General features: G+C 65.6%; 58 protein-coding genes (2 of these 58 cut by a window edge). 27 read left to right on the top strand and 31 right to left on the bottom strand.

Going from position 1 to position 54755, the window contains the following annotated elements:
- The 3 genes from ACLV8F_RS06160 to ACLV8F_RS06150 all read left to right on the top strand — a co-directional run.
- Window positions 1-152: the end of an aldehyde dehydrogenase family protein gene (locus ACLV8F_RS06160; RefSeq protein ID WP_411883359.1), read on the top strand. Its footprint begins 1282 nt before the window's first position; the window shows 152 of its 1434 coding nt (coding positions 1283-1434); the start codon falls outside the window, past its left edge; the stop codon is at window positions 150-152.
- A gap of 135 nt (window positions 153-287) precedes the next feature.
- A complete protein-coding gene (locus tag ACLV8F_RS06155; RefSeq protein WP_411883358.1) occupies window positions 288-1223 on the top strand; it encodes an FHA domain-containing protein in 936 nt (311 codons plus the stop codon).
- Window positions 1224-1323: 100 nt separating this feature from the next.
- The gene (locus ACLV8F_RS06150) at window positions 1324-3840 is read left to right on the top strand and encodes a penicillin acylase family protein (RefSeq protein ID WP_411883357.1); all 2517 of its coding nucleotides are present in this window, start codon (window positions 1324-1326) and stop codon (window positions 3838-3840) included.
- 9 nt (window positions 3841-3849) lie between these two features.
- Here the strand turns inward: ACLV8F_RS06150 and ACLV8F_RS06145 are convergent, their stop codons facing one another.
- Complete coding sequence (locus ACLV8F_RS06145) at window positions 3850-6024, bottom strand: catalase (RefSeq protein WP_411883356.1); 2175 nt, start codon at window positions 6022-6024, stop codon at window positions 3850-3852.
- 106 nt (window positions 6025-6130) lie between these two features.
- On the bottom strand, window positions 6131-6400 hold the full coding sequence (locus tag ACLV8F_RS06140; protein ID WP_411883355.1) for a hypothetical protein: 270 nt from the start codon (window positions 6398-6400) through the stop codon (window positions 6131-6133).
- A 357-nt stretch (window positions 6401-6757) separates the two neighbouring features.
- On the opposite strand from ACLV8F_RS06140, the gene ACLV8F_RS06135 reads away from it, so the two are divergent.
- From ACLV8F_RS06135 to ACLV8F_RS06125, 3 genes are read left to right on the top strand one after another with little or no spacing between them, the layout of a single operon-like run.
- Entirely contained in the window at window positions 6758-7186 is a 429-nt protein-coding gene (locus ACLV8F_RS06135; RefSeq protein WP_411883399.1) for a response regulator transcription factor, read from the top strand.
- A 25-nt stretch (window positions 7187-7211) separates the two neighbouring features.
- Window positions 7212-7586: a hypothetical protein gene (locus ACLV8F_RS06130; RefSeq protein ID WP_411883354.1), complete on the top strand. Its 375-nt coding sequence runs from the start codon at window positions 7212-7214 to the stop codon at window positions 7584-7586.
- Between the two features lie 19 nt (window positions 7587-7605).
- Window positions 7606-7815: a hypothetical protein gene (locus ACLV8F_RS06125; protein WP_411883353.1), complete on the top strand. Its 210-nt coding sequence runs from the start codon at window positions 7606-7608 to the stop codon at window positions 7813-7815.
- Between the two features lie 29 nt (window positions 7816-7844).
- Here ACLV8F_RS06125 and ACLV8F_RS06120 read toward each other — a convergent pair whose 3' ends face one another.
- Together ACLV8F_RS06120 and ACLV8F_RS06115 are read right to left on the bottom strand one after the other, a co-directional pair.
- Entirely contained in the window at window positions 7845-8795 is a 951-nt protein-coding gene (locus ACLV8F_RS06120) for a hypothetical protein (RefSeq protein ID WP_411883352.1), read from the bottom strand.
- An 87-nt stretch (window positions 8796-8882) separates the two neighbouring features.
- Window positions 8883-9611 (bottom strand): hypothetical protein, encoded by a 729-nt coding sequence (locus ACLV8F_RS06115; RefSeq protein WP_411883351.1) that lies wholly within the window; start codon window positions 9609-9611, stop codon window positions 8883-8885.
- A 292-nt stretch (window positions 9612-9903) separates the two neighbouring features.
- Here ACLV8F_RS06115 and ACLV8F_RS06110 point away from each other — a divergent pair, with 292 nt between their 5' ends.
- The 3 genes from ACLV8F_RS06110 to ACLV8F_RS06100 all read left to right on the top strand — a co-directional run bounded on the left by ACLV8F_RS06110 (window position 9904) and on the right by ACLV8F_RS06100 (window position 18728).
- Entirely contained in the window at window positions 9904-15939 is a 6036-nt protein-coding gene (locus ACLV8F_RS06110; RefSeq protein WP_411883350.1) for a HAMP domain-containing protein, read from the top strand.
- Between the two features lie 32 nt (window positions 15940-15971).
- Window positions 15972-18098: a response regulator gene (locus ACLV8F_RS06105; protein WP_411883349.1), complete on the top strand. Its 2127-nt coding sequence runs from the start codon at window positions 15972-15974 to the stop codon at window positions 18096-18098.
- Window positions 18099-18473: 375 nt separating this feature from the next.
- Window positions 18474-18728 carry a hypothetical protein gene (locus tag ACLV8F_RS06100; protein ID WP_411883348.1) on the top strand — a complete coding sequence of 85 codons (255 nt, stop codon included), beginning with the start codon at window positions 18474-18476 and terminating at the stop codon, window positions 18726-18728.
- Window positions 18729-18750: 22 nt separating this feature from the next.
- On the opposite strand, the gene ACLV8F_RS06095 is transcribed toward ACLV8F_RS06100, so the two are convergent.
- Window positions 18751-19686 carry a LysR substrate-binding domain-containing protein gene (locus ACLV8F_RS06095; RefSeq protein WP_411883347.1) on the bottom strand — a complete coding sequence of 312 codons (936 nt, stop codon included), beginning with the start codon at window positions 19684-19686 and terminating at the stop codon, window positions 18751-18753.
- A gap of 132 nt (window positions 19687-19818) precedes the next feature.
- Between ACLV8F_RS06095 and ACLV8F_RS06090 the strand changes: the two genes are divergently transcribed.
- Entirely contained in the window at window positions 19819-20403 is a 585-nt protein-coding gene (locus tag ACLV8F_RS06090; protein ID WP_411883346.1) for an NADPH-dependent FMN reductase, read from the top strand.
- Complete coding sequence (locus ACLV8F_RS06085; protein ID WP_411883345.1) at window positions 20400-21251, top strand: pirin family protein; 852 nt, start codon at window positions 20400-20402, stop codon at window positions 21249-21251. The genes ACLV8F_RS06090 and ACLV8F_RS06085 overlap by 4 nt, the downstream gene beginning before the upstream one ends.
- 1 nt (window position 21252) lies before the next feature.
- On the opposite strand, the gene ACLV8F_RS06080 is transcribed toward ACLV8F_RS06085, so the two are convergent.
- The 3 genes from ACLV8F_RS06080 to ACLV8F_RS06070 are packed head-to-tail and all read right to left on the bottom strand — an operon-like array spanning window position 21253 to window position 22515.
- Window positions 21253-21561: a hypothetical protein gene (locus ACLV8F_RS06080; protein WP_411883344.1), complete on the bottom strand. Its 309-nt coding sequence runs from the start codon at window positions 21559-21561 to the stop codon at window positions 21253-21255.
- A 9-nt stretch (window positions 21562-21570) separates the two neighbouring features.
- Complete coding sequence (locus tag ACLV8F_RS06075) at window positions 21571-22182, bottom strand: hypothetical protein (RefSeq protein ID WP_411883343.1); 612 nt, start codon at window positions 22180-22182, stop codon at window positions 21571-21573.
- A gap of 33 nt (window positions 22183-22215) precedes the next feature.
- Entirely contained in the window at window positions 22216-22515 is a 300-nt protein-coding gene (locus ACLV8F_RS06070; protein WP_411883342.1) for a hypothetical protein, read from the bottom strand.
- 212 nt (window positions 22516-22727) lie between these two features.
- Between ACLV8F_RS06070 and ACLV8F_RS06065 the strand changes: the two genes are divergently transcribed.
- Complete coding sequence (locus ACLV8F_RS06065; RefSeq protein WP_411883341.1) at window positions 22728-23135, top strand: BLUF domain-containing protein; 408 nt, start codon at window positions 22728-22730, stop codon at window positions 23133-23135.
- 52 nt (window positions 23136-23187) lie between these two features.
- Here ACLV8F_RS06065 and ACLV8F_RS06060 read toward each other — a convergent pair whose 3' ends face one another.
- Complete coding sequence (locus ACLV8F_RS06060; protein ID WP_411883340.1) at window positions 23188-23667, bottom strand: universal stress protein; 480 nt, start codon at window positions 23665-23667, stop codon at window positions 23188-23190.
- 92 nt (window positions 23668-23759) lie between these two features.
- The gene (locus ACLV8F_RS06055; RefSeq protein ID WP_411883339.1) at window positions 23760-24155 is read right to left on the bottom strand and encodes a TraR/DksA family transcriptional regulator; all 396 of its coding nucleotides are present in this window, start codon (window positions 24153-24155) and stop codon (window positions 23760-23762) included.
- A gap of 231 nt (window positions 24156-24386) precedes the next feature.
- Here ACLV8F_RS06055 and ACLV8F_RS06050 point away from each other — a divergent pair, with 231 nt between their 5' ends.
- Window positions 24387-24836: a universal stress protein gene (locus ACLV8F_RS06050; protein ID WP_411883338.1), complete on the top strand. Its 450-nt coding sequence runs from the start codon at window positions 24387-24389 to the stop codon at window positions 24834-24836.
- Between the two features lie 49 nt (window positions 24837-24885).
- Here the strand turns inward: ACLV8F_RS06050 and adhP are convergent, their stop codons facing one another.
- Window positions 24886-25914 carry an alcohol dehydrogenase AdhP gene (adhP, locus tag ACLV8F_RS06045; RefSeq protein ID WP_411883337.1) on the bottom strand — a complete coding sequence of 343 codons (1029 nt, stop codon included), beginning with the start codon at window positions 25912-25914 and terminating at the stop codon, window positions 24886-24888.
- Window positions 25915-26208: 294 nt separating this feature from the next.
- On the opposite strand from adhP, the gene ACLV8F_RS06040 reads away from it, so the two are divergent.
- The 3 genes from ACLV8F_RS06040 to ACLV8F_RS06030 all read left to right on the top strand — a co-directional run bounded on the left by ACLV8F_RS06040 (window position 26209) and on the right by ACLV8F_RS06030 (window position 28503).
- Window positions 26209-26745 (top strand): universal stress protein, encoded by a 537-nt coding sequence (locus ACLV8F_RS06040; RefSeq protein ID WP_411883336.1) that lies wholly within the window; start codon window positions 26209-26211, stop codon window positions 26743-26745.
- Between the two features lie 212 nt (window positions 26746-26957).
- Complete coding sequence (locus tag ACLV8F_RS06035) at window positions 26958-28205, top strand: ankyrin repeat domain-containing protein (protein ID WP_411883335.1); 1248 nt, start codon at window positions 26958-26960, stop codon at window positions 28203-28205.
- On the top strand, window positions 28189-28503 hold the full coding sequence (locus ACLV8F_RS06030; protein ID WP_411883334.1) for a hypothetical protein: 315 nt from the start codon (window positions 28189-28191) through the stop codon (window positions 28501-28503). Before ACLV8F_RS06035 ends, ACLV8F_RS06030 begins: the two co-directional genes overlap by 17 nt.
- A gap of 72 nt (window positions 28504-28575) precedes the next feature.
- On the opposite strand, the gene ACLV8F_RS06025 is transcribed toward ACLV8F_RS06030, so the two are convergent.
- The 18 genes from ACLV8F_RS06025 to ACLV8F_RS05940 all read right to left on the bottom strand — a co-directional run bounded on the left by ACLV8F_RS06025 (window position 28576) and on the right by ACLV8F_RS05940 (window position 43677).
- Entirely contained in the window at window positions 28576-28878 is a 303-nt protein-coding gene (locus ACLV8F_RS06025) for a hypothetical protein (protein ID WP_411883333.1), read from the bottom strand.
- 154 nt (window positions 28879-29032) lie between these two features.
- Entirely contained in the window at window positions 29033-29914 is an 882-nt protein-coding gene (locus tag ACLV8F_RS06020; protein WP_411883332.1) for an MBL fold metallo-hydrolase, read from the bottom strand.
- 66 nt (window positions 29915-29980) lie between these two features.
- Complete coding sequence (locus tag ACLV8F_RS06015) at window positions 29981-30418, bottom strand: DUF6691 family protein (protein WP_411883331.1); 438 nt, start codon at window positions 30416-30418, stop codon at window positions 29981-29983.
- A gap of 6 nt (window positions 30419-30424) precedes the next feature.
- Window positions 30425-30862 carry a YeeE/YedE family protein gene (locus ACLV8F_RS06010; RefSeq protein WP_411883330.1) on the bottom strand — a complete coding sequence of 146 codons (438 nt, stop codon included), beginning with the start codon at window positions 30860-30862 and terminating at the stop codon, window positions 30425-30427.
- Window positions 30863-30944: 82 nt separating this feature from the next.
- Window positions 30945-31172, bottom strand: a complete 228-nt coding sequence (locus ACLV8F_RS06005) for a hypothetical protein (RefSeq protein WP_411883329.1) — start codon at window positions 31170-31172, stop codon at window positions 30945-30947.
- Window positions 31173-31247: 75 nt separating this feature from the next.
- A complete protein-coding gene (locus ACLV8F_RS06000) occupies window positions 31248-31622 on the bottom strand; it encodes a hypothetical protein (RefSeq protein ID WP_411883328.1) in 375 nt (124 codons plus the stop codon).
- 163 nt (window positions 31623-31785) lie between these two features.
- Window positions 31786-32439 carry a BON domain-containing protein gene (locus ACLV8F_RS05995; protein ID WP_411883327.1) on the bottom strand — a complete coding sequence of 218 codons (654 nt, stop codon included), beginning with the start codon at window positions 32437-32439 and terminating at the stop codon, window positions 31786-31788.
- 85 nt (window positions 32440-32524) lie between these two features.
- The gene (gene arcC / locus ACLV8F_RS05990; protein WP_411883326.1) at window positions 32525-33472 is read right to left on the bottom strand and encodes a carbamate kinase; all 948 of its coding nucleotides are present in this window, start codon (window positions 33470-33472) and stop codon (window positions 32525-32527) included.
- On the bottom strand, window positions 33469-34467 hold the full coding sequence (argF, locus tag ACLV8F_RS05985; RefSeq protein ID WP_411883325.1) for an ornithine carbamoyltransferase: 999 nt from the start codon (window positions 34465-34467) through the stop codon (window positions 33469-33471). The genes arcC and argF overlap by 4 nt, the downstream gene beginning before the upstream one ends.
- A gap of 66 nt (window positions 34468-34533) precedes the next feature.
- Complete coding sequence (locus ACLV8F_RS05980) at window positions 34534-35745, bottom strand: arginine deiminase (protein ID WP_411883324.1); 1212 nt, start codon at window positions 35743-35745, stop codon at window positions 34534-34536.
- The gene (gene arcD, locus ACLV8F_RS05975; RefSeq protein WP_411883323.1) at window positions 35742-37223 is read right to left on the bottom strand and encodes an arginine-ornithine antiporter; all 1482 of its coding nucleotides are present in this window, start codon (window positions 37221-37223) and stop codon (window positions 35742-35744) included. The genes ACLV8F_RS05980 and arcD overlap by 4 nt, the downstream gene beginning before the upstream one ends.
- Window positions 37224-37252: 29 nt before the next feature.
- Window positions 37253-37675 (bottom strand): universal stress protein, encoded by a 423-nt coding sequence (locus ACLV8F_RS05970; RefSeq protein ID WP_411883322.1) that lies wholly within the window; start codon window positions 37673-37675, stop codon window positions 37253-37255.
- Between the two features lie 33 nt (window positions 37676-37708).
- Complete coding sequence (locus tag ACLV8F_RS05965) at window positions 37709-38152, bottom strand: universal stress protein (protein WP_411883321.1); 444 nt, start codon at window positions 38150-38152, stop codon at window positions 37709-37711.
- A 167-nt stretch (window positions 38153-38319) separates the two neighbouring features.
- On the bottom strand, window positions 38320-38688 hold the full coding sequence (locus ACLV8F_RS05960) for a cytochrome C (RefSeq protein ID WP_411883320.1): 369 nt from the start codon (window positions 38686-38688) through the stop codon (window positions 38320-38322).
- 8 nt (window positions 38689-38696) lie between these two features.
- Window positions 38697-39404, bottom strand: a complete 708-nt coding sequence (locus ACLV8F_RS05955; RefSeq protein WP_411883319.1) for a sensor histidine kinase — start codon at window positions 39402-39404, stop codon at window positions 38697-38699.
- Between the two features lie 108 nt (window positions 39405-39512).
- Entirely contained in the window at window positions 39513-40202 is a 690-nt protein-coding gene (locus ACLV8F_RS05950) for a VIT family protein (protein ID WP_411883318.1), read from the bottom strand.
- A complete protein-coding gene (locus ACLV8F_RS05945; RefSeq protein WP_411883398.1) occupies window positions 40199-40783 on the bottom strand; it encodes a cytochrome b in 585 nt (194 codons plus the stop codon). The genes ACLV8F_RS05950 and ACLV8F_RS05945 overlap by 4 nt, the downstream gene beginning before the upstream one ends.
- A gap of 35 nt (window positions 40784-40818) precedes the next feature.
- The gene (locus ACLV8F_RS05940) at window positions 40819-43677 is read right to left on the bottom strand and encodes a cation-translocating P-type ATPase (protein ID WP_411883317.1); all 2859 of its coding nucleotides are present in this window, start codon (window positions 43675-43677) and stop codon (window positions 40819-40821) included.
- A gap of 266 nt (window positions 43678-43943) precedes the next feature.
- On the opposite strand from ACLV8F_RS05940, the gene ACLV8F_RS05935 reads away from it, so the two are divergent.
- From ACLV8F_RS05935 to ACLV8F_RS05885, 11 genes are all read left to right on the top strand, one after another.
- Window positions 43944-46229, top strand: a complete 2286-nt coding sequence (locus ACLV8F_RS05935; RefSeq protein ID WP_411883316.1) for a heavy metal translocating P-type ATPase — start codon at window positions 43944-43946, stop codon at window positions 46227-46229.
- Complete coding sequence (gene ccoS, locus ACLV8F_RS05930) at window positions 46230-46367, top strand: cbb3-type cytochrome oxidase assembly protein CcoS (RefSeq protein WP_411879771.1); 138 nt, start codon at window positions 46230-46232, stop codon at window positions 46365-46367.
- A gap of 65 nt (window positions 46368-46432) precedes the next feature.
- Window positions 46433-47866 (top strand): cytochrome-c oxidase, cbb3-type subunit I, encoded by a 1434-nt coding sequence (gene ccoN / locus ACLV8F_RS05925; RefSeq protein ID WP_411883315.1) that lies wholly within the window; start codon window positions 46433-46435, stop codon window positions 47864-47866.
- Between the two features lie 27 nt (window positions 47867-47893).
- Complete coding sequence (gene ccoO, locus ACLV8F_RS05920) at window positions 47894-48523, top strand: cytochrome-c oxidase, cbb3-type subunit II (protein ID WP_411883314.1); 630 nt, start codon at window positions 47894-47896, stop codon at window positions 48521-48523.
- Between the two features lie 12 nt (window positions 48524-48535).
- Window positions 48536-48673 (top strand): cbb3-type cytochrome oxidase subunit 3, encoded by a 138-nt coding sequence (locus tag ACLV8F_RS05915; protein ID WP_411883313.1) that lies wholly within the window; start codon window positions 48536-48538, stop codon window positions 48671-48673.
- Window positions 48674-48733: 60 nt separating this feature from the next.
- Entirely contained in the window at window positions 48734-49657 is a 924-nt protein-coding gene (gene ccoP / locus ACLV8F_RS05910) for a cytochrome-c oxidase, cbb3-type subunit III (RefSeq protein WP_411883312.1), read from the top strand.
- 7 nt (window positions 49658-49664) lie between these two features.
- The gene (gene ccoG / locus ACLV8F_RS05905; protein ID WP_411883311.1) at window positions 49665-51092 is read left to right on the top strand and encodes a cytochrome c oxidase accessory protein CcoG; all 1428 of its coding nucleotides are present in this window, start codon (window positions 49665-49667) and stop codon (window positions 51090-51092) included.
- A gap of 30 nt (window positions 51093-51122) precedes the next feature.
- Complete coding sequence (locus ACLV8F_RS05900) at window positions 51123-51380, top strand: nitrogen fixation protein FixH (protein ID WP_411883310.1); 258 nt, start codon at window positions 51123-51125, stop codon at window positions 51378-51380.
- A 46-nt stretch (window positions 51381-51426) separates the two neighbouring features.
- Window positions 51427-51699, top strand: coding sequence for a hypothetical protein (locus tag ACLV8F_RS05895; RefSeq protein WP_411883309.1), 273 nt, complete (start codon window positions 51427-51429; stop codon window positions 51697-51699).
- Between the two features lie 77 nt (window positions 51700-51776).
- Complete coding sequence (locus ACLV8F_RS05890) at window positions 51777-53066, top strand: PAS domain-containing sensor histidine kinase (RefSeq protein WP_411883308.1); 1290 nt, start codon at window positions 51777-51779, stop codon at window positions 53064-53066.
- A complete protein-coding gene (locus ACLV8F_RS05885; protein ID WP_411883307.1) occupies window positions 53063-53707 on the top strand; it encodes a response regulator in 645 nt (214 codons plus the stop codon). Before ACLV8F_RS05890 ends, ACLV8F_RS05885 begins: the two co-directional genes overlap by 4 nt.
- Window positions 53708-53873: 166 nt before the next feature.
- Here ACLV8F_RS05885 and ACLV8F_RS05880 read toward each other — a convergent pair whose 3' ends face one another.
- Together ACLV8F_RS05880 and ACLV8F_RS05875 are read right to left on the bottom strand one after the other, a co-directional pair.
- Window positions 53874-54656: an SDR family oxidoreductase gene (locus ACLV8F_RS05880; protein ID WP_411883306.1), complete on the bottom strand. Its 783-nt coding sequence runs from the start codon at window positions 54654-54656 to the stop codon at window positions 53874-53876.
- Window positions 54653-54755: the 3' portion of a nuclear transport factor 2 family protein gene (locus ACLV8F_RS05875; RefSeq protein WP_411883305.1), read on the bottom strand. 224 nt of this gene lie beyond the right edge of the window; only the last 103 of its 327 coding nucleotides appear in the window; the start codon falls outside the window, past its right edge; the stop codon is at window positions 54653-54655. The genes ACLV8F_RS05880 and ACLV8F_RS05875 overlap by 4 nt, the downstream gene beginning before the upstream one ends.

Here is a 54755-nt window from a genome sequence, read left to right as displayed (position 1 = left end):
GTACCGGCCAGGTGGACATCAACGGTGGGCCCTTCAACGGCCAGGCGCCGTTTGGCGGTTACAAGCAGTCGGGCAACGGCCGCGAAAACGGCGTCTACGGCTTTGAGGAGTTCCTGGAGTTCAAGGCAATGCAGTTGAAGCCCAGCGCGTGAACTGAGTTTTGGCGGATGCACCAGGGCGGGGCATGGCAAGAGGCGGCCCCAGGCCCGCCTCTTGCTGTGTCATAAGGACAGTGTGCTACTTATGTTTTAATGGCCCTAATAACTACAAGCAGTTACACCGACCCTATGGCAGAAGTTACCGTCGTTTTTGCCGATCTCACAGGAAGCACCGGGGTTTTTGAATCGCTGGGCAACGCCAAAGCCACACAGGCCATCACGCGCCTGACCCAGTGGATAGGCAAGGTCTGCCAGGCCTACCGCGGCCACGTCGTCAAATACCTTGGCGATGGCGTGCTGGTGGTGTTTCCCGACAATGCCGATGCCGTCGATGCCGTGACCGAACTGCAGCGGGTGCACCGCGACCGCATCCGCAACTGGCCCGACCAACTCAAGATGCGCCTGCAGATGGGCGTGGCGCGCGGTGAAATCGTCGAGCAGGACGGTGACTGTTTCGGCGACGCCGTCAACCTGGCTTCGCGCCTGAGCGACCTGTCCGGCCCGGACCAGATCCTGGCGACCGACACCGTCATCCAGCACCTCCCTCCCGACACACTGGTGCGCTCCCGCAGCCTGGGCGCGCTCGAAATCCGCGGCCGCGTCGAGTCCTGCCTGGTGCATCGCATCGAATGGCAGGCCGAGGTCATGTCCGAGTCTTTCACGGTGCCCGCCAGCCTGACGGTGCCGCCGGTGAACCAGCCCGCCGCCGCCCTGGCATTGATAGAACTTTGCTGGCTGGACATCAACACCGCCTTCTCCTCGACCGAACTGCCCATCTTCCTGGGCCGCGACCAGGACGCGCATTTTGTGGTGCAGGATCCTCGCGTGTCGCGCCGGCATGCCCGGATTGAATGGCGCGCCGGCAAGTTCTTCCTGGAAGACGTCAGCAGCTACGGCACCTGGGTGCGCTTTTCCGACAGCGCCGCCGTGGTGGCGCTGCGCCGCCAGGAGTGCGTGCTGCTGCTGGAAGGCGAAATCGCGCTGGGCGCACCCTTTGAGGATTTCACCGTGCCCACCGTCAGTTTTAAATTTGCCGACGGCAAAATGCACTTGCAGAAAAAGTAAGCTGCGGCCATCCTTCCTGCTTCGCCAGGATTTCAGGCAGCCCGCCTCGTAATTCGCCCTCCGCCGTTGATCTGTCCGGCCACCTATTGGGAGCGTGATCTTGATCTGGTTCAAACGGATTTTGCTGGCTTTGGCCGTGTTGCTGCTGATTGCCGCAGCGGCGGCCGGCGTCTATATCTACCGTGCCAGCCCGGCGCTGGACGGCGAACTGCAGGCCGCGGGCCTGCTCGCGCCCGTCACCGTGGCGCGCGACCCGGCCGACGTCACCCACATCAAGGCCCAGTCGCCGCGCGACGCCTGGTTTGCCCTCGGCTACGTCCATGCGCAGGAGCGCGGCTGGCAGCTCGAATTCAACCGGCGTGTCATGCACGGCGAACTCTCCGAGGTGTTCGGCCCCGCCACGCTGGAGACCGACAAGCTGCTGCGCACCCTGGGCGTGGTGCGCGCCGCCGAGCGCCAATGGCAAACCCTGCCCGCCGAAGGACGCGACGCCATGCAGGCCTACAGCGACGGCATCAAGGCCTTTTATGCGGCTTCCCCGCAAGCGCTGCCGCCCGAGTTCCTCATCGTGGGCGCCAGGCCCGGCGGCGCTTCCGGTGTGGCCTGGTCGCCCGTCGACAGCCTGGCCTGGTCGCTGATGATGGCGCTGGACCTGGGCGGCAACTGGGGCACGGAGTTCGCGCGCCTGTCCGCGGCTCGCGTGCTCAAGACCGGCGAACTCTGGCAACTGTTCCCGCCATACCCCGGCGAGCAGCCGGCCTCGAATGTCGATTTCGCGAAGCTCTACGCCGGACTCGGCGTGTACCGCACGGACCTTCCCGGCGCACCCGCCAAGGTCTCCGGCAACAACGCCTCTCCCACAGCCGTCGCCATGGCCGAAGGCATCAACGACTGGGCCGCATCGCTGGGCCAGGTTGACGGCAAGGGCTCCAACAACTGGGTGGTCGCGGGCGCGCACAGCGCCAGCGGCAAGCCCTTGCTGGCCAACGACCCGCACCTCGGGCTCTCGGCCCCGGCCATCTGGTACTTCGCGCGCCTGCAGGCGCCGGCGGGGCAGGGCGGCGGCGCCGGGCTCGACGTCATAGGCGCAACCTTGCCGGGCCTGCCCTTTGTCGTCATGGGCCGCACCGCGAAGGCGGCCTGGGGCTTTACCAACACCGCTCCCGACGTGCAGGACCTGTACCTGGAGCAGATCAACCCCGCCAACCCGCGCCAATACCGGGTGCCGTCGGCCGGCGCTTCCAGGGCCGAGGCCTGGGCCGATTTCGACAACCGCCTGGAAATCATCCGGGTCAAGGGCCAGCCGGATTTTGTGCTGGACGTGCGCGAAAGCCGCCACGGCCCCGTGCTCAGCGACGTGCAGAAATCGCACGGCGAACTCATGGACACGCGCAAGTACGTGATCGCGCTGCGCTGGAGCGCACTCGACGCCGACAACCAGACCGTGCTGGCCGGGCTGCGCGCCAACCGGGCCCAGTCCGCCGATGAAATGGTCGCCGCCTTCGCCGCCTACCACTCGCCCATGCAAAACGTCGTCATGGCCGACGTGGCCGGCGGCGTGGCCTTCAAGGCCGTCGGCAAGGTGCCGCTGCGCAAGCCCGGCAACGACATCCGCGGCATTGCGCCGTCGCCGGGGTGGGAAGAGCGCTACGACTGGGAAGGCTGGCTGCCTTACACGCAAATCCCGGAAGCCAACCGCGCCGCCATCGAGGCCAAAGGCTGGTGGTCCACCGCCAACCAGCGCATCACGCCGCCAACTTATCCCTTCTTCATGGGCCAGGACTGGACCGTGCCCTACCGCTACGACCGCATCGAGCAGTTGCTGGCGGCCACGCCCAAACACGACGTCGCATCCATGCAGAAAATCCAGGCCGACCAGCTGTCGCCCGCGACGGTGAAGCTGCTGCCCTTCCTGCAAAAAACACTGGCGCAGCCGGTGAGCCATCCGCTGGCCGATGCCGTGCGCAAAAGCATGGCCGGCTTTGACGGCACCATGCGCGCCGACCAGGCCGCGCCGCTGGTGTTCGCCGCCTGGGCGGACGAACTCACGCGCGGCATCGTAGGCGGCAAGCTCGGCGAGGCGGTGTTCAGGCCGCTCTACGGCAAGCGCCATTTCAGGGCCACGCTGGAAGACGTGCTGGAACGCCAGGACGGTAACTGGTGCGGCGCGGCCGGCTGCGAGGCGCAATCCGCCGCGGCGCTGGTGCGCGCGCTGGACCGCCTGCAGGCGACCTACGGTGCCGACGTGGGCGCTTGGGCCTGGGGCAAGGCGCACATGGCGCTGTCGGCGCACAAGCCTTTCGGCAATGTGTCCTGGCTGGCGCCGTGGTTCGACGTGCGTGTGCCCACCGGCGGTGACACCTTCACCATCAACGTGGGCCAGTACTGGGCCACCGGCGATGCCACGCCCTTTGCCAACCGGCAGGCGGCATCGCTGCGCGCGGTGTACGACATGGCGGACCCGGAAAACTCCCGCTTTATCTACCAGACAGGGCAAAGCGGCCTGGTGTTCTCAGGCCGCTACCGCGACATGCGGGACAACTGGGCGGCCGTGCAATACCGGCCCCTGCAGATGAACCCGCCGGCCTTCGCGCACCAGCTCACGCTGCGCCCGTAAAGAGGCGTTTTACGCCGGGATGGCGTCGACGTTCAGCCGGTCCCAGTGGCGGTGCAGGGCGATGGCGGCGAGGAAGTCTTGCGACACCTGTCCGTCCGTCACCTTGCGCGCATCGGCAATCAGCACGCCGGGCGTGGGCACGCCGACCTGTTCCAGGTCTTTGCCCAGGCTGAAGCCCAGGGTGGCCAGCAGCTGCGCGCCGTCGTTCAGCGCGCAAATGGTCTTGCAATGCTTGTAGGCCTCCAGCACAAAGTGCACCGCGTCGCCCATGCCGCCCAACGTGGCGGCGCTTTCGCTGCCGCCGGGGATCAGCACCGCGTCGAACATCACCGAGGGCGCGTTGGTGAAGGTATGGTCCACCGCCAGTTGCCGGCCCGATGAGGTGCTGACGGTGCCCAGGTGCGGCGCAACGAGCTTGCACTGCGCGCCGGCGTCGATGAGGTCCTGCTGCAGGCGCTTGAGTGCGGCCGCTTCGACGCCGTCGGCCACCAGGATGGCCACCTTGCGTGTCCTGGCGCTGCCGCCGGGGCGGCCCACCATGCGCAGGGCCGGGTCTTCTTCCACCTTGCTGGTGATGCGGTAATCGCGAAAGCCCAGCCTGCCTGCCGCGGCCTTGGGGTCGGGCGGCTTGATGCCCAGCGGCGCGGCCACGCGCGCGGCCAGCTTCAGGTCCACGTGGGCCAGGTTGTCCACCATGCGCTGGCGGATGTCCGGCACTTCCACCTTGGACAACTCAAAGCGGAAGGCCGCGACGATGTGGTCTTTTTCCGGCACGCTCTGGCTGTTCCAGAACAGCGACGCCTGGGAAAAATGGTCGTCAAAGGAAGGGCTGCGGCGCCGGATTTTCGGCGGCTCCAGCTGCTCGGGATAGGACTGGAAGCCGTGCGCGCCGCCGTCCACCCTGAACTCGGTCCCGTTGCCCAGCGTGTTGGGCTCGTAGGCGACGCGGCCTTTGGCGATGGCCTGGCGATGCATGCCGTCGCGCTGGAAGTTGTGCATGGGGCAAACGGCCTTGTTGATCGGGATTTCATGGAAGTTGGCGCCGCCCAGGCGCGACAGCTGCGTGTCGGTGTACGAAAAAAGCCGGCCCTGCAGCAGCGGGTCGTTGGAGAAATCAATGCCCGGCACCAGGTGCCCGGGGTGGAAGGCCACCTGCTCGGTCTCGGCGAAGAAGTTGTCCGGGTTGCGGTTGAGCACCATCTTGCCGATGAGCTGCACCGGCACCTGCTCCTCGGGAATCAGCTTGGTCGGGTCCAGGATGTCAAAGCCCAGTTCATCCTCCTTGCCCTCGTCGACGATCTGCACGCCCAGTTCCCATTCGGGGAAGTTGCCGCTTTCAATCGCCTCCCACAGGTCGCGCCTGTGGAAGTCGGCGTCCTTGCCGGCGATCTTCTGCGCCTCGTCCCAGGCCAGGCCGTGGATGCCCAGTTTGGGTTTCCAGTGGAACTTCACAAAAAAGGACTCGCCGCGCGCATTGATGAAACGAAAGGCGTGGACGCCGAAACCCTCCATCATTCGGTAGCTGCGCGGCACGGCGCGGTCCGACATGGCCCACATCAGCATGTGGGTGGACTCGGGCATCAGCGAGGCGAAGTCCCAGAAGGTGTCGTGCGCACTCGCCGCCTGCGGCATTTCATTGTGGGGTTCGGGCTTGACCGCGTGGATCAGGTCCGGGAATTTGATCGCATCCTGGATGAAGAACACCGGGATGTTGTTGCCGACCAGGTCGTAATTGCCTTCGGCGGTGTAGAACTTCACGGCAAATCCGCGCACGTCGCGCACCGTGTCGGCCGAACCGCGCGAGCCGGCCACGGTGGAAAAGCGCACAAACACCGGCGTCTCCACATCCGGGTCCTGCAAAAAACCGGCGCTGGTGTACTGCACCATGGACTTGTAAGGCTTGAAATAGCCGTGCGCACCCGCGCCCCGGGCGTGCACCGCGCGCTCCGGAATGCGCTCGTGGTCGAAATGCGTGATCTTTTCGCGGAGGATGAAGTCCTCCAGCAGCGTCGGGCCGCGCACACCCGCCTTCAGCGAGTTGTGGTTGTCCGGGATCTGCAGGCCCTGGTTCGTCGTCAGCACCGGGCCGGGGCCCGCGGTAAAGCTCTCCAGCTGCGTCTTCTTGTCTTTGGCGCCGTCCGTGTTCCGGTTGGGGCTGGCCGTGGTGCGCTTGGAGGTCGGCATGAAAAATCCTTGTGTAGAAAAAGAGATCCGCTTGAGGCCAGGGGGCTGCAAGCGGAGATGGAGCGTGGGGGTAAAACGTCAGCGCGGCGCGGCGCTGCGGGGCCATTCAGTTGTCGAGCAGCCCTTCCAGCACCTTGACGGAGGCCAGCAGGCCCAGCGCGGCGACCGTGCCGGCCAGGCACCAGGCCATGAATTCCTGCAGGACAACGGCGATGGGGTCCGGCAATGCCATGGACACGAGGAACAGGCCCGCCGCGCAGACCAGCACCGTTAAAAACACATGCAAAAGGTCAAGGTCACGGGCGCTGGCATTAACTCTCCAGGCGGTCAGCATTCCCGCGGCCATGCTGGTCAAAAGTGCGGCCATCAGTTTCATGGTGTTTCCCCGGTGTCCTGTGCTTGGGTGGGTTGGTCGGTGATCGTCAAAGGGTAGAAGAGACGATAGGGGCCGTCCACCTTGCGGGCAGTAGCCGTACGCCTGCGCGCTACGTAAGGGCTTTCTCCTCTTCGCGTAAGACACCGCTTACCGCTGCGGCGTCATTGCACCAAACGCAACACCGGCGTGCGCGACGGTAACAAAATGATGTCGTTGCCCGTGGCTGGCGTTCTCCTACACGGGCTTGCTGGCCCTTCCGTCACAAGGCACCGCGGGCATCATTTAGATTGAACGCATGACGAAAGACAACACCGACTCATTTCAAACTCCTGCACCGCGGATTGGCAATTCCCGATGATCAAAATGCGAACCTACGTCGTTGAAGACAACCTGACAATCCGCGACAACCTGATCAGCACGCTGGAAGAACTGGCGCCGGTTGAGGCCGTCGGCAGCGCCGAGACGGAAGCGGAGAGCGCCCAATGGTTGACGCACCATCCGGCCCAATGGGACCTGGCCATCGTTGACCTGTTTCTCAAAAAAGGCAGCGGGCTTGGCGTTCTGGAGGCCTGCCGCCAGCGCAAGCCGCGCCAGAAAATCGTGGTGTTCAGCAACTACGCCACCCACGAGATGCGCACCCGCTGCGCTGAGCTGGGCGTCGACGCCGTCTTTGACAAATCCACCGAAATCGATTGCCTGCTGGCGTATTGCGTCACCCAGAGCCGCAAGCTCGAGACGGCCGCGGGCAGCGCGGCCAATGACGATTCCATGCGCCAGCCGGCCTGAAAAATCAACCCCGAGGATCACCACCATGAACATGTCCACGCTTCCGTCGGCCGCCGCCGCCGCAACCGACTCGCCGCCTATCGATTTCACGCCGCGGCCGCTGACGGCCGACGTGTTCCAGTCCGCCGAAGAGGCGGTGCTGGCAGAAGGGCAGGCGGATGCCTTTGCGGATGTATTGCCACCTGCAGCGGCGGCAGTTGATACCGCGCGCCAGGCGGGTCGCCGGGCGTCTTTATTGATGAATGGCGTGCGGTCGCATGTCGCGGCCAAACCTTGCCAGTCGGCCTTGCTGGCGGCCGCGGCAGGCGCGCTGGCGGCGATCGTGCTCAGGTCGCAGCTGCGCGGCCGTTTCCCGACGCAGCAATCACAAACGCTACGGGGTCTACGCCTCTGGCGCTGATTGAAACAAGGAATTTCCCATGCAGCTTCACGTTCCCGTTCCCCAGCCGAGTCCCGGTGCGCCCGGCATCTACGTTCCCAACGAGGTTCCGCCGCTGATTGTCCCGCCCGGGCCCGGCACACCGCCCGAGGTCACTGATCCGCCGCCGCCCGAACCCACACTGCCGATTCGTGAGCCAAGCACCAACACGCCGCCGCAAGCGGTGTCGGCCAGGACTTCCGACTTCTAAAATTGATGGATGGTCACGGCGGTATCCGCTCAGGATGCCTGCTGGCGCTGGTATTCGGCGCGCTTCATGACCAGGTAGCTTTCCTTGTCCACCTCATGAAGCTGGCGCGCGTACTGTTCGGTCGCATCAAACCAGTGCTGCAGGCGCGCTTCCAGTTGCTGCGCCGGCGGCTTGTCCATTGACGCCAGGTAAGCCTCAATGGCCAGGTAGTAGCGCATGGTGTTGCGCTCCACCGTTCCGCGCATGCCGTCGACGTAATCGGTGCTTGAACCGCGCTGCACCCGCGTGAAACCGACCTTGCCGCTGCCGGCCGTGGCCAGGTAGCCTTGCATGGCCAGGCGGCTCGCAACGCTGTAGCCGTAGGAATAACTCAGGTGCATAAAGGTCTTGCCGCCCGGAAGCGGCACGGCGCGCAATTCGATGCGGTAGTTGTTGGTGCCCAGCGGGCCTTTGTCCGACCTCAGGTTTGCCGCGAGGTAGTCGGCCGAACTGGCGGCCAGCTGGTACTTGAACTGCAACGCGAAAGCATCCCCCAGTTCCTGCTCCGTCTTTTTCCCGACGTGCATGGTCAGTGTGCTGGGGCTCTCGTTGCCGCTTGCGCGGCAGTACTTGGTATTGAGGTGCAGGATCAGCATCTCGCACCAGCGGTTCGGACTTTTGAAGGCCTCGCTGACGGTGGCAAAGGGTGAATTCAGCACGGCGTAGGCACTGCCGGTCACCGCGTTGGCGCCGTCGGTGGACTCCAGGTACAGCGGCCTGCGGTAAGCATTCTGCGCAAGCTGCCCTGCCAGCGCCGCGTGTTTTTCCAGCAGCGCCGTCGCACCGGATTCCGCATTCGCGGCGGTGGCCTGCTGTGTTTGCGCGGTGGCCGGCCACGGACTTGCGCAGAGGGCCAGGCCGCATATCAAGACCAAGCGTTGAAGACGATAAAAAGAACTCATCGCCCCAGTGTGCCAGCGGCCGGCGGGTGTTTGTTTCATATGCTCCCTCGTCCTACATGCAGTCGCCGCAAGCGTGAAGAAGCCGGCATGAAGAGGCAAGCGTGGAGGGCACGGAGGCCGGGCTGCTCAGGCCTGCGCGGTCTCCGCCAGCGCGGAAGCGTCCGCGACGGCGGTGGCTTCGAATTGCAAGGTCAGCCGGTTGGCCGCGCGCACCAGCTGCACGGATTCCTGCGCGGCAAGGGCCTGCACGTCGCGCCACTCCAGCGGGCGATAGGGCAGCTTCTCGGGCGCCTGCGCCTGTGCGGGAGCGTCGGGCAGCTCCAACTCGATATGCAGGGACAGCAGGCCTTGCGCGAATTGCGCCTCCAGCAGCACGGTGGCGGGCGTGGCGGCTTCATCGGTCAATGCGATCAGCGCTGCGGTCAGCACATTGCGAAGCGCCGATTGCGGCAGCTGCGCATCGATGGGGCCGGTGTTGTCGGCCACGGAGAATCCCCTGAACGAGAGCTGCGTCACCACCATGCCCAGGCATTCCGCGATGCCCGCATCGGCCTTGACCGGCTTGTTGTCCTTGGGGGCGAGCCAGCCGATCAAATCCACGCAGGATGCGGCCGCCTCCTTGGACAGCGCCACGATGTCGCGCGCGTTTTTGAGCAGCGCCTCCGGGTCCGCATCCGCCTTTTGCAAACGCCTTTCCAGCATAGCGGCCACCATGGCAATCGGCTGCAGGGTTCCCGCCATGTTGTGGCGTATCACCGGGGCCAGGCGCCGCAGCAGCGCGTAATGTGCCGCTTCCGCTTCGCACCTTTGCGAATCGGGGTTCTGGTTTTCGGTGCCGCTGGATGAAACGCTCATGGTGTTGGTGCTGTTGGAAGATTCATAAAACTGCGGGCTTGGCCGCAGGGCCCCACGCCATGGCTCGAACACTTTTGCCGCGGTATTTTGAAGGCGTAACTACAAAATATACCGTTCTTGCAAGGGAATTTATGTAAGCCAAAACCTACAGTTTTCGCGCTGTGACGGGCGCGCCGCACATTGGCGTTTTCATTGGGGAAATAGTGCGTGAATTGGTTGTCATTCTGAATGTTCGAGGGTAATCTCGGCAGCCGTTTCTACAAAAAGTTACCTTCAATACAGGATGCATGACATGGAGGCTTTAGCCAAACTGTCGGTGATGGAGCGCGACACCGAACTCAAGTCGATTCTCAAATCCTTGAGCGCGCTCAGGCGGGGTGAGCCCGGGGTGACATTGCCCACGGAGTGGGAAGGCGTCCATGGCAAGATCGCCGCCGAATTCAACCAGCTGTCGGCCGCCGCCGCGGCGACGCACAACCGCTGCAAGGGCCTGGCGTCCAAGTCGCGCACGTCGGCCCGTGCCAACCGGCGCCTGCCCGAAGAAAAGCTGTCGGGCTTCTGGCTCGAAAACGCCGTGACCATCAACACCGTGCTCGATGAAGCCGACGCGGCGGCCGAACATACCAAGGTGGTGCTGGCCGCCTTGACCGACCTCAAGAAAGGCGACGTGCGCGCCTCGCTGCCGCAGGACTGGACCGGCGTGCCCGGCAAGGTCGCCGATGCCTTCAACGACGTGGTCTCCGAAAACGTGCGCATGGCGCGCGAACTTGAACGCCTGAGCCGCGTGGTCGGCAAGGAAGGCCGGCTCAAGGAGCGTGCCTTCGTGCCCGACGCCACCGGTTTCTGGCGCGACTCCGCCGAGTGCATCAACTCGCTGATCGCCGACCTGGTCCACCCGACCAGCGAAGTGGCGCGCGTGATCGGCGCCGTGGCCCAGGGCGATTTGTCCAAGAGCATGGCGCTGGAAGCCGAAGGCAAGGCGCTGGAAGGCGAGTTCCTGCGCACGGCCATGATCATCAACAAAATGGTTGAGCAACTGGGCACCTTCTCGGCTGAAGTGACGCGCGTCGCGCGCGAGGTGGGCACCGAAGGCAAGCTGGGCGGCCAGGCCGACGTGCAGGGCGTGGCAGGAACCTGGAAGGACTTGACCGACTCGGTCAACTCCATGGGCTCCAACCTCACGGCGCAGGTGCGAAACATTGCCGAGGTGACGACGGCCGTGGCGGCCGGCGACCTGTCCAAAAAGATCACGGTGGACGTGAAGGGCGAAATCCTGGAGCTCAAGAACACCATCAACACCATGGTGGACCAGCTGCGGTCCTTTGCGTCTGAAGTGACGCGCGTCGCGCGCGAGGTGGGCACCGAAGGAAAACTGGGCGGCCAGGCCGACGTGCAGGGCGTGGCGGGAACCTGGAAGGACTTGACCGACAACGTGAACTTCATGGCCGGCAATTTGACGTCCCAGGTGCGCAACATCGCCGACGTGACCAAGGCCGTGGCGGCCGGTGACCTCTCCAAGAAGATCACGGTGGACGTGAAGGGCGAGATTCTCGAACTCAAGAACACCATCAACACCATGGTGGACCAGCTTTCTTCCTTTGCCTCCGAAGTGACCCGGGTGGCGCGTGAAGTGGGCACCGAAGGCAAGCTGGGTGGCCAGGCCGACGTGCAGGGCGTGGCCGGCACCTGGAAGGACTTGACCGACTCGGTCAACTCCATGGGCTCCAACCTGACCGGCCAGGTGCGCAACATCGCCGAGGTGACGACGGCTGTGGCCGCTGGCGACCTCTCCAAAAAGATCACGGTGGACGTGAAGGGCGAGATTCTTGAACTCAAGAACACCATCAACACCATGGTGGACCAGCTTTCCTCGTTTGCCTCCGAAGTGACGCGGGTGGCGCGCGAGGTGGGCACCGAAGGCAAACTGGGCGGCCAGGCCGACGTGCAGGGCGTGGCCGGCACCTGGAAGGACTTGACCGACTCGGTCAACTCCATGGGCTCCAACCTGACCGGCCAGGTGCGCAACATCGCCGAGGTGACCAAGGCCGTGGCGGCCGGTGACCTCTCCAAGAAGATCACGGTGGACGTGAAGGGTGAAATCCTGGAACTCAAGGCCACCATCAACACCATGGTGGACCAGCTCCGCTCCTTTGCATCTGAAGTGACGCGGGTGGCGCGCGAGGTGGGCACCGAAGGCAAGCTGGGCGGCCAGGCCGACGTGCAGGGCGTTGCCGGCACCTGGAAGGACTTGACCGACTCGGTCAATTCCATGGGTTCCAACCTGACGGCGCAGGTGCGAAACATCGCAGAGGTGACGACGGCCGTGGCGGCCGGTGACTTGTCGAAAAAGATCACGGTGGACGTGAAGGGCGAGATTCTTGAACTGAAAAACACCATCAACACCATGGTGGACCAGCTCCGCTCCTTCGCCTCCGAAGTGACGCGCGTGGCACGCGAAGTGGGTACCGAAGGCAAGCTGGGCGGCCAGGCCGACGTGCAGGGCGTTGCCGGAACCTGGAAAGACTTGACCGACTCGGTCAATTCCATGGGCTCCAATTTGACGGCGCAGGTGCGCAACATCGCCGAGGTGACGACGGCCGTGGCGGCTGGTGACTTGTCCAAGAAGATTACGGTGGACGTGAAGGGCGAAATCCTGGAACTCAAGAACACCATCAACACCATGGTGGACCAGCTGCGGTCCTTTGCGTCTGAAGTGACGCGCGTGGCACGCGAAGTGGGTACCGAAGGAAAACTGGGCGGCCAGGCCGACGTGCAGGGCGTGGCCGGCACCTGGAAAGACTTGACCGACAACGTGAACTTCATGGCCGGTAACCTGACGTCCCAGGTGCGAAACATCGCCGACGTGACCAAGGCCGTGGCGGCCGGTGACCTGTCCAAAAAGATCACGGTGGACGTGAAGGGCGAGATTCTCGAACTCAAGAACACCATCAACACCATGGTGGACCAGTTGCGCTCCTTCGCGTCTGAAGTGACGCGGGTGGCGCGCGAGGTGGGCACCGAAGGAAAATTGGGCGGCCAGGCCGACGTGCAGGGCGTTGCCGGCACCTGGAAGGATTTGACCGACAACGTGAACTTCATGGCCGGCAATTTGACCAGCCAGGTGCGCGGCATTGCGCGCGTGGTGACGGCCGTGGCCAACGGCGACCTGGAGCGCAAGCTGACCGTGGAGGCCAAGGGCGAAATCGCCGCGCTGGCCGACACCATCAACGGCATGACCGACACGCTGGCCACCTTCGCCGACCAGGTGACCTCGGTGGCGCGTGAAGTGGGTGTCGAAGGCAAGCTGGGCGGCCAGGCCAAGGTGCCGGGCGCCGCCGGCACCTGGAAAGGCCTGACGGAAAACGTCAACCAGCTGGCCGCCAACCTGACGACCCAGGTGCGCGCCATTGCCGAGGTGGCGACGGCCGTGACGCAGGGCGACTTGACGCGTTCCATCACGGTGGAAGCGCTGGGCGAGGTGGCGGCGCTGAAAGACACGATCAATGAAATGATCCGCAACCTCAAGGACACGACCCAGGTCAACACCGAGCAGGATTGGCTCAAGACCAACCTGGCCAAGTTCAGCCGCATGCTGCAGGGCCAGAAAGACCTGGTGGCTGTGGGCCACCTGATCCTGTCGGAACTCGCCCCGGTGGTGGGCGCCCAGCAGGCCGAGTTTTACGTCCTGAGCTACACCCAGGAAAGGCCGCGCCTGCGCCTCATGGCCAGTTATGCCTCGGACGGGCAGGGCGCTTACGGCAAGGAAATCGACCTGGGCCAGGGCCTGATAGGCCAGTGCGCTTTCGACAAGCAGAAGATCCTGCTGACCTCTTCGCTGCCGCAGGGCCTGAAGATTTCGTCGGGCCTCACCGAAGTGGCGCCCATGGACATCCTGGTGCTGCCCATCATCTTTGAAGGCCAGGTGCGGGGCGTGGTCGAGCTTGCCTCGGTCGAGCGTTTCAACCCGACGCACCAGGCCTTCCTGGACCAGCTCACGGAAAGTATCGGCATCGTGATCAACACGATCGAAGCCAATATGCGCACCGAAGACCTGCTGACGCAGTCGCAGTCCCTGGCGCAGGAACTGCAAAGCCGCCAGCAGGAACTGCAGCAGACCAATGAGGAACTGCAGGAAAAAGCCCACCTGCTGGTCCAGCAGAACGACGAGGTGGAGCGCAAGAACCAGGAGGTCGAGCAGGCCCGCCAGGCACTCGAAGAAAAGGCCAAGCAGCTTTCGCTGACCTCCAAGTACAAGTCGGAGTTCCTGGCCAATATGTCGCACGAGCTGCGCACGCCGCTCAACAGCCTGCTGATCCTCTCCGACCAGCTGTGCAAGAACTCCGAAGGCAACCTGACCGGCAAGCAGGTGGAATTTTCCAAGACCATCCATTCGTCCGGCAACGACTTGCTGATGCTGATCAACGACATCCTGGACCTGTCCAAGATCGAATCCGGCACGGTGGTGGTGGACGTCAACGAGCTGCGCCTGTCCGACCTGCAGCTGTATGTCGAGCGCACCTTCCGCCACGTCGCCGAAGCCAAGAGCGTGGACTTCCTGATCACCACCGGGCTGCAGTTGCCGGTTTCCATGGTGACCGACGTCAAGCGCCTGCAGCAGATCCTCAAGAACCTGCTGTCCAACGCCTTCAAGTTCACGCACCAGGGCCACGTCGCGCTGGCCATTGAAGAAGCCTTCACCGGCTGGAGCCCGGACAACGACGAACTCAACCGCGCCCAGCAGGTGCTGGCGTTTTCCGTCACCGACACCGGCATCGGCATTTCCGCCGACAAGCAGCAAATCATTTTTGAGGCCTTCCAGCAGGCCGACGGCTCTACCTCCCGCAAGTACGGCGGCACCGGCCTGGGCCTGGCCATCAGCCGCGAACTCTCGCGCCTGCTGGGCGGCGAGATCCGCCTGTCCAGCGCGCCGGGCGAGGGCAGCAGTTTTGTGCTCTACCTGCCGCTGACCTACTCTTCACCGCGCGGCGCGCGCAAGCCCGGCGGCAGCGCCGGGGAGCAGCGCATCGAGCCGGGCGCGCCCCTCAGCCGGTTGGGTTTCCAGAAGCTGGAAGTCGCCTTTGACGATTCCGCCTCGCACCTGGACACCCAGGCTTCGGCCGATGAAGCCGCGGACGACCGGCACAGCATACAGCCGGGTGACTTCGTGTTGCTGATCGTGGAAAACGACCTGGCCTTCGCCAGCTTTCTGCTCGACGCCGCGCGGGCCAAGGGCTTCAAGGGCCTGGTGACCTCGCTGGGCGCCCGCGCGCTGACGCTGGCGGCCGAATACAAGCCCTCGGCCATCACGCTGGACATGCACCTGCCCGACATGGAGGGCTGGCGCGTGCTGGACCGCATCAAGCAGGACGCCAGCGTGCGCCACATCCCGGTCTGCGTCATCTCCACCGACGACTCCAAGGAGCGCGCCTACCGCTCGGGCGCCATGGCCTTTATCGAAAAACCGATCCCGTCCAAGGAAGTGCTGGACGAGATGCTGGAGCAGTTGCACCGCTATGTCTCGCGCATGGTGCGTTACGTGCTGGTCGCCCTGAAGGATGAGGGCTTGCGCGGCGAAGTCACCGGCCTGCTGCAGCACAGCCATGTGCAGTGCGTGGCCGTGGCCTCGCTGGCGGACGTCAAACCCGGCGACTTCGCGCGCTTTGAATGCGCCGTCACCGACGACCAGGCCCTGGGCGACGGCTTCGAGCAGATGCGCGATGCCCTGGCGGCGCGCCCGGCCTTCGGGCCGTTGCCGATAGTGGTCTGGCGTGAAGGCCCCATCGACGCACGGCGCCAGCCTGCCTGGCAGTCGCGCGACGGCTTCCTGTTCCGCGAAGCCCGGTCCGTCCCGCGCGTGCTGGACCTGGCCATGCACGCCCTGCACCTGAGCGAGGCGCGCATGACGGAGAAACAGCGCGGCACCTTGCGCGCCCTGCACGACGCCAACAAGTCGCTGGCGGGCAAAAGGGTGCTGATCGTCGACGACGACATGCGCAACATCTTCGCGCTGGCCACCGTGCTGGAAGAAGAGGGCATGGACATCGTCTGGGCCGACAACGGCCACGACGCCATCGCCAAGGTCGCCGCCGACCCGCAGCTCAGCGTGGTGCTGATGGACATCATGATGCCGGTGATGGACGGCCTGGTCACCATGCAGGAGATCCGCAAGCTGCCGGCCGGCAAGAGCCTGCCCATGATCGCCGTCACGGCCAAGGCCATGAAAGGCGACCGCGAGAAATGCATAGAGGCCGGCGCCTGGGATTACCTGTCCAAACCGGTCAACACGGAAAACCTGCTGGCCGTGCTGCGTGCCTGGTTGCCACGGTGAGTGCCGTCCTCATGCCGCAAGCGCCGGCAAATGTGCCAGATCCTGAACAGGTCAACATCCTGATCGTCGACGACCTGCCCGAAAAGCACGTCGTCATGGGCAGCATCCTCGAAGAGCTCGGGCAGAACCTGGTCAGCGCCCGTTCGGGCCGCGAAGCCCTTCGCCTGATTCTGCAGATGGAGTTCGCCGTCATCCTGCTGGACGTCAACATGCCCGACATCGACGGGCTGGAGACGGCCAGCATGATCCGGCAATACAAGAAGACGGCGCAGACGCCCATCGTCTTCATCACGGCCTACGTGGACGAAGACCAGGCCGCCAAGGGCTATGCCCTGGGCGCGGTGGACTACATCTCGTCCCCCGTCGTGCCCGGCGTGCTGCGCTCCAAGGTCAAGGTGTTTGTCGACCTGCACCGCATGAACCGGCAACTGCAGCAGCAGGCCGTCGAGCGCGAGGCGCTGGCGCGCTCCGAGACGGCGCGCACCGCGGCCGAGGACGCCACGCGGCGCGCCGCCTACCTGTCGGAAGCCAGCCAGCGCCTGTCCATGTCCCTGAACATCGACGCCACCGCGCACGCGCTGGCGGACATCGCGGTGCCGGGCCTGGGCACCATGGGCGCCGTCGCCCTGCTGGACGGCCACGGCGAGCTGCACTGCCGCTGCCTCAAGATTGCCGGCGGCATGGAGCCGGCCGTGGACCCCATCGTGCTGGAATGCCACCGCGAACTCAGCCCGGCCATGGCGGCCATGGTCCGCAGCACCATGCTGGCGCGCAAGATGGCGTTTGTGCCTTCGATCGAAATCTGCGCGGCGCCCGCAGGCGCTCCCGCATCGACCGCCTGGCCCGAGCTGCCGGCCGACCACGAAGAGATGGCCGTCTGCCCGCTGGTCGCCGGCGAGCAGATGCTGGGCGCGCTCATCCTGTTCGGCCAGGCCGGCGGCTTCGCGCAGTCCGACGCCGCGCTGCTCAGCGAGGTGGTGGGCCGCGCCTCCATCGCCATGGAAAATGCCAGGCTCTACAGCCTGGTGCAGGAAGCCGACCGCCGCAAGAACGAGTTTCTCGCGATGCTGGCGCACGAGCTGCGCAACCCGCTCGCGCCCATACGCAACGCGGTGCACATCATCCACGGCGCCAAGGTCGCCGACCCGACGGTGGTATGGGCGCGCGACGTGATCGCGCGCCAGGTCGACCACATGTCCCGGATGGTCGACGACCTGCTGGACGTTTCGCGCATCGTGCGCGGCAAGGTCATGGTCCACATGGCGCCCTTGCTGCTGTCGACCCTGTGCGAGCGCGCCGTCGAGGCCAGCAGCCCCTTGTTGGAAGCCCGCCAGCAGCAGCTCACGGTCGACCTGCCGGCCGAGCCGGTGATTTTGCAGGGCGACCTGGTGCGCCTGTCGCAGGTGCTCTCCAACCTGCTGAACAACGCCTCCAAGTTCACCGACCTGCAGGGAAAGATCACGCTGAGCGCATCGCTGCAAGGCGAGGGCGTGCGCATCGCCGTGTCCGACAGCGGGCAGGGCATAGAGGCGGAATTCCTGCCGCACATCTTCGACCTGTTCGCCCAGGGCGACCAGGCGCTGGACCGCGCGCAGGGCGGCCTGGGCATAGGCCTCACGCTGGTCAAACACCTGGTGGAACTGCACCAGGGCCAGGTCGAGGCCTACAGCGAAGGGCGGGGCAAGGGCAGCCGCATCTCCCTGTATTTCCCGGCCAGCCTTTCCGCCCAGGGCACGGAGCTTCCCGCCGCGGACGAGCCGAAAGCAGCCAGGCCGGCGCAGGCGGCCTCCCGCAAGATCCTCGTGGTCGATGACCTGCAAGCCTCGGCGGAGACGCTGCAGGTTTTGCTCGAGCTTGAAGGCTATGTCGTCAGCATCGCGCATGACGGCGCGGCCGCCCTGGCGGTCGCCCAGGAATTCAGGCCCGACGTCGTCATCCTCGACATCGGCCTGCCCGGCATGGACGGCTTTGAAGTGGCCCGCCAGTTGCGCAGCCGTGCTGAATCCAAAGATGCGGTGCTGATCGCCCTGACGGGATATGGGGAAGCGGAGAGCCGGCTGAAGTCGCAGCGGGCGGGGTTTGACCATCACGTGGTCAAGCCGGCTGACATCGACTTCCTGCTGTCTATCGTTAGCCAGCCGCCGGCGGAAGGGCGTTAGCCGGGTCTTGCGCCGGCCTTGCGCGGCTGTGGCCCTTGCGGAGGGCTGCTGGCCGGGCCACTCCCGGCCAGCGCTGCACACCGCCGAGGTCATGGGTGCTTTATCTGTCATGAGCAACCGGCCTGTGACGGCGTACTGGTTCGCCCATCGTGTGAGGTGGCGGACCTGGAGGACGATTGAGTTCCTCGAGAGCCTGTGCCTCTCGGGTGACGCCTGCCAGGTGGCGGATGACGGCGAACGCCAGTGCCTGGAACCGTCGCCGTAATGGCGCGTAATGGTTTTTCGGCAAGCGTGCTCCTACAGTAGTTTTCCCTGAATCAAGAATTCGCCGATTCAGCGGACTTTTACTGTTTCCCAAACCAGATGGAGAACGACATGACTGCTGTAACCGTCAATATTGTGGGTGGAACCCAGGCGCAAAACACGACCGCCGCAACCGTGGGCGCAGTCCGGTGGGGTGCCAACGGCACCGCGAACTTCGGCCAGTCGCAGAATGTGGCGGAAGGGATATGCGACCTTGTCGTCTACAAGACCACCCTTCCAAACCAGATTTCCATCAAGGTGGACGTGTACGGCAATGTCGCGGTGATCAACATCACGGTGAACAACGACACCATCTCGGTGAACTAGGGGTTGACGCCGGCGCACCAGCTCAGGCGCGCTGAGCCCGGAATATCTCCGGCAAGGTCTCCTCCTCGCTGAGCTTGTCCATCACCAGCGCGATAAACGCCGACACCGCCAACGGCAGCTGCCGCCGGCTCGGGTAAAGCACGCTCAGGCCGTGGCCGCTGCGCTGGTACTGCGGCAGCACGGGCACCAGCCGGCCGGCCAGGACATCAATCCGCGCCATGGCGGGCGGCAGCAGCGCGATGCCCAGGCCGGCCAGCGTGGCCTTGCGCACGGACTGCGCGGTGTTGCCGCTGAAGCGGCCCGTGACCTGCACTTCTTCCTGCACGCCATCGGGCCCGGCCAGGCGCCAGGTGTTGTGGCCGCTGGGGTGGGCGGTGGTCACACAGTCGTGGTGGGCTAGGTCTTGCAGCGTCGCGGGCGCGCCGCGCGCGGCGATATAGGCCGGGCTGGCCACCATGCCGTCGCTGCGCAGGCCCAGCAGCTGGCGGCCCACATAACCCGAGTCGGAGTCGCGCAAAGGCCCACCGCGAAAGGCCACGTCGATCCGCTCGGCGATCAAATCGGCCTTGGCGTCGCTCAGCACAAAGTCCAGCCGCACGCGCGGGTGCGCGGCCAGGAAGTCGGCTATCCATTCCATCGGGAAAAAATCAAAAAAATCCGCCGTCGCTGCCACACGCACCAGGCCGCTGGGCTCCTGGCTGCCCGTCATCAATTCCTGGCCGGCCTCGGCCAGCCCGTCGACCGCGCCCGCGCAGCGCTCATGAAAAGCCTGGCCGGCGCTGGTCAAGGTGAGCTTGCGCGTCGAGCGCTGCATCAGCCGCGTGCCCAGCTGCGTCTCCAGTTGCTGCACGCGCCGGCTCACGGTGTTGGACGGCAGGCCCAGGCGCCGCGCCGCTTCGGCAAAGCTGCCGCTGCGCACCACCTGCACAAACAGGGCGACGTCGTTGAGGTCCAGCATGGTGATTCCTTTGATTTATGGATGAGTGCAATCATATTATCCCATCTAGTCAGGCAATGCGCGCGGCCCTAATCTTCTGTACACCGGCATCCGGCCCCAACTTTCTCTCTCCTCTTTCTTCAGGAACACCTCATGAGCGCACCCGTCCCCCGCATCGGCATCATCATCGGCTCCACCCGCGAAGGCCGCTTCGGCGACAAGCCCGCGAACTGGATACACGGCATCGCCCAGCAGCGCAGCGACCTGGCCTTTGAACTGATAGACCTGCGCGACCACCCGATGCCGTTCTTTGCCGAAGCCATGTCGCCCGCCTGGGCGCCCGTCAAGAACGAAGCCGCGCAGCGCTGGGCCGCCAAACTCGCCACGCTGGACGGCCTGATCGTCGTCACGCCCGAATACAACCACGGCCCCAGCGCCGTGCTGAAAAACGCCTTCGACTACGCCTACAAGGAATTCATCCGCAAGCCCATCGGCTTTGTCGGCTACGGCGGCGTGGGCGCCGCGCGTGCCGTCGAGCAACTGCGTCTGGTCGCCACCGAAATGCAGATGGCGCCCGTGCGCAACGCGGTGCACATCGGCATGGTCGAGTTCATGGGCATCTGGAAGCAGGGCAAGACCTTTGAAGACTTCCCGCACCTGGCCCAGGCCGCCACCGGCCTGCTCGACGACATGGCCTGGTGGGCGAGGGCGCTCAAGACCGCGAGGGAGGCCGCATGAGCACGAACGTCATCACCGAAGCCCGCGCCATCGTGCACCGCACACGCGGCAGCGCCCATGGGCCCATCACCCGCCTCGTCAGCCCCGGCGACCTGGGCGAGTTTTTGAAGCCCTTTGTCTTCCTGGACTTTTTCAGCTTCACGCCCGCGGCCGGCCACAAGGGCTTTGGCATGCACCCGCACTCGGGCATCGCCACGCTGACCTTCATGATAGAAGGCGACGTGGGCTATGAAGACACCACAGGCAAGAAGGGCGTGCTGCCCGCCGGCGGCGTCGAATGGATGCGCGCCGGCAACGGCGTCTGGCACACGGGCGCGCCCGTCAGCGGCTCACCCGTGCAGGGCTTCCAGCTCTGGGTCGCCTTGCCCGCGTCTGAAGAAAACGCGCCCGCCCAAAGCATTTACCTTTCACCAGAACAAGTGCCGCAAGAAGGCCCGGCCCACGTGCTGCTGGGCCGCTACGGCGCGGCGCAAAGCGCGATTCCCGCACCGTCCGACATGAACTACCTGGCCGTCAAGCTCAAGGACGGCGAACACTGGCGCTACACACCACCCGAAGGCCACACGGTGGGCTGGGTTGCGGTCAATGCGGGACGGCTTGGGGTAGGCGATGAAGCCGGTGGGCCGATTGCCACAGGTGAACTCGCAGTCTTCGAGGAATCCGGCGAAGCGATGGAGTTCACCGCGCACGGCGACACGGCCTTTGTGCTGGGCTCGGCCGTCAAGCACCCGCATGAGTTGGTGATGGGCTATTACTCGGTGCACACCAGCCGCGCTGCGCTGGCGCAGGGGGAGGCGGAGATCCAGCGGATCGGGATGCGGCTGAAGGGTGAGGGTCGCTTGGGGTAGTTCACAACGTCATCCATACGCCGGCGAAAGCCAGAGGCAGGACAAGCGCGAACGTGCACAAGGCCGTGCGCTGCATCCTGAAAACAAAAAAACACAGCGAGACCGCCGTCACTGCCAATGCCGTGTTCTGCATGACGGCAATCGTGAGAGCTGCATTGCTGAGGCTTGAACTGGAGCCCTCCACAGCGATCGACAACCAGGCATAAAAAAACCAGTTGCCCAAACCCATGGCGAGCCAGACGGCGATCGCCGGGAGCCATGGGAGTGGCGCTTGTCTGGGTGGTGGTTTCAGGTGGTCTGAAAATGGCATCTCAAATTCCTACTTGGGCAAAGGCACCGTCGACCGCAGGCAATCGTCCTTGCCGGCCTCCCGGGCACCCATGGACAGTGTCGTCACGCAAGCGAGGCGGAAATGCGATTTTCCGGAGGAACGGGTGACGTCGACGATGGCATAAAGGGGTTTGTCCTTGAGGGAATACTCATAACGGCCTCTTGAACTGTCGCTGTAAGTGGTTGCCGATGCGGGATACACCTTGACGGGGCCGCCGACCAACTGGATCAATTGCGCGTTTTGGGTCACGAAGTCATAGGCCAGCTTCTGCTCATTGGCCGCCTCAACGCCGCTTGAATAGGTGTGCCACACAAACCAGGGAAAGGGCGCCAGCAACAAGGCGGCCAGCAGGAAGCGGCGCTTGCGCAGGTTCAAGCCGGCGGCAATGCCGAGGCCCGCGGACCCGACCACAAACGCGGCGCCAAAAGTGACGGTCATCAGGAAGAGCTGGAACGCGTTGGGCGACATGCCATAAGACACCACCCCGCCAATGACCAATGCCGTGACAACCAGCCCAACGGCAATTCCCAGGCCCAGAAAAAAGGCGCATACGGCGGCTAAGAGGGCGAGGGCTGTTGCCAGCCAGGGGATGAGGGTCATGGGACGGGTCTTTCGGGTCTTCGTGAAATGAGGTCACTTGTTTGATGAAAGAACCGCCCAACCGACCAACACAACGACAATTCCACAAAATGCGGCGTAACCGAAAATACGTCGATTTCCGGCCTGCTTTTCCACACAGGAGAGGCAGTAAAGGAAAGTGTCGCCTTTGTAGTGCGGGACCGGAAGCAGATGCCCTGCGGATTCGCATGCGTAGCAGCGCATGGCCAGGTTGCGCTTCTTTCCACGTGAGTCCCGGTAAATCTGAACAACCAGGGCGACGACCGGAAAGATGCCAAGGGCTCCAATCACAAAAAAAGCAACGACTGTTTGCATCGACGTATTAGAACCGCGTTGAAGGGCTGCTGTGAGAGGAACCGTCGTGCTTTCTGATGTTCGGCAACCCGCTCCAAACGGCGGGGTATTGCCGGCACGGCTCCATCCGCACAATCAATTGCAGGCCGGCGGGATGATGGGGTTTAATGGTTCGGAGAACGCATCTCCCGCATCCGGGGGCCCCGCAAGCCAGGTTTCAAGGACACCGCACCATGATCAGACTGCTCTACATCAGCGAGGCGACGGAAGGCATCACCGAGGACGCCATCAACGGCGTGTTGAAGAGCGCGGGAAAGAACAACCCGCCGCTGGGCATCACTGGCCTTCTTGTTTATGGGGGCGGCGTGTTTGCCCAGATTCTCGAAGGCCCGGAACAGACGGTGCTCCAGAAATACGTGAGCATCCTTACCGACAGGCGGCACAACAATTGCCGGATCGTCTACATCACGACGACGGGCGAGCGCATTTTCAAAGACATTTCCATGGCGGCGCTCGAAGCACTGCCGATGGAGCTTGAGCACATCGCCGAGCTGGATGCCCACGGGAAAGACGTGATTCCGGCAGACGCATTCACCGACCTCATGAATGTGTTTTTTTCAAGAATACAGGCGCTTCCCTGATTCGAAGGCTTTGCTGCTGGAGATTCTCTCCATGCGTTCTGGCGGCGGGATCTTAGTCTGCCGGGTGTTCGCGGGCGTCCTCCGCAGGCGCGCTGCGGATCACCAGCACGGGCACCGGCGACAGCCGCAGGATCTGCTCGGCGCCGCTGCCCAGCAGCACGCGCCCTATGCCGCGCCGCCCGTGCGAGCCGACGACGATGAGGTCGGCGCCCCACAGTTTGGCGGCGCTGGCCACGGACTCGCCCAGGCGCTGGCCGGGTTCGTCGAGCATCGCCTGGCTGGCTTCGACGCCGGCGGATGTGGCGATGGCCATGGCGTCGGTCAACACCTTGGCGCCGCCCTCGCGCATCATGCCGGCCAGGTCGGCCGAGTAGGTGCCGTAGGGGTCGATGCCGCCCAGGTAGGCCATTTCATTGACGGTGTGCACCAGGCGCACGCTGGCGCTGGTTTCGCGCGCCATCTGCAGGCCGGCGACCAGGGCCTTGTTGGCGGTGTCGCTGCCGTCCACGGGGATCAGGATTCGCTTGAACATGGTGCTTGCCTCATTGAAGTTGGAATGTCATCCATGTTGACGATTTCCCGGAACGCAATATTGATGCGGATCAACTACGGATCAACTACGGATCAAATGCGGGCTGATGGGGGATGCGCCGCCGTCGTTTGCTCGCCGGCCGCCTGGCAGGGCACACAGAAGGCCGCCGCGGGCATGGCTTCCAGGCGCAGCAGGTCCATGGGCTTGCCGCATTCCACGCACTGGCCGAAACTGCCGTCCTTCAGGCGGCGGCGGGCCGCGAGCACCTGGGACAGCTCGTTCGCGATGTGCGCCGCCTCCAGGGCCGCCATGTCCAAATGCAACTCCCGCTCGGCCAGGTCCTTGAAGTCCCGCACCTCGCCGTTGCCGTGCTGGTCGTCGGCAAGTTCTTTTTTGTTGCCGGTGTCCAGGGCGGCCCTGAGCTCCGCTTCGCGCGCGGCCAGAAGCTTGCCGAAGTGTCCTGCGAAAGAGTTGTCGTAGTGCGTCATGGCGAGGCCTTTGAATGGTTGAATGCTTGAACGAAAGTCTTTGCCCTGGCTGGCGTCTGGGGTTTTGAGCCTTGAGTTTTCCGGAAGTTCAGTGGCCCGGCATTGATCTGGCGCAATCCGGCGCGTAAACCGGCGCCTGCCTCGGAGAATGCGCGGTCTTTGCGCCATGTCAAGCGCCTTGCGGCCCGGCCCGGCCATGATGGCCGTTTTCAAGCCATCCGAAAGCACACCATGGGTTCACTCCACCAACTGCTGGTGCCGGTTGACGGCAGCCAGACTTCGGTCAAGGCGCTGGAAGCGGCGATTGAACTGGCGCGCCTGAACAGGGCGCGCCTGCGGCTGCTTTACGTCATCGACGAGCTGGATTACGTCAACGGCTTCGAGACGGCCACGGCCTATGCCGAGCAGACGCTTCCCTTCATGCACACCGACGGCGAAAGGCTGCTGGCCCAGATGCGCAGCCTGGCCGAGGCAAAAGGCGTGGCGTGCGACAGCGTGCTGCTGGAGGCGGGCGCCGAACGCCTTTGCGACGTGGTGGCCGGACAGGCCAGGCAGGTCCACGCCGACATGATCGTGCTGGGCTCGCACGGGCGGCGCGGCCTGGACCGCGTCCTGATGGGCAGCGACGCCGAGCAGATCGTGCGGCGCGCGCCTGTGCCGGTGCTGGTGATCAAGGGCTGAGGCCGCCCGGCGCGGCCCGGGCGGCGCGCCCGCGCTCCGTGCTCCGTGCTCAGTCGCCGCTGATGCGCATCACGACCCGGCCCTCTATCGCGCCGCGGCGCATGCGGTCCAGCACGCCGTTGATGTTGTCCAGCCGGTCCTCCGTGAAGGTGGTGCGCACCTTGCCCTCGCCGGCGAAGGCCAGCGCTTCCTGCAGGTCCTTGCGGGTGCCCACGATGGAGCCGCGCACCGTCTTGGCGTTCAGCACCACGTCGAAAATGGGCAGCGCGAAATCCCCGGGCGGCAGGCCGACCAGGGACATGGTGCCGCGCTTGTGCAGCATGCCCAGCCCCTGCGAGAAGGCGCTGCGCGAAACGGCGGTCACCAGCACGCCGTGCGCGCCGCGTATCGCCGTCTGCACTTCCTGGACCGGGTTTTGCCTGGCGGCGTTGACCACCATGTCGGCGCCCAGGCTTGTGGCCAGCTTCAGTTTCGCGTCGTCGATGTCGACGGCGATGACGTGAAAGCCCATGGCCTTCGCATACTGCACCGCCAGGTGGCCCAGGCCGCCTATGCCGGAAATCGCCACCCAGTCGCCCGGCTTGCATTCAAGCACCTTCAGGCCCTTGTAGACCGTCACGCCCGCGCACAGCACCGGCGCGATTTCGCTGAAGCCGACGCCGGCCGGCAGGTGGCCCACATAGCCGGGGTCGGCAAGCACGTATTCGGCGTAGCCGCCGTTGACGCTGTAGCCGGTCATCTGCTGGCCGTCGCACAGCGTCTCCCAGCCGGTGATGCAGTGTTCGCAGTGCCCGCAGGCCGTGTGCAGCCAGGGAACGCCGACGCGGTCGCCCTCCTTGACGGTGGTGACGCCCGCCCCGATCGCGGCGACGTAACCCACGCCCTCGTGGCCCGGGATGAAGGGCAGGGAGGGCTTGACCGGCCAGTCGCCGTCCGCAGCGTGCAGGTCGGTGTGGCACACGCCCGAGGCCGCGATCTTGACCAGCACCGTGCCCGGCGCCACGGTGGGCACGGGAACTTCTTCGATGCGAAGCGGTTTGCCGAATTCATGGACAACCGCGGCTTTCATGGTTTGCATGGAGAGTTCCTGAAAAAAAAGTAAAAGCGCGGCCGGCCGCCGCGCCGGTCTTTTGAGCAGTTTCCAGTTTAGGCACGCGAAGCGCTTGCCGTCTTGATATTTCGCAAGCGGCGCGCGGGGCATGAGTCGCTGCGACAACACCTTGAGACCTAAAGAACTACACGCGCCGCACGCGCTAGTGCTGAAGACCGAGGGGCTTGCCGGAACAGGTCGGGCTTGTTTGCGCCAGGTCAATTTGCGGAAGGCGAAAACATTCCATACTGGAAATTCCATCCATCATTGAAGGAGAACGCCATGTACCAACGCATCCTGGTTCCCGTCGACGGAAGTCCCACCTCCAGACACGGCCTGCAGGAGGCCATCCGCATGGCCAGGCTGACCGGCGGCAAACTGCGTTTGATGCACGTCGTGGATGTCACGTCCATCGCGCTGTCGTTCGACGCTTATGCGGGTTACCCCAGCGACTGGCTTGAAACCCTGCGCAAGGACGGCGAAGGCCTGCTGGCCGACGCCAGGGCGGTCGCCACAGCCGCCGGCGTGGAAGTGGAAACCGTGCTGCGCGACAACTTCGCGGTACCGGTGCATGAACTGATCGTCAGCGAAGCCGGCGCATGGCCCGCCGACCTGATCGTGCTGGGCACCCACGGGCGCCGCGGCATGGGGCGTGTCATGCTGGGCAGCAGCGCCGAAAACGTCCTGCGGCGCTCGCCCGTTCCCGTGCTGCTGGTGCGTTCACCGGAGCCCGCCGGCAAGCCGGACACCGCCGAAGAAGCAGCTTCAGTGAAGACCGTGCGCGTCAACCTTCCTTCGGGCGCGCTGTCCGTCGAATGAGCGGCCCCGCCTGGCGGCCCGGCATCGCGGCATGCAGCGCATGCCGCACTGAATGAAAGACTCCGCTTGAGGCCTGAAGCTGAACTTGTATAGGATGTCGTCTATCGGCCAGAAGCGGACATTGGACTTGGAGAAACCGTGACCAGTGAGAATAAATTCGGATGGGGACCCAAGACGATGCCTCGTCCGGAGGAGGCGGATAGGGCCCCAGCATGACCGGAATCCCAAAGTCAATTTTTTCGTCGTTCATTGCCGCCTTTATCTTGACTGGCTGCTCCCTGTCTGCAAAGGCGCCACCCGCCGAGCCGGAATCGTCGTCACGGCAGTCAGATTCCGCAGTCGCAGGCAGCAGCCTCAATGTTCCTGCGGCCCCGTCCAAGATAACCCAGCACTCCTTTCCAGCCCCACCGGTCATTCCTCGAAGTCGATGCTCTTATGACTGGGGTTCTCCGCTCCTCAACGCCGTGGCCGACAGGCGTATTGAAGATATACGAGCGTTGGCGGCGGAGACGGATATCCGGGAGCGCACAAAGAAGCTCAGTGAAGCTCTCCCTTTGACTCTCGAATGGGATTCCACCCAATGCCGAGCCGTGAGATCAGATCCGGAGATGCTTAGGCTGCTGCTTCGACTCGGCGCCGATATCAATGCAAGGGACCAAGGCGAAAGGACATTCCTGATGACCGCCCTTGTCCACCGCAACAATCAAATGGCGCGGATTGGGCTGGATCTGGGCGCAAATCCAAACTCAATTTCTTATCACGAGAGTCCGCTGATCATTGCCGTGCGCAATGGTGACCAAGAGGCCATCAAAATGCTGCTGGCATCCGGTGCGGCGGTGAACCTTCGGGTGGGAGCGCCGGACTCGGTCGTACATAGCGCACTGTCCACAGCGGCCAGGTATCCTGGGCTGCGAAACACGGTGCTCAAGGCCTTGATCGTCAATGGTGCACGATATCCGGCGCGGCTTGATGTGCAGCCCCTGGACGAGTTTGCACGCTTCTATCAGGGGCGTCCGGAAGACGCTGAGGAAACCTTGACTCTGCTGCTGTCTCTTGGCGCCAAAATTAACTGGAGTTCATCAGACGGGCCAACTGGAATGTACAGTCCGCTGTACTTGAGCGTTCAATCCTCCAGGAGGTCGATGGAGGTCATCCAGGCGCTTTTGCACCACGGGGCAAATCCAAATCAGTACGTCCTTTATGCGCTCGGCTCTGGTCCGTCCTATGGGAATGAAGGGTTGGAAAGGCGGGATATTCTCGAGCTTCTGTTTAAAAATGGAGCCAGGGTCTCGAAGACGCCAAAGCGAGGGAAGGATGACGTGCGTTCCTTCATCCTGTCGAACCCCTCATACCGCGCGGCCGAAGCCTATGTTCGGGAGCTTGACGAAATGACCGAGAAGTACCGCGACTTCCGGCAGCCGAAGGAAAAATCTGGAATTCCGCATGAAATCGCACGATGAAACAAGCGGCTCACTTCGAGCTCGCGCATCGAAGTTCGTCAGCTGCCTGATCGCCACTTGCGGAGCGCTCATTGGCGTCGGGTTGTTATGGATGGCGGCGGAAGGCATCGCTGCGCAAGGTATGTTCGTAACGTGCAGGAAGGTTCTCCGCTGCTGGGTCTCCGCGTCGGAAACTCCTGGATCGTTCTGGCTGACGGCGGCCATGCTGTCGTTGGTGGGTTTGTGCTTCTCGGCATACAGCGTGTTATTTGTGTACACGTATTTGAAGATGCGTCGTTCGGAACCTAGACGCATCTGAATTGCCGCAGTTAGGTCGCAGCGACGAAAATCTCGCGGTATGTCCGCTTAGGGCCCGAGTCGGAAGTCAGGGTCACTGCACACGGCGGTTTTTGATCCTGAAGATCAATGCCGAAACGCCGATCAACAAGAATAGATTAAGCAAACTCAGGACAAGAAACCACTGCGCGGAATTGATCCCCTGACCCAAATGTCCGCCTGGGACGATCACTATCCAAGGTAGCAGCAATACCAAGCCGAGGACATTCGAAACCAAGGAGTAGGCGTCGCCACCAGGAGCTTGCTGCTCCAGAAATTTCGCGCCAACCATGATCAGACCTAGCAGCACGTACCACCCGATAAAAGTGGATAACGGATAGTTTGAAATTTTGGTCATTGAATGTCCGCTTTTGGCCGAAAGCTGTCATCTTACCGATGGCTGCAATGGGCCCGAAGCAGACACTTCAGGACGAATCCCCAATATGTATTCCAGGCGCAGGGCCGGCTGGGCGTACTTGCGGCCTGGCTCTTGCCGGCGCCACACAGTCCGCTCAGGGCTTCGCGCCGGGCAGCGCGTTCAGCGGGATGCGCAGGTAAGACACGCCGTTGTCGTCGGGCGGCGGTAGCTGCCCCGCGCGCACATTCACCTGCAGGGACGGCAGGATCAGGGTCGGCACGTCGAGGGTGGCATCCCGCGCCGTTCGCATGGCGACAAACCCCTCCTCGGTGATCCCGTCGTGCACGTGGACGTTGCTGTCCCGCTGTTCACCCACGGTGGTCTCCCACGCAGGCTGCCGTGTTTCCGGTGGGTAATCGTGGCAGACGAACATCGCCGTTTCCCGCGGCAGCGCCAGCAGCCGGCGGATGGAGCGGTAAAGCTGGTGGGCATCACCGCCCGGGAAATCCGCGCGTGCCGTTCCCACGTCGGGCATGAAGAGCGTGTCGCCCACGAACACGGCATCTTCCACGGCGTAGGCCATGTCGGCCGGCGTGTGTCCGGGCACCAGCAGGGCGGCGACCTCTAGCTGCCCGATCCTGAAACGCTCGCCGTCCTTGAACAGGTGGTCGAACTGGCTGCCGTCCGGCAGGAAGCTGCGTTCCAGGTTGAAGAGTTTTTTGAAAACCGCCTGCACCTGTTTGATGTTCTCGCCGATCGCGATCCGGCCGCCCACGCATTTCTGCAGGTAACGCGCCGCGGACAGGTGGTCGGCATGCGCGTGGGTTTCCAGTATCCACTGCACCTTCAGGTTCTCGGCGGCAAGCCAGGCCAACACCTGGTCTGCCGACCGGGTGTGCGTGTGCCCCGACTTGACGTCGTAGCCGAGCACGGGATCGATCACCGCGGCGCTGCCCGTCGCCGGGTCGGACACGACGTAGGTAACGGTCCAGGTCTCCGCATCAAAGAAGGCCTGGATATGCGCTTGACGGCTCATGGGGTTTTCCTTGAAAAGTTGCTGGGCGTCCGCCGCGGGATGAAGCAAGCCATGGGGTCCATGGGCTCACCCCGCCTTGGGACTGCGGGGCTTGCGCTGCCGGTCCAACAGTTCGAACACGCCCATACCCGCCAGCATGGCCACGACAAAGACGGCGGCCTTGCCTTCGCCCATGCCCAGCGCGACCAGCGCAGGCCCCGGGCAGAAGCCCGCGATGCCCCAGCCGATTCCGAAGAGCAGGCTGCCGCCGACCAGCCGGCGGTCCACGGTGCGGGAGGAGGGAAGCTTTATTTCCTGGCCCATGAGGCTCAGGGTGCGGCGGCCCGCCACACCGAACGCAATGGATGCGATGGCGATGGCGCCCGCCATCACCAGCGCCAGCGAGGGGTCCCACGGGCCCGCCAGGTCCAGGAAGCCGAGCACTTTGGCGGGGTTCGCCATGCCGGAGACCAGCAGGCCCAGGCCGAAGACCGCGCCGGCCAGCAGGGAAACAAAGTTATACATGGCCGCTTACCCCCCAACAAAAACATGGCGCACGAGGAACACCGTGGCGAAGCCGGCCAGCATGAACGCCGCCGTGGCCACCAGCGAACGGGGCGACAGCCGCGAGATGCCGCAAACACCGTGTCCGCTGGTGCAGCCGGAGCCGTAGCGTGTGCCCAGCCCGACGATGAATCCGGCCGCAACCAGCGCTCCATAGCCGGCATCGATCTGCGGCCGCGGCAATTGGGCGAACAGCGCAAACAGCAGCGGGGCGCCCACCAGTCCCGCCACGAAAGCGACGCGCCAGCCGACGTCGCGCCGTGCGGGATGGAGCAAGCCGCCCAACACACCGCTGATGCCGGCGATGCGGCCGTTAAGCAGCACAAACATGGCCGCTGCCAGGCCTATCAGGGCGCCGCCTGCCAGGGCCGTCCAGGGCGTGAAGGCATTCCAGTCGATGTGCATAAGTCGGTCTTTCGGCAACAGGTGATTCAAGGCGATCAGGACAAGGTCCGCGGACCGAGGTGACCATTGTCCCCCACCGGATTCAGGGCCGGAAGCTTGCGCAGGCATCGTGGCGAGGGCCACGCATCGCAACGCCCTGCGCTTTGGCTCGCTCTGTCATCTGCTTGAAGTGTTCGTCGCGGATCTGGCGGCATTCCTCGGCCGACCTGGCGTTCAGCATCTGCTGCCGATGGGCGTCGCGTTCCGCGCGGCTCATCATCGTCCAGCCGGGTGTGAAGCCGTGGCCGATACCTGGGCCCATGCCGGCCATGGTGGCACCGGCTCCAGCCACCAGGGCCGGGTTGCCCGCGCGGAGGCTGCGGGCCTGTCCATTACCGGTACGCCGTCAATGGCCGGTGACCAGGCCCGCGGCCGCCTGCTGCCGGCGCTGCCGGCCCAGCGCCAGCAACTGGGCCTCACTCGGGTGGTCCACGGTTTCCCAGCCGGTGATGCGCGGGGCCAGGGCAGGGCGGTGTTTGTCGACGTAGTGGCGGAAGTCCGCCTGCGCCGTGTGCCCGCCCGTCACCAGGACGGACTCGATACCTTCCAGCGCATCGCAGACCTCTCCGAAAAATTCGTGCTGGGTGCGCACCTCGCTGCCGTGCTGGGGCGTGGCATGGGAATGCGCGTGAAGCTTGCGTGCCTCGGACTGTTCGGCGTCGAACTGGATCAACTGAGCCTGGTGATGGTCCAGCCAGACCACGGCGTGAAAAAAGGGCATGTAGGACTCCTGGTGCGGCGCGCGTCGGCCGCGTTGGTTTGCAAGATGGACGGTTTGGGCGGTTTGTTCGATGAACTCACCCACTCTAGGGCACGGCCGCGGGCGCGGGCTTGATGTAGCGCAAGGCCGCGCGCTTGCCGCTTCGGGCATGTTCAGGCGATGTTCAGGCGCCGACTTCCAGCTTGTTGACGACGCGAGTCACGCCCCGGGCGGCGAAGGCCGCGCCGGCGGCGGCTTCGCGTTCGGCCAGGGAATGCACCTTGCCGTGCAGCGTGACGACGCCGCCTTCAACTTTGACGTCGATGTGCCGGGCTTCGCGCTCGGCCTGGCGTTCCAGCGCGGCGGAGATATCGGCTGCGACGTCGCGCGTGCTGACGGTGGGCTTGACCGCGATGTTGTTGGACAGGCCGCGCACGCCCACCAGGCCGCGCACGCATTTTTCGGCGGTGCGGCACTGGTAGGCCCAGTCGACGTCGCCGGTGAGGGTGACCCAGCCTTTTTCCACCTCGACCCGGATGCGGTCCGGCGGCAGCAGCGCGCTCCAGCGCAGGGCGGACGCGGCGACCGAGGCGATTTCGGAGTCGCTGCGGTGGTGGGCGGCGACCAGTTTCACGTCCAGCTCTATCGCCAGGCCGCGCACACCGGCCACACGGCGCACGGCCCGCTCCGCCGCGACCTTTTCGGCAAAGGTGTCCAGGTGCCCCGTGAGCGTCACCACGCCGTCGTGGACGAGCACGCCTATGCCGGCTGAATTGACGGCGGGGTCCCAGGCCAGTTCGGCGGTGACGTCGGCCTTGAGCTGCAGATCGGTTTTCATGGCGTTTCCTTCAATGAAAAGAGTGCCACCACAAAGGTGGTGATGCCACTGTAGGCCGGTGTGGAAGCGCTTGGTTTGACCTTCGTCAAGCCGCGGCCGGTACGCCGGACTGCGCCGCGCCGCCGCCGGAACTGATCTCGGTGCCGGCGGTGCCCGCCAGCATCTCCTCGATCTGGGCCAGCGAGCCTATCAACGCCTTCCTGCCGGTGTTGAGCGCAAAGCCGCAGGCGGCCTGCACCTTGGGGCCCATGGAACCCGCGGGGAAAAAATGCGCCTGCAGGTCCTGCGGCCTGGTTTTTCCCAGGGCGCGTTCCTGCGGCGTTCCCCAGTCGAGGTAGACGGCGTCCACGTCGGTGGCGATCACCAGGCAGTCGGCGCCCAGCTCCTGCGCGAGCAGGGCGCTGGTGAGGTCCTTGTCGATGACCGCGTCCACGCCTTCGCGCGAGGTGCCGTCGGCCGCGCGCACCACCGGGATGCCGCCGCCGCCCGCGGCGATCACCACGGCTTCTCGCTGCAGCAGCCAGCGCACCGGGTTCACGCCCAGCACGCGCACCGGCCGGGGCGAGGCCACGACGCGCCGGAAGCCCGTGCCGTCGGCGGCGATGCGCCAGTGCATGGCTTGCGCAATCTTTTCGGCCTCGTCCTGGGTGTACACCGGCCCTATCGGTTTGGTGGGCCGCTGGAAGGCCGGGTCGCCGGGATCGACTTCCACACGCGTAAGCAGGCTGGCGACGCAGCGCTCCGGCGGAAGGTGGTTGGCGAGTTCCTGCTCGAGCAGGTAGCCGATCATGCCTTCGGTCTGCGCGCCCAGCATGTCCAGCGGGTAGGGTGCGACCGCCTTGTAGGCCGAGTTCTGCAGGGCCAGCAGGCCTATCTGCGGCCCGTTGCCGTGTGTCACCACCAGCTCGTGCTTCTGCGCGACGCGGGCCAGCTGGGCCGCCACGATTTTGACGTTTTCCAGCAGGTGCTCTGCGCTGAAGGACTGGCCCCGGCGCAGCAGGGCGTTGCCGCCCAGCGCCACGACCAGCCTCATGCGAGCGTGGCCACGAGCACGGCCTTGATGGTGTGCAGGCGGTTTTCCGCCTGCGTGAACACAACCGACGCGTCGGATTCGAAGACCTCGTCGGTGACCTCGATCTCGCTGAGGCCGTAGCGCTCATGGATCTGGCGGCCGACTTCGGTGTCCAGGTTGTGGAAAGCCGGCAGGCAATGCATGAAGCGGGTCCGCGGTTTGCCGGTGGCCTGCATCAATGCGCTGTTGACCTGGAAGGGCAGCAACTGCTCGATGCGCAGCTTCCAGGTTTCGTCAGGCTCGCCCATGGAGACCCAGACGTCGGTGTAGAGAAAGTCCGCGCCCTTGACCGCTTCGGCCGGGTCGTTGCTGAGGGTGATGCGCGCGCCCGTGGTTTTTGCCAGTTCGCGCATTTCGGCCACCAGCGCCGGCGGCGGCATCAGCGCGGCGGGGGCGGCGATGCGCACGTCCATGCCCATCTGCGTGCCGCCCACCAGCAGCGAGCAGCCCATGTTGAAGCGGGCGTCGCCCAGGTAGCAGAAAGACAGCTCATGCAGCGGTTTTTCGCCGAACTCCTGCATGGTCAGCAGGTCGGCCAGCACCTGGGTCGGGTGGGCCTCGTCGGTCAGGCCGTTCCACACCGGCACGTGCGAGAAGCGCGCGATGTCTTCCACCACGGTCTGGTGAAAGCCCCGGTATTCGATGCCGTCGTACATCCGGCCCAGCACGCGGGCCGTGTCCTTCAGGGATTCCTTGTGCCCCAGCTGTGAGCTGACCGGGTCGATGTAGGTCACGTGGCCGCCCTGGTCGTGCACCGCGACTTCAAACGCGCAGCGCGTGCGGGTGGAGGCCTTCTCGAAAATCAGCGCGATGTTTTTGCCCTTGAGGCGGGCGAGTTCGTTGCCCGCGTATTTGGAGCGCTTGAGCTCGGCGGCCAGGTCCAGCAGGAAGCGGATGTCCCTCGGGGAAAAATCCTTGAGGTCCAGCAGGCTGCGGTTGTGAAGGTTGAAACTCATGGTGTCCGTCTTTCGTTGTTGTGTCGGTGACGGGTAAGGAAGGCTGGTGCGGCGTTGAGGCGGCGCTCAGGCAGCGTCGCGCTCTATCGGGCAGGACATGCAGTGGCTGCCGCCGCGGCCGCGCCCCAGCTCGCCGCTGGGGATGGTGATGACTTCGACGCCGGCCTTGCGCAGCAGGGTGTTGGTGTGGGTGTTGCGGTTGTAGGCCATGACGATGCCGGGCGACAGCGCCAGCACGTTGTTGCCGTCGTCCCACTGTTCGCGCTCGGCCTCGTAGGCATTGCCGCCGGTGGCGACGACGCGCAGCTTCGTGATTCCCAGCGCCTGCGCGAGCACGTCCAGAAACGGTTCGGTTTCCGCCGTGACGTCCAGCGCGCCGTGTTCGTCGCCGGGCCTGAGGCTGAACACGCGTATGCCGTCCACGACCTCCGGGAACACCGTGACGAGGTCGCGGTCGCAAAAGGTCAGCACCGTGTCCAGGTGCATGGCGCCGCGCGACTTGGGCAACTGGGCCGCCAGCACACGGGTGGACGCGCCGCGGGCGAACAGGCTGCGCGCGAGCTGGCTCACGGCCTGCGGCGACGTGCGCTCGCCCATGCCTATCATCACCAGGCCATTGCCCAGGGGCATGACGTCGCCGCCCTCGAGCGTGGCTTGCGCGTGCGGCTGGCCGGGGTCTCCCCACCATTCGGTGACCTTGCCCGCGAAGGCCGGGTGAAAGCGGTAGATGGTGGCCATGAGCAGGCTTTCGCGCCGGCGCGCGGGCCAGTACATGGAGCCCAGCGCCACGCCGTCGCCTATCCAGCAACTGCTGTCGCGCGTGAAGAGGGTGTTGGGCAGGGCGGGCAGCAGCAGGTCCGACGGGCCGGCGCAGGCGGCCGTGAGGCCGGGCAGCTTGAAGGGCAGGTCCGCCGGGGTCAGGCCGCCTATGAGGAATTCGGCCAGGCGGGCCGGCGGCAGCCCCTGCAGCCAGGGCCGCAGCACGCCGGCGGCTTCGAAGTCGGTGCCGGCCAGTTCACGGTCCAGCAGCCGGTCGCGCGCCAGCGGGTTGGCGACCGTGGCCGCGAGCAGGTCGTGCAGTTCCAGCACTTCCACGCCGTGTTCCGCCATGGCGCTGGTGAAGGCGTAGTGGTCGTTTTTGGCTTGGGCCACCCACATCACGTCATCGAACAGCATGTCCCGGCAGTTGGCGGGTGTCAGGCGCGTGTGCGCCAGGCCGGGCCGGCAGACCAGCACCTTGCGCAGCCGGCCCGTTTCCGAATGGACGCCGGCGGTCACAGGCTCAGCTTTCCGGCGGCCAGCATCCAGCCGGCCACCGCCGCGAGCGCGAGCAGCGCCGCGAGCATGGCTTTTTCGCTTGCGGTAAAGGCCTGCTTGCCGGCCTGCTTCTTGGCAAAGAAATACAGCGCCGCACCGGGCGCGTAGAGCAGGGCGCTCAGCAGCAAATATTTGGCGCCGGCGGCATACAGCAGCCACAGGCAGTACACCGAGGCGAGTGCGGCCACGGGCAGCTCCAGCGAGCCGCCGGCGCAGGCTTGCCTGCTTGGGCCCTCACCGCGCAGCAACACCTTCAGGCCGTAGAGCGCGCTGAACAGGTAGGGCAGCAAAATCATCGCGGTCGACAGCGAGATCAGCGCCAGGTAGGAGGCCTTGGACACCAGCGTGACGATGAGGAAGAGCTGCACCATGGCGCTGCTCAGCCACAAGGCATTGGCCGGCACGCCCCTGGCGCTCTGGCGGCCCAGCCACTCGGGCATCACGCCGCTGTTGGCCGGCGTGAACAGGGACTCGGCCGCCAGCAGCGTCCAGGCCAGGAAGCCGCCGCCCACGGAAACGATCAACCCTATATAGATGAGCACAGCGCCCCAGGTGCCCACGGCTTTTTCCAGCACGCCGGCCATGGAGGGGTTTTTCAGCCCGGCCAGTTCAGGCTGCGTGAAGATGCCCAGGGACAGCAGCGAGACGGCCATCAGCAGGGCCAGGCAGATCAGGAAGCCGATCACCGTGGCCTTGCCGACGTCCTTGCGCTGGCGCGCGCGCGCCGAGTAGACGCTGGCGCCCTCGATGCCGATAAAGACCCACACCGTCACCAGCATGGTGCTCTTGACCTGGTCCAGCACAGAGCCGAGCTTGGCGCCGCCCCAGAAATCCAGGCTGAAAGTGGGGGCCTGGAAAGCGGCGGCGGCCAGCACAATGAACAGCAGCAGCGGGATGAGCTTGGCCACCGTGACCACCGCATTGACCGAGGCGGCGGTGTTGATGCCGCGCAGCACCAGCGCATGCACCACCCACAGCACCACCGATGCGCAGGCGACGGCCGCGGGGGTGTTGCCCTCGCCGAAGGCCGGGAAGAAATAGCCGAGCGCGCCGAAGGCCGCCACCAGGTAACCGACGTTGCCTATCCAGGCGCTGATCCAGTAACCCCAGGCGGCGTTGAAGCCGACGTATTCGCCCGACAGCGCGCGCGCATAGGCGTAGACGCCGTTGTCGAGTTCAGGCTTGCGCAGCGCCAGCATCTGGTAGACGCGCGCCAGCACCAGCATGCCCACGCCGGTGACCAGCCAGCCGATCAGGATGGCGCCGGCGCCCGCGCCGGCCGCCATGTTTTGCGGCAGGCCGAAGATGCCGCTGCCGATGATGGAGCCCGTGACCAGCGCGACCAGCAAGCCCAGTCCCAGGCTGCCTTGCGCTTGCCCGGTGGTGGGAACGGCCTGCGACGGCGACGCGGGGGAGGGGCTTGTTGACGGTGTGGTCATGGGAGGGCTTTCAGTCGGGAGATAAACGGCTACTTGACCAGCAGCACCGGCACGTCGACGTCGGCCACCACACGCTGGGCGACGCTGCCCAGCAGCGCGCGGCCCAGCAGGCCGTGGCCGTGGGTGCCCATGACCACCATGTGCACCTTTTCGCGTTTGGCCGCCTGCACGATCTGCAGGGCCGCCGAGCCGGCGACCCAGGAGGCGCTGAACGTGATGTTGTGGCGCTTGAGGAAGCGTTCTATGGGCAGCAGCACTTTTTCGGCCTCTTCCTGGTGCCAGGCGCGCACGGTGGCGGCGCCCAGCATGGTCTTGACGCGCGGGGAAACGGCCGGCTGCACATTGAGCACGACCAGTTCCGCGTCGGGGCCCATCAGGGTTTCATGGGTGGCGAGGAAGGCCAGGGCCTTTTTGGTGAATTTGCTGCCGTCGACGGCCAGAAGGACTCTCATGGTGTTCTCCGAAATGGTTGCTTGGGCGTGGATTCAGCGCAGGACAAGGACGGGAATGCCGCTGTGCGTGAGCACCTGCTGGGTCTCGCTGCCGAGCAGGATGCGCGACAGGCCCTTGCGGCCGTGCGAGGCCATGACGATCAGGTCGCACTTGTTCTTTTTGGCCGCGGCCATGATGGCGGTGGCGACCAGGTCGGACCTGGCGATCACGGCCTTGGCCTTGACACCCGCCGCTTCGGCGGATTTTTGGGCCGCGTCGGCGATGGCCTGGCCCTTGTCGGCCCAGTCTTTTTCGATGCGGCCCACGTCGTCCGGTGAAATGGACGCGCCGCCCTCGAAGTAGCTCATGGGATAACGCGGGACGACGTTGAGCACCACCAGGGCGGCCTCCAGGGAAGCCGCAAGGCCTGTGGCCTCCTTGACCGCTTTTTTCGAAAGCGTGGAGCCGTCGGTGGCAACAAGAATGCGCTTGTACATGGTGGGTTCTCCTGTGTTGGTTCATTGGCAGTCTAGAAGTGCCGCGGCCGCCCGGTCTTGATCCATGTCAAGGGCGCGGCACATGATGCCGGTCCTCCACGGCGGCGCCTGCGCAGAGGCCTTTCGCCGTGCGCAAGCCCGCGGCTGCCCGGAAGATCCCGGCGGCTTCAGCGCGCGGCGGAAATCCTCTGCGGCGGCGCGGGCAAGCCGGGTGCGGCGGGCGCAGTTCGCGGATACCGGTAAATCGTGTCATTGAGATAGCCGGCCACTTCGGCGATGTCCGCCTCGTCCCAGCGCAGCCCGGTATTGCCTTGCCACAGGCGAACCTGCAGCGTCAGGCTTTCCCAGTCATGGGCGCGCCGGTTGCTGCGCCAGTGCATCTGCGAGGTGTGGCAGGCAATGCAATGCGTCGTGTACAGCAACTCGCCGCGGCTGGGTGCCGGCGTCGTCTGGGCATGCGCCGCCAGGGCGGCGAGCGCCATGGCGGCCGGCACAAGGCAGCGGCGCGCAAACCTTGCCGGTGATAGCGATGCCATGGGAACCATCAATGCACCGCGACGCTGCTTAAGGGAAGGCGGGCCCGCAAGCGTGTTCCGCGGCCCGGCTGCGACTCCACGAGCAGCGTGCCGCCGCAGGCTTCAATGCGGTGTTTCATGCCGAGGAGGCCATGCCCGAAATTCTGGCCGGTGCCGGCGTTGAAGCCGACGCCGTCGTCCTGCACTTCAACCTGCACGCCATCATCGGCTGCAAGCACGGTGATGGAGGAACGGGAAGCGCCTGCATATTTGCCGATGTTCGTCAGCGCCTCCTCTGCAAGCCTGTAGACGGCGAGCTGTGCGGAAGCGGGCAGGGCAACCTCGCCCAATGTGGTCGTCACCTCGATCCCGGACGCCGAGGAAAAATCCTGCGCCAGCCGCGCGACGGCTTTGGCCAGCCCCTGTTTCAAAAGCAGCGGCGGCTCCAGGCCGTCGATGATCCGGCTCTTGAGCGTCATGGCCTGGTTCAGTATGTCCATCAGATGGTGGAGATGCCCGGAAGCCGCCGGCGAAATCCTGGCCAGCTCCGGCTGTATGCAGGCAATGTCAAGCTTGGCGCTCATCAGGAGGCTGCCAAGGGCATCGTGCAGCTCCCGCGCGAGATGCTCGCGCTCCTGGACGCGAACCTGTTCCTGGCAGCTTCGGCATACGGGCAATGGCAACGAAACCGGGTCGTGAGATCCATGGGAGGGTTTCATTCGTATTTCAGTCGCCATATGTGTACTTCCCTGGTTGTGTGGCTCGCTGGGGACTTCGCTTGCGCACAGCTATGACATCGTGTCACTCTGCGCGCCGCATCGGGGTGTGTCTGTTCGCCAGCGAACTTATACGGCTGCGCCGAACAGTGCGCCCACGCCGGCCGTAATGCCCATGGCCAGCGCGCCCCAGAAGGTCACGCGCCATGCGCCGGGCAGAACTGCCGCGCCGCCCGCCCGCGCGGCGGTCGCGCCCAGAAAAGCCAGAAATGCCAGGGAGCTTCCCGACACCCACCAGATCAGTGTGCCGCCGGGCGCCACCGCGGTGACGGCCAGCGGCAAGAGGGCGCCGCACGCAAAGCTGGCCGCCGACGCGAGCGCGGCCTGCAGGGGCCGGGCGGCCATGGTGTCGGAGATGCCCAGCTCGTCGCGCGCGTGCGATCCCAGGGCGTCGTGGGCCATGAGTTGCTCGGCAACCTGGCGGGCCAGCGCGGGGTCCAGCCCGCGCGCGACGTAGATGCCGGTGAGTTCGCGGTGTTCCGCCGTGGGGTCTTTTTCGAGTTCGGCGCGCTCGCGGGCCAGGTCGGCCTTCTCGGTATCGGACTGCGAGTGCACCGACACGTATTCACCCGCGGCCATCGACATCGCTCCGGCTACCAGCGCCGCCACGCCCGTCATCAGCACGTTGCCCTGCGTCGCGCTGGCCGCCGCGACACCCACGATCAGGCTGGCGGTCGATACGATGCCGTCATTCGCACCGAGGACGGCTGCGCGAAGCCAGCCTATGCGCGCGGTTCTGTGCCGTTCAATGTGTCTCATGCCTCGTCCTTCATTCCAGGAGAAAAGTTGAACCGGCGGCGGCCGGGGAGCATGCGGGCCAGTGTGTTGTCACGCAGCAGGTAGTGGTGGTACAGGGCGGCCAATGCATGCAGGCCCACGAGGAAGTAACCCGCCGTCGCCCCCGCTTCGTGGATCTCCTTGATCCAGCCGGCCGCGTTTTTGCTCTCAGCCATCAACGCGGGCAACTGCAGCCCGAAAAAAGGAATGGGCTGGCCGCGCGCGCTGAGGATCTGCCACCCGGCCAGGGGCATCCCGATCATCAGCAGATAAAGTCCCGCCTGCACCAGCCGGGACAGCCGGCTTTGCCAGAGCGGCGGCACCGGGTCTATGGGTGGGGCGCGATGCAGGAGATTGACCGCCAGGCGAAGCCAGGCCAGCACAAAGACGGACAGGCCCAGCATGTAGTGCCAGGTCCTCAGCCCGTTGCGCATGTCGCTGCCCTTGGGGAAGGCCTCACTGAGCTCCATGCACAGGTAGACCGCCGCCAGCAGGACCAGCATGAACCAGTGCAAGCCGATGGAGAGCGGGCTGTAGCGGTTTTCCGGGCGGGGTTTTGACATCATGGTGTTTCTCCGCTGTCGTTAAAGTGAAGTCTTCATTGCGGGCCGCCGGCCGCGGCGGTTCGCATTTGCGCACGCCGGCGCCATGCCCGGCCGGCCAGTTTGCGCAATTCGGCATGCCACAGGACCGTGCTGGCCATGGCGGCGCACAGCAGCCATTGATCAAACGTGAGGGGCACCGTGCCGAAAGCGTAGTTCAGAAACCCCAGGTTGACCACCGCAACCTGCAGGCCCAATGACAGGCCCAGCGCGGCCCACAGCCATGGGTTGGAGAAAAAGCGGCGAAACGCGGTGGCGGTTTCCGAGCGCGCGTTGAAGGCATTGAACAGGTGCGCCAGCACCAGCACGGTGAAGCCGGCGGTGCGGGCGACGGCCAGGTCCTGGCCGCCCTCGATCAGCCCGCCCGGCATCAGCATGTCCATGGTCAGCAGCGTGGCCACCGCGATGACGGCGCCGGTCTGCAGTATCCCCGACCACATGCGGCCATCGATCACGCGCGCATCGCGGGCGCGGGGCTTTCGCGCCATGACGTCGCCGACCGCGGGGTCTATGCCCATGGCCAGCGCCGGCCAGGAATCGGTAATGAGGTTGAGCCAGAGGATCTGCGTGGCCAGCAGGGGCAGGACCACCGCAACGCCGGGCGCTTGAAGCCCGATGACGCCTGCGCCCACCACACCCAGGAACACCGTCAGCACCTCACCCATGTTGGAGGACAGCAGGTAACGCAGGAATTTCCGGATGTTGTCAAAAATGCCGCGCCCTTCGCGCACCGCCTCCACGATGGTGGCGAAGTTGTCGTCGGCCAGGATCATGCGGGCGGCCTGCCGCGTCACTTCGGTGCCGGTCAGGCCCATCGCGATGCCGATGTCCGCGGACTTCAGCGCGGGGGCATCGTTGACGCCGTCGCCGGTCATGGCCACCACCTGGCCGTCGGCCTGCAGCGCATCCACGATGCGCAGCTTGTGCGCCGGCGCGACACGCGCATACACCGCCGTGCGGCGGACCGCGGCGGCAAACTCCGCATCGTCCAGACTGTCCATCTCAATGCCGGTCAGCGCGGGCGATTGCGCGCCGTGGATCCCGAGGTCCGCGGCAATGCGCAGCGCCGTGCGCGGGTGGTCGCCCGTGATCATGATGACGCGGATGCCGGCACGCTGGGCCTGGCGTATCGCGACGGCCGCTTCCTCGCGCGGCGGGTCCATCAGGCCGGCGGTGCCGACGTAGACCAGGTTTTCTTCCCGCGACGCGGATGCCGGGTCTTCAGCGGCGTGCAGTGGACGGAAGGCAACGGCCAGTGTGCGCAAGGCCGCATCCGAGAGGATGTCGACGTCGCGGAGCAGGGCGGCCTTGCGGGCGGCATCCATCTCCACGGTCGCCGCCCCCACCTTGACGTGGGTGCAGCGCTCGATCAGCACGTCCGGCGCGCCTTTGCTGATGAGCATGGCGGCGCCCCCGTGGTCATGGTCGCGCTCAATCACCGACATCATTTTCCGGTCGGAGGTGAACGGGATCTCCCTGATGCGCTCATAGCGGCCGGCGCGTGCCTGGAGCGCGGGGCCGAGCTTGCGCGCGGCGACCAGGAAAGCCGCCTCCGTGGCATCGCCCTGAATCCGCCAGACGCCGGCGGAGTCCTGCCGCAGGCCGGCATTGCCCGCAAGGCTGCCGCCCAGCAGCGCAAACGCCACCTCTTCCCGCAGCGGCCCGGCGGCAAGTTCGCTGCCGGCCTGCTCGAGGCGGCCTTCGGGCACATAACCCGCGCCTGTCACGTCCACCATGCCGGATGCCGTTGCGATGCGTTTCAGGGTCATTTCCGCGCGCGTCAGTGTGCCTGTCTTGTCGGAGCAGATGACGGACGCACATCCCAGGGTTTCGACGGACGACAGGTTTTTGATGATCGCCTTGTGCCTGGCCATGCGCTGCACCCCCATGGCCAGCACCACCGACAGGATGGCGGGCAGGCCTTCGGGAACGGCCGCCACCGCCAGCGCCACGCCGAGCAGCAGCACCGCAATGACGTCGCCGGCCGTGCGCAGCTCCGACAGCATCAGGATGGTGGCGACCACCACGGCGGCAATGATGAGCACCGCGATGCCGAGCACCCGGCCCAGCCGGGCCACTTCCCGCGTCAAGGGTGTGGGCGCTTCCGGGGTCGCCTCCAGCATGGCGGCGATCGCGCCCATTTCGGTGTCCATGCCGGTTGCCGTGACCACCGCCCGGCCCGTGCCCTGGGTGACGGCCGTGCCCCTGAAGACCATGTTCACGCGGTCGCCCAGCGCGGCCGGGGCCTGCAGCGCAGCGGTGCTTTTCAGCACGGCCACGCTTTCACCGGTCAGCGAGGCCTCGTGGACACGCAGGGCGGCGGCGGCCACCAGCCGCGCGTCGGCGCCCACCACGTCGCCTTCATTGAGGACCAGCAAATCGCCCGGCACCAGCGACGCCAGCGCCACCTTTTGCACGCGGCCGTCCCTCATCAGCGAAGAACTTGCCTGCGTGATTTTGGCCAGGGCCTCCACCGCGCTGCGCGCCTTGGCCTGCTGCACGTAGCCCAGCGCGGCATTGAGCAGGACGACGGCGGCAATCACCAGCGCGTCAATCGGCCAGCCGTGCCGGCCGTCCATGGCCCATGCGGCCAGGGAAATGGCAATGGCCGCCAGGAGCAAATAGATCAAGGGGTCCTGGAACTGCGAAAGAAAGCGCCGCCAGGCGCTCACGGGCGGCGCGGCGTTGAGGGTATTAGGCCCTTGCGCGCCAAGCCGCCGTGCCGCCTCGCCGGAAGAAAGGCCGCGCAACAGGTCCGCGCCCGTGCTGGCGGCGACGTCCTCGACCTCCCGCACCGACGGGTCGCCGGGTGTTTCGGGCTGCGGGCTTTGTCCAGCGGCGAGGGGAATTTTCATCGTTGTCTTTTTTGTCCGGTTTTGCCCAGGCGGCGGTAAACGGCAAGCCAGCCTGGAGGCGGCATTCGGCAGGTGCCAGTCTGGCGGCTTCGGAAGGTCCGCCGCTTGTCCTGGATCAAGGCGATGCCGTTTTGGCAAGCCGCGCCTTAGCCTTATCGCAAACATCCGCCCATCGGACTGTTCGATAACGCACGGACAGGCGCCGCACCCGCCCGGGCTTGATCCATGTCAAGGGCGCGGCGGGCCGTGCCGGCTAGCCTTGCGTCATGCAAACCGCCACCGCCCCGGCTCCCGCCGGCCTCCTGCCGCCCGCCGCCGCATGGGCCGCGATGGACGAGCCGGCCGAATGGGAAGGCTTCAGCCGGCCGGTGGCGGGGCGCGAGGGCTGGTGGGAGAGTTACCTGGCGATTGAAGGCATGCACTGCGCGGCCTGCGCGCTCACCGTCGAGGCGGCTTTGCGCAAGCTGCCGGGCGTGGACACGGTCCAGGTCAACGGCGTCACCGCCACGGCAAGGCTTCAATGGCAGCCGCAGGCCACGCGGCCTTCCGCCTGGATGGCGGCGCTGCGCCGGGCCGGCTACGGCGCCTTGCCGGCGGGCGATTTGCTGCTGGCCGGCCGCCGGGTTGATGCCCAGCGCCTGATGCTGTGGCGCTGGCTGGTGGCCGGCTTTTGCATGATGCAGGTCATGATGTATGCGGCGCCGGCCTACCTGTCGGCGCCCGGCGAGATCACGCCCGACATCCAGGCGCTGCTGGGCTGGGCCTCCTGGGTGCTGACCTTGCCGGTGCTGCTGTTTTCCTGCTGGCCGTTTTTCGCGGCGGCGCTGCGCGACGTGCGCGCCTTGCGCATCGGCATGGACGTGCCGGTGGCGCTGGGCGTGCTGATTGCCTTCGGGGCCAGCACCGCCGCGACTTTTGACCCGGCCAGTCCGTGGGGCGCGCATGCTTCGTATGACTCGGTGCCCATGTTTGTGTTTTTCCTGCTGTCGGGCCGCCTGCTGGAGCAGCGCCTGCGCGACCGCACCGCCGGCGCGCTCGAAGCGCTGATGCGCCGCCTGCCGGACAGCGTGGAGCGGCGGGAGGCCGACGGCAGTTTCCGCGCGGTCGCGGTGCGCCGCCTGGTCGCCGGTGACCTGGTGCGTGTGCTGCCGGGCCAGGCCTTTCCCGCCGACGGGGCAGTGGAGGGCGGCGAGGGCCGGGTCGACCAGTCGCTGCTGACGGGCGAGTCCAAGCCGCTGCTGCGGCGCGCGGGCGACGGCGTCATCGCCGGCAGCCACAACCTGACGGGCGTGCTGCTGGTGCGCGTGCAGCGTGTCGGCGCGCAAACGCGTTACGCCGAAATCGTCGCGCTGATGGAGCAGGCCTCGGTCGAAAAACCCGGCCTGGTGCAACTGGTGGACCGCATCGCCAGCCCTTTCCTGGCGATGGTGCTGCTGGCCGCCGCCGGCGCGGCCTGGTGGTGGTGGCCGTTGGGGCAGGCGCATGCGATGGCGGTCGCGGTGTCGGTGCTTATCGTGACCTGCCCCTGCGCCTTGTCGCTGGCCACGCCGGCGGCCATGCTGGCCGGCGTGGGCGCGCTGGCGCGGCGCGGCGTGCTGGTGCGCAAGCTGCAGGCGCTGGAAAGCTGCGCCGGTGTCGACACCGTGGTTTTCGACAAGACCGGCACGCTGACGGAAGACCGCATGGACGTGGTCATGGCCCATGTGCCCGCGGGTGTGGACCGCGACGAGGTGTGCGGCATGGCCGGCGCGCTGGCCAGCCACTCGCTGCACCCGGTGTCGCGCGCCATCGCCATGCGCTTCCCCGAGCCGGGCTGGGTGGCCAGCGAGGTGGAGGAGGTCGCCGGCCGGGGCCTGCGCGGCAAGGTCGCGCGGCTGGACGGCAGCGGCGCGCGCTACCTTTACCTGGGCTCGGCCTCTTTCTGCCGCGCGCCCGTGCCGGGCCGCGACGTGCCGGTGCTGCGGGCGCACCTGTCCGACGGCGGACATTATTTGGCCGGCTTCGAGCTGGATGAAGCCATGCGGCCCGACGCGGCCCAGGCCGTGGCCGCGCTGCTCAAGCTCGGCCTCCGCGTGCAGCTGCTTTCGGGTGACACCGGCAGCGCCGTGGCGCACCTGGCGCGCCGGGCCGGCATTGAATGGTGCTTTGCCGAATGCACGCCCGAGGCCAAGCTGGAACATGTTCGCGGCCTGCAGCGCGAGGGCCACCGCGTCCTGATGGTGGGCGACGGCATGAACGACGGGCCGGTGCTGGCGCTGGCCGACGTGTCCATGGCCATGGGTCAGGCCGTGCCGCTGGCCCAGGCGAAGGCGGACTTCATCATGACCGGCAACCGGCTGCTCACCGTGGCGGATGTGCTCGCGCAGGCGCGGCGCACGCGGGCGGTGGTGCGGCAGAACCTGCTGTGGGCGGCGCTCTACAACGCCACCTGCGTGCCGCTGGCCATCCTGGGTTTCATGCCGACCTGGCTGGCCGGCTTCGGCATGGCGGCGAGTTCGTTGCTGGTGGTGGCCAATTCGGCGCGGCTGGCGCACGCCATACGAGAGCACTGAATGGACATCCTGTTTTTACTGATCCCGCTGTCCGTCGTGCTGGCGCTGCTCATCCTCGGAGGGCTGGGCTGGGCCGTGTGGCGCGGGCAGTTCGAGGCGCTGGAGCAGGAAGGCGAGCGCATTCTTCACGATGATTGACCTGTATCAAGTGCCGCGCCGCCCGCCGCGCCGACACTTTGAAGCATCTAGACAAAAGGTGCTTCATGAACGAAGAAACGACACGAGGGGTCGCTTACCACGACACGGTGGTTCGCCAGTTTTCACTGGCAGCCGTGCTCTGGGGCGTGGTGGGCATGCTGGTGGGCCTGTTCATCGCCGCCCAGCTGGCCTGGCCTGAACTGAACTTCGGCATCCCCTGGCTCAGCTACGGCCGGCTCAGGCCGCTGCACACCAACGCGGTGATCTTCGCCTTCGGCGGCTGCGCGCTGATAGGCAGCAGCTACTACGTGGTCCAGCGCACCAGCAGCGTGCCGCTGTTCGCGCCGCGGCTGGCCGCCTTCACCTTCTGGGGCTGGCAACTGGTCATCCTGGCCGCCGCGATCAGCCTGCCGCTGGGCTACACCACCGGCAAGGAATACGCCGAACTCGAATGGCCCATCGACATCCTGATCACGCTGGTCTGGGTTTCGTACGCCATCGTCTTCTTCGGCACGCTGGGAACCCGCAAGGTCAGGCACATCTACGTGGCCAACTGGTTTTACGGCGCCTTCATCCTGGCGGTGGCGGTGCTGCACGTGGTCAACAGCGCGGAGATCCCGGCCGGCTGGATGAAATCGTATTCCGCCTATGCCGGTGTGCAGGACGCCATGGTGCAGTGGTGGTACGGCCACAACGCCGTCGGCTTCTTCCTGACGGCGGGCTTCCTGGGCATGATGTATTACTTCATCCCCAAGCAGGCGGAGCGGCCGGTCTACAGCTACCGCCTGTCCATCGTCCACTTCTGGGCGCTGATCTTCACCTATATGTGGGCCGGCCCGCACCACCTGCACTACACCGCCTTGCCCGACTGGACGCAATCGGTGGGCATGGTGTTCTCGCTGATCCTGCTGGCGCCCAGCTGGGGCGGCATGATCAACGGCGTGATGACCCTCTCGGGCGCCTGGCACAAACTGCGCGAGGATCCCATCCTGCGTTTCCTGATCGTGTCGCTGTCCTTCTACGGCATGAGCACCTTCGAGGGCCCGCTGATGTCCATCAAGACCGTCAACGCGCTGTCGCACTACACGGACTGGACCGTCGGCCACGTGCATTCGGGCGCACTGGGCTGGGTGGGGCTGATTTCCATGGGCACGCTGTATTACCTGATCCCGCGCCTGTTCGGGCAGAAGCAGATGTACTCGGTGCGTGCCATCGAGGTGCATTTCTGGACGGCCACCGTGGGCATCGTGCTCTACATCGCGGCCATGTGGATCGCCGGCGTGATGCAGGGACTGATGTGGCGCGCCATCAACGCCGACGGAACCCTGACCTACACCTTTGTGGAAGCCGTCAAGGCCACCTATCCCTTCTACGTGGTGCGCTTTTTCGGCGGGCTGCTGTACCTGGGCGGCATGGTGCTGATGGCCTGGAACGTATGCATGACCGTGGCCAAGGGCCGGCCGGTGCGGGTGCAGGTTCCGGTGCTGGCCCACGCCTGACACGAGTCAAAAAAAGAAAGCCATCCCATGAAAGACGACAAGACACCCGCCGCCGGCTTCTCGCACGAGAAGATAGAGACCAACAACTTCCTGATGATCATCCTGATCCTGCTGGTGATCGCCGTGGGCGGCCTGGTGGAGATCGTGCCGCTGTTCTTCCAGAAGTCGACCACCATGCCGCTCGAGGGCGTCAAGCCCTACGGCGCGCTGCAGCTGGCCGGCCGCGACATCTACCTGCGGGAAGGCTGCTACAACTGCCACTCGCAGATGATCCGGCCCTTCCGCGCCGAGACGCTGCGCTACGGGCACTACTCGGTGGCCGGCGAGTTTGTCTACGACCACCCCTTCCAGTGGGGCAGCAAGCGCACCGGCCCCGACCTGCACCGTGTGGGCGGAAAGTACACCGACGAATGGCACCGCATCCACCTGAACAACCCGCGCGACGTGGTGCCCGAATCCAACATGCCGGCCTACAGCTGGCTGGAGAAAACCGCCGTCAACCCGGCCGACATGGCGCCGCGCATGACCGCACTGCGCAGGGTAGGGGTGCCGTACACCGACGCCGAAATCGCCGAAGCCGCGGCCGTGGTGAAGGGCAAGACGGAGATGGATGCGCTCGTGGCGTATCTGCAGATCATGGGCAAAGCCCTGAAATAAAGGAGAACCCCCATGGACGTCAACACGCTGCGCATCATCGCCACCTTGCTGTGCTTTGCCACCTTCATCGGCCTGATGGTGTGGGCCTATTCCGGCCGCAACCGCAAGCGCTTTGAAGAGGACGCAAAGATTCCCTTCCTTCAGGACTAGCGCGATGCCAAGCCTCCTAAACGCTCCCTTCTTCTTTTCACAACACATCGGGTGTGGCGTATGAGCGATTTCACCGACAACTTCTGGTCCTGGTATGTGGCCGCGCTGACCTTGCTCGGCATCGTCGGCGCGCTGGTGCTGCTGTGGGCCACGGCCCGCAAAAAAATAGTGCCGAGCAGCGACAACACGACGGGCCACGTCTGGGACGAAGACCTGCGCGAATCCAACAACCCCATGCCGCGCTGGTGGATGTGGCTGTTCGTGATCAGCGTGGTCTACTCCCTGCTCTACCTGGTGGCCTACCCGGGCCTGGGCGCCTACCAGGGCGAAATGGGCTGGAGCACGCGCGGTGAATACGACGCGGCCATGGCCAAGGCGGACAAGGAACTGGCGCCGCTGTACGCCCAGTTCACCGGCCAGGGCGCGGAGCAGCTTGCCGGCGACGCCAATGCGATGGCGGTGGGCGAGCGCCTCTTCATGAACAACTGCGCCCAGTGCCACGGCTCGGACGCGCGCGGCAGCAAGGGCTTTCCGAACCTGGCCGACAAGGACTGGCTGCACGGCGGCTCGGCCGACAAGATCAAGGAAACCCTGACCGGCGGCCGCAAGGGCCAGATGCCGCCCATGGCCGCGGCTGTCGGCACGCCCGACGACGTGCGCAACGTGGCGCAGTACGTGCTGAGCCTGTCGGGCGGCCCGCACGATTCGGTGCGCGCGCAACTCGGCAAGTCCAAGTTCACCGCCTGCGCGGCCTGCCACGGCATCGACGGCAAGGGCAATACCTTGCTGGGCGCGCCCAACCTGGCCGACGACATCTGGCTGCACGGCTGGGGCGAGCAGGCCATCGTCGACATCGTCAACAAGGGCAAGACCAACGAGATGCCCGCGCAGGCCGGCAAGCTCACGGAAGCGCAGATCCACGTGTTGACGGCTTACATCTGGGGCCTGTCCAACAAGCCCGCACCCGCCGCGGCGAAACTCTGAGGCGATAGTGACCCAGCCCGCCTTGCGCAAAACCATCCCCATCGTGCCGGCTGCGGCACCGGTGGCGGAGTCGCTGTATGAGGCGCAAAAGAAGATCTACCCGCGCTCGGTGAGCGGCCTGTTCGCGCGCTGGCGCTGGGCCTTTGTCATCCTGACCCAGCTGTTTTTCTACGGCCTGCCGTGGCTGCAGTGGGGCGAGCGCCAGGCCGTGCTGTTCGACCTGGGCGCGCGGCGTTTTTACCTGCTGGGCTATGTGCTGTATCCGCAGGACTTCATTTACCTGACCGGCCTGCTGGTGGCCAGCGCCTTGTCGCTGTTCCTGTTCACGGCGGTGGCCGGCCGGCTGTGGTGCGGCTTTGCCTGCCCGCAGACGGTGTACACCGAAATCTTCCTGTGGATAGAACGCAAGGTGGAAGGCGACCGCACGGCCAGGCTGCGGCTGGACGGCGCGCCGTTTTCACTCGAGAAGCTGGTCAAGAAGTGGTTCAAGCACATCCTCTGGATAGGCGTGGCCATGTGGACCGGCTTTACCTTCGTCGCCTACTTCGTGCCGGCGCGCGAGCTGATCATGCAGTTCCTGCAGACGCAGATGGGCGGCTGGGAAATCTTCTGGGTGCTGTTCTACGGCTTCGCCACCTACGGCAACGCCGGCTTCCTGCGCGAGCAGGTGTGCAAATACATGTGCCCCTATGCGCGCTTTCAGAGCGCGATGTTCGACAAGGACACGCTGATCGTGAGCTACGACCCGGCGCGCGGCGAACCGCGCGGCGCCCGCTCGCGCCAGGCCGACCCGGCCGCGCTGTCGCTGGGCGCCTGCGTCGACTGCACGCTGTGCGTGCAGGTCTGCCCGACCGGCATAGACATCCGCGAAGGCCTGCAGTACGAGTGCATAGGCTGCGCCGCCTGCGTCGACGTGTGCGACGGCGTGATGGACAAGATGGGCTATGCGCGTGGCCTGATCCGCTTCACCACGCAGAACGCGCTGGCGGGGAAATGGCACGCTTCGCGCATGCTGCGCCAGGTGCTGCGCCCGCGCGTGCTGGTCTACACGGCGCTGCTGGGCGTGCTGTGCCTGGCGCTGTTGTGGAGCCTGGTGGCGCGCATGCCGCTGAAGGTGGACGTGGTGCGCGACCGCGGCGCGCTCTCGCGCATCGTGGCCGGCGGGCGGCTGGAAAACGTCTACCGGCTACAGGTCATGAATGCCACGGAGCAGCCGCAGCGCTACCGCATTGCGGCGGCCGGCCTCGAAGGCCTTGCCGTGGCGTCCGAAGCGGAGGTCACGGTCGGCCCCACCGAATCGCGCTGGGTCGCGGTGCGGCTGCAGATTCCCTACGGTTCGGCCGTGCCCGGCTCCCATCCCATCGTGTTCCGCGTCGCCGATGAAAGCGGGCGCGCCCATGTCGAAGAAAAATCCGTGTTCCTTGTTCCGCGATAAATCGCGATGAGTCGCGATGAAAGGCCTCCCATGACAAGCATTCCCACCCAAGCTTCTCCCTGGTGGAAGCACGGCCACGTCTGGCTGGTGATTTCCGGGCCCGCCGTGGTGGTCGTGGCCAGCATGGTGACGGGCTTCCTCGCCGTCAAGTATGCGGATGAGGTCATAGGCGGCCAGCAGCCCGCGCGGGCATCGAAGCCTTTGGTGCTGAGCCAGCCAAGGGCGCTGGCCCCGGCGCTGGAAGGACGCAACCACGCGGCCACGCCGGACAAGACGGCAAGTCCTTGATCCGCCGTCACGCCCCTCACGCCCGCAAGCGCAAAAAGGAGACCCTATGGTAATTTCAGCCAACAAGATCCTGGGCATCGCCTGGCCCGCCTTTCTGTCGGCCTGCCTGCTGGAACTGCTGCTGTTCGGGCTGTTCGACCCCGAGGAAATGCTGCGCTACGGCCAGCCCGCGGGACTGTCCCGGCTGGCGTTGCAGACGGCCGCCTTTTTTGTGTTCTGGCTGGCCTGCGCGGCCTCCAGCGCCTTGACGGTGCTGCTGATGGGGCCTGTGCCCGGGCCTTCGCACCGGCAGCAGGCGGCCGCCGCGCAAGAGGAGTGATGCCGGCCTTCATGCGCCGGTTTTCGCAAAAAGGGCAGGGCGGTAAGATCGGGCACCCACTCCCCGGTCCTCGCCCCATGTCCCTTTTCCCCCACGTCGGTGATACGGTGCCCAGGCGCCGGCGCTCGGCGGCCATCGTCCTGGCCGTGATGGCGACCCTGACGCTGCTGGCCGCCTTCAATCTGGTACACAGCCCGCACTCGCTGCCCGGCCTGCAACTGGTGGCGGCGCTGGCCGCCCTGACCTGCGGCATCGCCTGGCTGCTGGCAGGGCGCGACGCGGCGCGGGACCGCGCCGGCAAACAGGCCCTGGAGGGCGCCGACGCCAGGCTGTCCGGCCTGCTGGATTCCGCCATGGACGCCATCATCACCGTGGACAGCGAGCAGCACGTGATCCTCTACAACAAGGCTGCCGAAAAAATCTTCGGCTGGCCCACGCGCGAGATGCTGGGCCAGCCGCTCACGCGCCTGATTCCCCGGCGCCACCAGGCCGCGCACGGCGGGCAGCTCAGAAGCTTCGGCCAGACCGGCATCACCTCCAGGCGCATGGGGGACGGCACGGTGCTCTACGGGCTCAGGGCCAGCGGCGAGGAGTTCCCGCTGGAAGCCTCGATCTCGCAACTCGACACCGCGCACGGCAAGCTTTACACCGTCATCCTGCGCGACGTGACCGAGCGCGTGCGCGCCGGCGAGGAACTGAGCGCCTTCGCCTCGGCCGCCCACGCCATCCGCGAAAGCGAAAAAACCCGCATCGCGCGCGAACTGCACGACGAACTCGCGCAGTCGCTGACGGCGATCAAGATGGACGCCACCTGGATACGCGAGGCCATGCCCGCCGATGCCGGCGCGGTGCGCGCCAAGCTCGACGACATGCTGGGCCTGCTGGACACCACCGTCGCCGCCACGCGCCGCATCGCCTCGGACCTGCGGCCGCTGCTGCTGGACGACCTGGGCCTGGTGCCGGCCATCCAGTGGCTGACCCACAATTTCAGCCAGCGCCACGGCGTGCCGTGCCGGCTGTCGCTGGACGAAGAGGTCGAACTGGCCGAGCCCTATGCCACGGCGGTGTTCCGCATCGTGCAGGAATCGCTGGTGAACGTGGCCAAACACGCGGGCGCGTCGCAAGTCGACGTGCGAATCGAAAGAACCGCCGCGGGCGTGGTGCTGGAGGTGGCCGACGACGGCGCCGGCTTTGCGGCGGAAGCGCCGCGCAAGGCAAGTTCGCTGGGCCTCATGGGCCTGCGCGAGCGGGCCCGGCTGCTGCAGGGCACGGTGGACATAGACACGGCGCCGGGCCGGGGCACCCGCATACGGGTCAGCATCCCGGTGCCCGAAACCAGCGATACCGAAACAGGGGACATGACGTGACGCGGATTGTGATTGCCGACGACCATTCCATCGTGCGCGAGGGACTCAAGCGCATCGTGTCGTCCATTGACGGCATGCAAGTCATGGGCGAGGCCGGCAACGGCACGGAGGTGATGCAGCGCGTGCGCGAGCTGGACTTCGACGTGCTGCTGCTGGACCTCTCCATGCCCGGCCGCAGCGGCATGGAGCTGATCAAGCTGATACGCGCCGAAAAGCCGCAGCTGCGCATCCTGGTGCTGAGCATGCACCAGGAACTGCAGTACGCCGTGCGCGCCATCAAGAACGGCGCCAGCGGTTACCTGACCAAGGAAAGCGCGCCGGCCCAGCTGGAACAGGCCATACGCAAGGTGGCGTCGGGCGGCGCCTTCATCAGCGCCGAGGTGGCCGAGCAACTGGCGCTGGGCGCCATGCCCGGCAGCCAGGCCGTGCCGCACGAAGGCCTTTCCAACCGCGAGTTTGAAGTGCTGCAACTGCTGGTGGCCGGCATTTCCCTGACGGACATAGGGACGCGGCTGAACCTGTCGGTCAAGACCGTCAGCACCCACAAGACCAACCTCATGCAGAAAATGGGCCTGCAAAACCAGAGCGAACTGATCCGCTATGCGATCAAGCACGGCCTGGCCGAGCCGCTGGATCCCTGAATGGCATCAATGACGCCGATAACGCCAATGATGCCAATGACATCACTGGCGTCCACGGCGCCGATAGCGTAAAAGCGTTTAGGGCCTGTTAACACTACCGGGCCCTACAAGCTCTGGCGAGCGGCAAGCCCCGGGATCGCCGTGGCTCGCCGGTTGCGGCCGTTGGCTACAAGGTGGGAACGGTGCCGCCGTCTATCCGATACTCGGACCCTGCGATCGAAGCGGATCGCGGGGAGGCCAGGAAGGCGATCAAATCGGCTACCTCGTGCGGTTTGGCGGGGCGGCCCACCGGAATTCCTCCCAGCCAATCCATGACGATTTTCTTGCCGCCTTCGTAGTCGGTCCCGGCCTCTGCGCCCATCCGCTCCGCAAACACTACGGAAGCCTCGGTCTCAATCCAGCCCGGCGCAACGCTCAGCACGCGAACTCCCTTTGGCGTCACCTCTCTTGCCAGCGATTTGCTGTACGTTGTGAGGGCACCCTTGGCCGCGGCGTAGGCGGTCGTCGACTGATGCAGAGGAAGAACGCGCTGGATGGAGCTGACGTGGATGATGACGCCGGAGCCCTGGGCCAGCATCGCCGGCAGCAGCGCACGATCCAGGCGTACTGCCGGCATCAGGTTCAGGTTCAGCTCGGCGAACCAGTGCTCATCACTGATCGCGGCGAAACCGCCGCCGGGAGTCTTTGAGCCGCCGAGCACGTTGATCAGGATGTCGGCGCCGCCCCAATCCTGCAGGATGGTCTGGGCCAGGTGACTCACGCCTTGCGCCGTCGACAGGTCGGCAGCGACGTAGGTGACCCCCTCCACCGGCTGCGCCGGCGCAGTGCGTGCGGATGTCGCCACCCGTGCGCCGGCCTCCACCAGGGTCTTCACGACCGCGGCGCCAAGGCCCAGCGTGCCGCCGGTGACCACTGCCCGCAGGCCTTTGAGTTGAAGGTCGAAGCTCATGCCGTGATCTCCAGCGATGCGATCAGGCCGCGTTCAAGGCGAAAGCGGTAGGACAGAACGATCGGGCTGCCAGGGAAGTTACCGGTGACTGTGGCGCGG

Origin of the sequence: Polaromonas sp. YR568, assembly GCF_943369675.1 — a bacterium.
Classification (GTDB): Bacteria; Pseudomonadota; Gammaproteobacteria; order Burkholderiales; family Burkholderiaceae_C; genus Polaromonas.
The sequence above is the reverse complement of the archived record's forward strand: the minus strand, read 5'-3'. Positions and strand labels throughout refer to the sequence as shown.

Bases quoted from the DNA above. Each gene is read 5' to 3' on its own strand.
- ACLV8F_RS06155 (WP_411883358.1), top strand. From the start codon at position 288: ATGGCAGAAGTTACCGTCGTTTTTGCCGATCTCACAGGAAGCACCGGG.
- ACLV8F_RS06145 (WP_411883356.1), bottom strand. From the start codon at position 6,024: ATGCCGACCTCCAAGCGCACCACGGCCAGCCCCAACCGGAACACGGAC.
- ACLV8F_RS06140 (WP_411883355.1), bottom strand. From the start codon at position 6,400: ATGAAACTGATGGCCGCACTTTTGACCAGCATGGCCGCGGGAATGCTG.
- ACLV8F_RS06130 (WP_411883354.1), top strand. From the start codon at position 7,212: ATGAACATGTCCACGCTTCCGTCGGCCGCCGCCGCCGCAACCGACTCG.
- ACLV8F_RS06125 (WP_411883353.1), top strand. From the start codon at position 7,606: ATGCAGCTTCACGTTCCCGTTCCCCAGCCGAGTCCCGGTGCGCCCGGC.
- ACLV8F_RS06120 (WP_411883352.1), bottom strand. From the start codon at position 8,795: ATGAAACAAACACCCGCCGGCCGCTGGCACACTGGGGCGATGAGTTCT.
- ACLV8F_RS06115 (WP_411883351.1), bottom strand. From the start codon at position 9,611: ATGAGCGTTTCATCCAGCGGCACCGAAAACCAGAACCCCGATTCGCAA.
- ACLV8F_RS06110 (WP_411883350.1), top strand. From the start codon at position 9,904: ATGGAGGCTTTAGCCAAACTGTCGGTGATGGAGCGCGACACCGAACTC.
- ACLV8F_RS06100 (WP_411883348.1), top strand. From the start codon at position 18,474: ATGACTGCTGTAACCGTCAATATTGTGGGTGGAACCCAGGCGCAAAAC.
- ACLV8F_RS06095 (WP_411883347.1), bottom strand. From the start codon at position 19,686: ATGCTGGACCTCAACGACGTCGCCCTGTTTGTGCAGGTGGTGCGCAGC.
- ACLV8F_RS06090 (WP_411883346.1), top strand. From the start codon at position 19,819: ATGAGCGCACCCGTCCCCCGCATCGGCATCATCATCGGCTCCACCCGC.
- ACLV8F_RS06085 (WP_411883345.1), top strand. From the start codon at position 20,400: ATGAGCACGAACGTCATCACCGAAGCCCGCGCCATCGTGCACCGCACA.
- ACLV8F_RS06080 (WP_411883344.1), bottom strand. From the start codon at position 21,561: ATGCCATTTTCAGACCACCTGAAACCACCACCCAGACAAGCGCCACTC.
- ACLV8F_RS06075 (WP_411883343.1), bottom strand. From the start codon at position 22,182: ATGACCCTCATCCCCTGGCTGGCAACAGCCCTCGCCCTCTTAGCCGCC.
- ACLV8F_RS06070 (WP_411883342.1), bottom strand. From the start codon at position 22,515: ATGCAAACAGTCGTTGCTTTTTTTGTGATTGGAGCCCTTGGCATCTTT.
- ACLV8F_RS06065 (WP_411883341.1), top strand. From the start codon at position 22,728: ATGATCAGACTGCTCTACATCAGCGAGGCGACGGAAGGCATCACCGAG.
- ACLV8F_RS06060 (WP_411883340.1), bottom strand. From the start codon at position 23,667: ATGTTCAAGCGAATCCTGATCCCCGTGGACGGCAGCGACACCGCCAAC.
- ACLV8F_RS06055 (WP_411883339.1), bottom strand. From the start codon at position 24,155: ATGACGCACTACGACAACTCTTTCGCAGGACACTTCGGCAAGCTTCTG.
- ACLV8F_RS06050 (WP_411883338.1), top strand. From the start codon at position 24,387: ATGGGTTCACTCCACCAACTGCTGGTGCCGGTTGACGGCAGCCAGACT.
- adhP (WP_411883337.1), bottom strand. From the start codon at position 25,914: ATGCAAACCATGAAAGCCGCGGTTGTCCATGAATTCGGCAAACCGCTT.
- ACLV8F_RS06040 (WP_411883336.1), top strand. From the start codon at position 26,209: ATGTACCAACGCATCCTGGTTCCCGTCGACGGAAGTCCCACCTCCAGA.
- ACLV8F_RS06035 (WP_411883335.1), top strand. From the start codon at position 26,958: ATGACCGGAATCCCAAAGTCAATTTTTTCGTCGTTCATTGCCGCCTTT.
- ACLV8F_RS06030 (WP_411883334.1), top strand. From the start codon at position 28,189: ATGAAATCGCACGATGAAACAAGCGGCTCACTTCGAGCTCGCGCATCG.
- ACLV8F_RS06025 (WP_411883333.1), bottom strand. From the start codon at position 28,878: ATGACCAAAATTTCAAACTATCCGTTATCCACTTTTATCGGGTGGTAC.
- ACLV8F_RS06020 (WP_411883332.1), bottom strand. From the start codon at position 29,914: ATGAGCCGTCAAGCGCATATCCAGGCCTTCTTTGATGCGGAGACCTGG.
- ACLV8F_RS06015 (WP_411883331.1), bottom strand. From the start codon at position 30,418: ATGTATAACTTTGTTTCCCTGCTGGCCGGCGCGGTCTTCGGCCTGGGC.
- ACLV8F_RS06010 (WP_411883330.1), bottom strand. From the start codon at position 30,862: ATGCACATCGACTGGAATGCCTTCACGCCCTGGACGGCCCTGGCAGGC.
- ACLV8F_RS06005 (WP_411883329.1), bottom strand. From the start codon at position 31,172: ATGGCCGGCATGGGCCCAGGTATCGGCCACGGCTTCACACCCGGCTGG.
- ACLV8F_RS06000 (WP_411883328.1), bottom strand. From the start codon at position 31,622: ATGCCCTTTTTTCACGCCGTGGTCTGGCTGGACCATCACCAGGCTCAG.
- ACLV8F_RS05995 (WP_411883327.1), bottom strand. From the start codon at position 32,439: ATGAAAACCGATCTGCAGCTCAAGGCCGACGTCACCGCCGAACTGGCC.
- arcC (WP_411883326.1), bottom strand. From the start codon at position 33,472: ATGAGGCTGGTCGTGGCGCTGGGCGGCAACGCCCTGCTGCGCCGGGGC.
- argF (WP_411883325.1), bottom strand. From the start codon at position 34,467: ATGAGTTTCAACCTTCACAACCGCAGCCTGCTGGACCTCAAGGATTTT.
- arcD (WP_411883323.1), bottom strand. From the start codon at position 37,223: ATGACCACACCGTCAACAAGCCCCTCCCCCGCGTCGCCGTCGCAGGCC.
- ACLV8F_RS05970 (WP_411883322.1), bottom strand. From the start codon at position 37,675: ATGAGAGTCCTTCTGGCCGTCGACGGCAGCAAATTCACCAAAAAGGCC.
- ACLV8F_RS05965 (WP_411883321.1), bottom strand. From the start codon at position 38,152: ATGTACAAGCGCATTCTTGTTGCCACCGACGGCTCCACGCTTTCGAAA.
- ACLV8F_RS05960 (WP_411883320.1), bottom strand. From the start codon at position 38,688: ATGGCATCGCTATCACCGGCAAGGTTTGCGCGCCGCTGCCTTGTGCCG.
- ACLV8F_RS05955 (WP_411883319.1), bottom strand. From the start codon at position 39,404: ATGGCGACTGAAATACGAATGAAACCCTCCCATGGATCTCACGACCCG.
- ACLV8F_RS05950 (WP_411883318.1), bottom strand. From the start codon at position 40,202: ATGAGACACATTGAACGGCACAGAACCGCGCGCATAGGCTGGCTTCGC.
- ACLV8F_RS05945 (WP_411883398.1), bottom strand. From the start codon at position 40,783: ATGTCAAAACCCCGCCCGGAAAACCGCTACAGCCCGCTCTCCATCGGC.
- ACLV8F_RS05940 (WP_411883317.1), bottom strand. From the start codon at position 43,677: ATGAAAATTCCCCTCGCCGCTGGACAAAGCCCGCAGCCCGAAACACCC.
- ACLV8F_RS05935 (WP_411883316.1), top strand. From the start codon at position 43,944: ATGCAAACCGCCACCGCCCCGGCTCCCGCCGGCCTCCTGCCGCCCGCC.
- ccoS (WP_411879771.1), top strand. From the start codon at position 46,230: ATGGACATCCTGTTTTTACTGATCCCGCTGTCCGTCGTGCTGGCGCTG.
- ccoN (WP_411883315.1), top strand. From the start codon at position 46,433: ATGAACGAAGAAACGACACGAGGGGTCGCTTACCACGACACGGTGGTT.
- ccoO (WP_411883314.1), top strand. From the start codon at position 47,894: ATGAAAGACGACAAGACACCCGCCGCCGGCTTCTCGCACGAGAAGATA.
- ACLV8F_RS05915 (WP_411883313.1), top strand. From the start codon at position 48,536: ATGGACGTCAACACGCTGCGCATCATCGCCACCTTGCTGTGCTTTGCC.
- ccoP (WP_411883312.1), top strand. From the start codon at position 48,734: ATGAGCGATTTCACCGACAACTTCTGGTCCTGGTATGTGGCCGCGCTG.
- ACLV8F_RS05900 (WP_411883310.1), top strand. From the start codon at position 51,123: ATGACAAGCATTCCCACCCAAGCTTCTCCCTGGTGGAAGCACGGCCAC.
- ACLV8F_RS05895 (WP_411883309.1), top strand. From the start codon at position 51,427: ATGGTAATTTCAGCCAACAAGATCCTGGGCATCGCCTGGCCCGCCTTT.
- ACLV8F_RS05890 (WP_411883308.1), top strand. From the start codon at position 51,777: ATGTCCCTTTTCCCCCACGTCGGTGATACGGTGCCCAGGCGCCGGCGC.
- ACLV8F_RS05880 (WP_411883306.1), bottom strand. From the start codon at position 54,656: ATGAGCTTCGACCTTCAACTCAAAGGCCTGCGGGCAGTGGTCACCGGC.